This is a genomic window from Ottowia thiooxydans (genome assembly GCF_040548795.1).
Taxonomy (GTDB): Bacteria; Pseudomonadota; Gammaproteobacteria; order Burkholderiales; family Burkholderiaceae_C; genus Ottowia; species Ottowia thiooxydans_A.
Map to the genome: position 1 here is coordinate 343768 of NZ_JBEPSH010000004.1, position 57671 is coordinate 401438.

Annotated in this window: 45 protein-coding genes; 20 read left to right on the top strand and 25 right to left on the bottom strand. The window is 57.9% G+C overall.

All coding sequences use genetic code 11. The features are described 5' to 3' along the window. Nucleotides 1-12 precede the first annotated feature (12 nt). From ABIE13_RS11160 to ABIE13_RS11180, 5 genes are all read left to right on the top strand, one after another. Nucleotides 13-600, top strand: coding sequence for a TetR/AcrR family transcriptional regulator (locus tag ABIE13_RS11160; RefSeq protein WP_354443336.1), 588 nt, complete (start codon nucleotides 13-15; stop codon nucleotides 598-600). Between the two features lie 196 nt (nucleotides 601-796). Next, nucleotides 797-1798, top strand: coding sequence for a Bug family tripartite tricarboxylate transporter substrate binding protein (locus tag ABIE13_RS11165; RefSeq protein ID WP_354443338.1), 1002 nt, complete (start codon nucleotides 797-799; stop codon nucleotides 1796-1798). 270 nt (nucleotides 1799-2068) lie between these two features. After that, complete coding sequence (locus ABIE13_RS11170; protein ID WP_354443340.1) at nucleotides 2069-4234, top strand: acetate--CoA ligase family protein; 2166 nt, start codon at nucleotides 2069-2071, stop codon at nucleotides 4232-4234. Nucleotides 4235-4295: 61 nt separating this feature from the next. Beyond that, nucleotides 4296-5033, top strand: a complete 738-nt coding sequence (locus ABIE13_RS11175) for an enoyl-CoA hydratase/isomerase family protein (RefSeq protein ID WP_354443342.1) — start codon at nucleotides 4296-4298, stop codon at nucleotides 5031-5033. 274 nt (nucleotides 5034-5307) lie between these two features. Next, a complete protein-coding gene (locus ABIE13_RS11180) occupies nucleotides 5308-5913 on the top strand; it encodes an RNA recognition motif domain-containing protein (RefSeq protein ID WP_354443344.1) in 606 nt (201 codons plus the stop codon). Between the two features lie 188 nt (nucleotides 5914-6101). Here the strand turns inward: ABIE13_RS11180 and dkgB are convergent, their stop codons facing one another. The 5 genes from dkgB to ABIE13_RS11205 all read right to left on the bottom strand — a co-directional run bounded on the left by dkgB (nucleotide 6102) and on the right by ABIE13_RS11205 (nucleotide 10365). Beyond that, on the bottom strand, nucleotides 6102-6905 hold the full coding sequence (gene dkgB, locus ABIE13_RS11185; protein ID WP_354443346.1) for a 2,5-didehydrogluconate reductase DkgB: 804 nt from the start codon (nucleotides 6903-6905) through the stop codon (nucleotides 6102-6104). A gap of 526 nt (nucleotides 6906-7431) precedes the next feature. Then, nucleotides 7432-8205 carry an SDR family oxidoreductase gene (locus tag ABIE13_RS11190; protein WP_354443348.1) on the bottom strand — a complete coding sequence of 258 codons (774 nt, stop codon included), beginning with the start codon at nucleotides 8203-8205 and terminating at the stop codon, nucleotides 7432-7434. Further along, a complete protein-coding gene (lptC, locus tag ABIE13_RS11195) occupies nucleotides 8202-8828 on the bottom strand; it encodes an LPS export ABC transporter periplasmic protein LptC (protein WP_354443350.1) in 627 nt (208 codons plus the stop codon). Before lptC ends, ABIE13_RS11190 begins: the two co-directional genes overlap by 4 nt. Further along, a complete protein-coding gene (locus tag ABIE13_RS11200) occupies nucleotides 8825-9391 on the bottom strand; it encodes a KdsC family phosphatase (protein WP_354443352.1) in 567 nt (188 codons plus the stop codon). Before ABIE13_RS11200 ends, lptC begins: the two co-directional genes overlap by 4 nt. Then, complete coding sequence (locus ABIE13_RS11205; protein ID WP_354443354.1) at nucleotides 9388-10365, bottom strand: KpsF/GutQ family sugar-phosphate isomerase; 978 nt, start codon at nucleotides 10363-10365, stop codon at nucleotides 9388-9390. The genes ABIE13_RS11200 and ABIE13_RS11205 overlap by 4 nt, the downstream gene beginning before the upstream one ends. Before the next feature lie 154 nt (nucleotides 10366-10519). Here ABIE13_RS11205 and ABIE13_RS11210 point away from each other — a divergent pair, with 154 nt between their 5' ends. Continuing rightward, nucleotides 10520-12505 carry a cation:proton antiporter domain-containing protein gene (locus ABIE13_RS11210; RefSeq protein WP_354443356.1) on the top strand — a complete coding sequence of 662 codons (1986 nt, stop codon included), beginning with the start codon at nucleotides 10520-10522 and terminating at the stop codon, nucleotides 12503-12505. A gap of 229 nt (nucleotides 12506-12734) precedes the next feature. Further along, nucleotides 12735-13292, top strand: a complete 558-nt coding sequence (locus tag ABIE13_RS11215; protein WP_354443358.1) for an adenine phosphoribosyltransferase — start codon at nucleotides 12735-12737, stop codon at nucleotides 13290-13292. Between the two features lie 212 nt (nucleotides 13293-13504). Here the strand turns inward: ABIE13_RS11215 and ABIE13_RS11220 are convergent, their stop codons facing one another. The 7 genes from ABIE13_RS11220 to rpmH form a co-directional block, all read right to left on the bottom strand. Beyond that, on the bottom strand, nucleotides 13505-14104 hold the full coding sequence (locus ABIE13_RS11220; RefSeq protein WP_354443360.1) for an REP-associated tyrosine transposase: 600 nt from the start codon (nucleotides 14102-14104) through the stop codon (nucleotides 13505-13507). Between the two features lie 682 nt (nucleotides 14105-14786). Further along, the gene (gene mnmE, locus ABIE13_RS11225) at nucleotides 14787-16199 is read right to left on the bottom strand and encodes a tRNA uridine-5-carboxymethylaminomethyl(34) synthesis GTPase MnmE (RefSeq protein ID WP_354443362.1); all 1413 of its coding nucleotides are present in this window, start codon (nucleotides 16197-16199) and stop codon (nucleotides 14787-14789) included. A gap of 174 nt (nucleotides 16200-16373) precedes the next feature. Further along, nucleotides 16374-17444, bottom strand: coding sequence for a hypothetical protein (locus ABIE13_RS11230; RefSeq protein WP_354443364.1), 1071 nt, complete (start codon nucleotides 17442-17444; stop codon nucleotides 16374-16376). Nucleotides 17445-17860: 416 nt separating this feature from the next. Beyond that, entirely contained in the window at nucleotides 17861-19555 is a 1695-nt protein-coding gene (yidC, locus tag ABIE13_RS11235) for a membrane protein insertase YidC (RefSeq protein WP_354443366.1), read from the bottom strand. Between the two features lie 23 nt (nucleotides 19556-19578). After that, entirely contained in the window at nucleotides 19579-19827 is a 249-nt protein-coding gene (gene yidD / locus ABIE13_RS11240; RefSeq protein WP_354443702.1) for a membrane protein insertion efficiency factor YidD, read from the bottom strand. Next, the gene (locus ABIE13_RS11245) at nucleotides 19824-20216 is read right to left on the bottom strand and encodes a ribonuclease P protein component (RefSeq protein WP_354443704.1); all 393 of its coding nucleotides are present in this window, start codon (nucleotides 20214-20216) and stop codon (nucleotides 19824-19826) included. Before ABIE13_RS11245 ends, yidD begins: the two co-directional genes overlap by 4 nt. Before the next feature lie 72 nt (nucleotides 20217-20288). Next, nucleotides 20289-20423: a 50S ribosomal protein L34 gene (gene rpmH, locus ABIE13_RS11250; RefSeq protein WP_005798102.1), complete on the bottom strand. Its 135-nt coding sequence runs from the start codon at nucleotides 20421-20423 to the stop codon at nucleotides 20289-20291. Nucleotides 20424-21473: 1050 nt separating this feature from the next. Here rpmH and dnaA point away from each other — a divergent pair. The 3 genes from dnaA (at nucleotide 21474) to gyrB (ending at nucleotide 26891) form a co-directional block, all read left to right on the top strand. Further along, nucleotides 21474-22904 (top strand): chromosomal replication initiator protein DnaA, encoded by a 1431-nt coding sequence (dnaA, locus tag ABIE13_RS11255; protein ID WP_354443368.1) that lies wholly within the window; start codon nucleotides 21474-21476, stop codon nucleotides 22902-22904. Between the two features lie 169 nt (nucleotides 22905-23073). Further along, nucleotides 23074-24201, top strand: a complete 1128-nt coding sequence (dnaN, locus tag ABIE13_RS11260) for a DNA polymerase III subunit beta (protein WP_354443370.1) — start codon at nucleotides 23074-23076, stop codon at nucleotides 24199-24201. Nucleotides 24202-24299: 98 nt separating this feature from the next. Continuing rightward, nucleotides 24300-26891, top strand: coding sequence for a DNA topoisomerase (ATP-hydrolyzing) subunit B (gene gyrB, locus ABIE13_RS11265; RefSeq protein ID WP_436278401.1), 2592 nt, complete (start codon nucleotides 24300-24302; stop codon nucleotides 26889-26891). Nucleotides 26892-27022: 131 nt separating this feature from the next. Here the strand turns inward: gyrB and ABIE13_RS11270 are convergent, their stop codons facing one another. Beyond that, entirely contained in the window at nucleotides 27023-27271 is a 249-nt protein-coding gene (locus ABIE13_RS11270) for a hypothetical protein (RefSeq protein ID WP_354443372.1), read from the bottom strand. Nucleotides 27272-27588: 317 nt separating this feature from the next. On the opposite strand from ABIE13_RS11270, the gene ABIE13_RS11275 reads away from it, so the two are divergent. Together ABIE13_RS11275 and ABIE13_RS11280 are read left to right on the top strand one after the other, a co-directional pair. Beyond that, nucleotides 27589-28029, top strand: coding sequence for a helix-turn-helix domain-containing protein (locus ABIE13_RS11275; protein WP_354443374.1), 441 nt, complete (start codon nucleotides 27589-27591; stop codon nucleotides 28027-28029). Beyond that, nucleotides 28022-29377, top strand: a complete 1356-nt coding sequence (locus ABIE13_RS11280) for a HipA domain-containing protein (protein ID WP_354443376.1) — start codon at nucleotides 28022-28024, stop codon at nucleotides 29375-29377. Before ABIE13_RS11275 ends, ABIE13_RS11280 begins: the two co-directional genes overlap by 8 nt. A gap of 388 nt (nucleotides 29378-29765) precedes the next feature. Here the strand turns inward: ABIE13_RS11280 and ABIE13_RS11285 are convergent, their stop codons facing one another. Both ABIE13_RS11285 and ABIE13_RS11290 read right to left on the bottom strand, forming a co-directional pair. Continuing rightward, nucleotides 29766-30470, bottom strand: coding sequence for an RraA family protein (locus ABIE13_RS11285; protein WP_354443378.1), 705 nt, complete (start codon nucleotides 30468-30470; stop codon nucleotides 29766-29768). Then, nucleotides 30467-31447 (bottom strand): phosphoglycerate dehydrogenase, encoded by a 981-nt coding sequence (locus ABIE13_RS11290; RefSeq protein ID WP_354443380.1) that lies wholly within the window; start codon nucleotides 31445-31447, stop codon nucleotides 30467-30469. Before ABIE13_RS11290 ends, ABIE13_RS11285 begins: the two co-directional genes overlap by 4 nt. Before the next feature lie 149 nt (nucleotides 31448-31596). On the opposite strand from ABIE13_RS11290, the gene ABIE13_RS11295 reads away from it, so the two are divergent. The 4 genes from ABIE13_RS11295 (at nucleotide 31597) to ABIE13_RS11310 (ending at nucleotide 35199) form a co-directional block, all read left to right on the top strand. Then, the gene (locus tag ABIE13_RS11295; RefSeq protein WP_354443382.1) at nucleotides 31597-32523 is read left to right on the top strand and encodes a LysR family transcriptional regulator; all 927 of its coding nucleotides are present in this window, start codon (nucleotides 31597-31599) and stop codon (nucleotides 32521-32523) included. A gap of 262 nt (nucleotides 32524-32785) precedes the next feature. Next, nucleotides 32786-33775: a Bug family tripartite tricarboxylate transporter substrate binding protein gene (locus ABIE13_RS11300; protein WP_354443384.1), complete on the top strand. Its 990-nt coding sequence runs from the start codon at nucleotides 32786-32788 to the stop codon at nucleotides 33773-33775. A gap of 352 nt (nucleotides 33776-34127) precedes the next feature. Then, nucleotides 34128-34760, top strand: a complete 633-nt coding sequence (locus ABIE13_RS11305; protein ID WP_354443386.1) for a hypothetical protein — start codon at nucleotides 34128-34130, stop codon at nucleotides 34758-34760. Nucleotides 34761-35040: 280 nt separating this feature from the next. Next, nucleotides 35041-35199: a hypothetical protein gene (locus ABIE13_RS11310; protein WP_354443388.1), complete on the top strand. Its 159-nt coding sequence runs from the start codon at nucleotides 35041-35043 to the stop codon at nucleotides 35197-35199. A gap of 28 nt (nucleotides 35200-35227) precedes the next feature. Here ABIE13_RS11310 and ABIE13_RS11315 read toward each other — a convergent pair whose 3' ends face one another. The 5 genes from ABIE13_RS11315 to ABIE13_RS11335 form a co-directional block, all read right to left on the bottom strand. Continuing rightward, a complete protein-coding gene (locus ABIE13_RS11315) occupies nucleotides 35228-36019 on the bottom strand; it encodes a hypothetical protein (RefSeq protein WP_354443390.1) in 792 nt (263 codons plus the stop codon). 421 nt (nucleotides 36020-36440) lie between these two features. Beyond that, nucleotides 36441-37394: a PD-(D/E)XK motif protein gene (locus ABIE13_RS11320; RefSeq protein WP_354443392.1), complete on the bottom strand. Its 954-nt coding sequence runs from the start codon at nucleotides 37392-37394 to the stop codon at nucleotides 36441-36443. Continuing rightward, complete coding sequence (locus ABIE13_RS11325; RefSeq protein WP_354443394.1) at nucleotides 37387-39597, bottom strand: Z1 domain-containing protein; 2211 nt, start codon at nucleotides 39595-39597, stop codon at nucleotides 37387-37389. The genes ABIE13_RS11320 and ABIE13_RS11325 overlap by 8 nt, the downstream gene beginning before the upstream one ends. Before the next feature lie 107 nt (nucleotides 39598-39704). Next, complete coding sequence (locus tag ABIE13_RS11330) at nucleotides 39705-41732, bottom strand: ATP-binding protein (RefSeq protein ID WP_354443395.1); 2028 nt, start codon at nucleotides 41730-41732, stop codon at nucleotides 39705-39707. Beyond that, entirely contained in the window at nucleotides 41729-43393 is a 1665-nt protein-coding gene (locus ABIE13_RS11335; protein ID WP_354443396.1) for a DNA cytosine methyltransferase, read from the bottom strand. The genes ABIE13_RS11330 and ABIE13_RS11335 overlap by 4 nt, the downstream gene beginning before the upstream one ends. Nucleotides 43394-43703: 310 nt before the next feature. On the opposite strand from ABIE13_RS11335, the gene ABIE13_RS11340 reads away from it, so the two are divergent. The 4 genes from ABIE13_RS11340 (at nucleotide 43704) to ABIE13_RS11355 (ending at nucleotide 49314) form a co-directional block, all read left to right on the top strand. After that, nucleotides 43704-44114 carry a very short patch repair endonuclease gene (locus ABIE13_RS11340; RefSeq protein ID WP_354443398.1) on the top strand — a complete coding sequence of 137 codons (411 nt, stop codon included), beginning with the start codon at nucleotides 43704-43706 and terminating at the stop codon, nucleotides 44112-44114. Nucleotides 44115-44342: 228 nt separating this feature from the next. Further along, nucleotides 44343-44906 carry a GNAT family N-acetyltransferase gene (locus ABIE13_RS11345; RefSeq protein ID WP_354443399.1) on the top strand — a complete coding sequence of 188 codons (564 nt, stop codon included), beginning with the start codon at nucleotides 44343-44345 and terminating at the stop codon, nucleotides 44904-44906. A 523-nt stretch (nucleotides 44907-45429) separates the two neighbouring features. Next, the gene (locus tag ABIE13_RS11350) at nucleotides 45430-47508 is read left to right on the top strand and encodes an IPTL-CTERM sorting domain-containing protein (RefSeq protein ID WP_354443401.1); all 2079 of its coding nucleotides are present in this window, start codon (nucleotides 45430-45432) and stop codon (nucleotides 47506-47508) included. Between the two features lie 705 nt (nucleotides 47509-48213). Then, nucleotides 48214-49314 (top strand): hypothetical protein, encoded by a 1101-nt coding sequence (locus tag ABIE13_RS11355; RefSeq protein WP_354443403.1) that lies wholly within the window; start codon nucleotides 48214-48216, stop codon nucleotides 49312-49314. A 321-nt stretch (nucleotides 49315-49635) separates the two neighbouring features. On the opposite strand, the gene ABIE13_RS11360 is transcribed toward ABIE13_RS11355, so the two are convergent. The 5 genes from ABIE13_RS11360 to ABIE13_RS11380 all read right to left on the bottom strand — a co-directional run bounded on the left by ABIE13_RS11360 (nucleotide 49636) and on the right by ABIE13_RS11380 (nucleotide 57634). Continuing rightward, nucleotides 49636-50805: an HPP family protein gene (locus ABIE13_RS11360; protein ID WP_354443405.1), complete on the bottom strand. Its 1170-nt coding sequence runs from the start codon at nucleotides 50803-50805 to the stop codon at nucleotides 49636-49638. A 122-nt stretch (nucleotides 50806-50927) separates the two neighbouring features. Beyond that, nucleotides 50928-51353 (bottom strand): MarR family winged helix-turn-helix transcriptional regulator, encoded by a 426-nt coding sequence (locus ABIE13_RS11365; RefSeq protein ID WP_354443407.1) that lies wholly within the window; start codon nucleotides 51351-51353, stop codon nucleotides 50928-50930. Nucleotides 51354-51804: 451 nt separating this feature from the next. Further along, entirely contained in the window at nucleotides 51805-54354 is a 2550-nt protein-coding gene (locus tag ABIE13_RS11370) for an IPTL-CTERM sorting domain-containing protein (protein WP_354443409.1), read from the bottom strand. A 462-nt stretch (nucleotides 54355-54816) separates the two neighbouring features. Continuing rightward, a complete protein-coding gene (locus ABIE13_RS11375; RefSeq protein WP_354443411.1) occupies nucleotides 54817-55761 on the bottom strand; it encodes a bifunctional helix-turn-helix transcriptional regulator/GNAT family N-acetyltransferase in 945 nt (314 codons plus the stop codon). Between the two features lie 613 nt (nucleotides 55762-56374). Next, nucleotides 56375-57634 (bottom strand): DEAD/DEAH box helicase, encoded by a 1260-nt coding sequence (locus tag ABIE13_RS11380; protein WP_354443412.1) that lies wholly within the window; start codon nucleotides 57632-57634, stop codon nucleotides 56375-56377. Nucleotides 57635-57671 lie beyond the last annotated feature (37 nt).

Consider the following 57671-nt stretch of genomic DNA (forward strand, 5'->3'; position numbering starts at 1 on the left):
AAGGAGAATTGAATGGTTCGCCGCACCCGTGCCGAGATGGAAGAAACCCGAGCCACATTGCTTGCGACCGCGCGCAGGGTATTTCGCGAGCGCGGCTACGCTGATACTTCGATGGACGACCTCACCGCACAGGCAGGCCTGACCCGTGGCGCGCTCTATCACCACTTCGGCGACAAAAAGGGCCTGCTGGCGGCGGCGGTGGAGCAGATCGATTCGGAGATGGATCTGCGCCTGCAGACCATCTCCGACAACGCCGAAGATGCTTGGGAAGGCTTTCGCAGCCGCTGTAGCGCCTACCTGAAGATGGCACTGGAGCCAGAAATTCAGCGCATCGTGCTGCGCGATGCCAGGGCTGTGCTGGGTGGCGCCTCACCCGAATCGCAACGCCATTGCATAGAGTCCATGCAGCGCCTGATCGAAAACCTTATGCAGCAAGACGTGGTGGCCGAGGCCGATCCGCAGGCATTGGCATCGCTGATCTACGGAAGCCTGGCCGAAGCGGCGCTCTGGGTCGCAGATGGTGAAGACGGCGATGCCCGTCTGGAGCGAGGCATGGCTGCTCTGAATCTGTTGCTGCGTGGGTTGTTGGTCAAGCCATAGCGTCACGCACACCATCACTGCAATCTGCTAGCCCACACGCCACGGCAACGGGCTGAGTTCCGCGACCACATCCGAGCCTGGCATTGCCAGGATGTTCGCATGGTCATCGTGCCACCGCTCGCATCAGAGTGTCTTCAGAGAGCATCCCGAAGGGCCCCATAATGGTGCATCCCTGATCCAATTAGAGGAAGACACAATGAACCCTGGTTTGCGCAAGTCCACGGCTGCACTCTTGTCCGGCATGGTCACGTGTTCACTACTTATGGCAGGCGCGTCCGCTTCAGCGCAGACTGCGGATACCTTTCCTACCAAGCCCGTGCGCATCATGTACCCCTTCTCACCGGGTGGGGGTATGGAGGTCGTTCTGCGCGTCATGGCCGAGGGCATGCAGAAATCCATGGGCCAGCCCGTGATTGTGGACAACCGGACCGGCGCGGGCGGTGCCATTGCAGCCAATGCCGCCGCCACGGCCCCCGCAGATGGCTACACCCTGTTTGTCGGCCCCGTGGGCATTGCGGCCATCACGCCGCATCTGCGCAAACTGCCCTACGACGCGCAAAAAGACCTGCTGCCCGTCGCCAAGTTGTCGGAGTTCTACCCGGCCTACACCATCTCCAACAATCTGCCGATCAAGAATCTGCAGGAGTTCATTGCGTACGCCAAGGCACACCCCGGAGAGATCAGCTACGCCACCTCTGGCGTGGGTTCTCAAGGGCATCTGGGCGGTGAGATCATGCAGAAGAACTGGGGCATCAAGATGACCCACGTGCCTTACAAGGGCGCGGCTGAAATCACCACAGACTTGATCGCCGGCCGGGTGAACATGAGCAGCGATGTGACCATGCTGCAGTACGCCAAACAGGGCAAGATGAAACTGCTGGCCACGCAATCGCCCCAACGTCTGGCGGATTTCCCGGATGTGCCGCTGGTGTCGGAAGCCGGTGTGCCTGACCCTGGAACCAGAGGCACTTGGTTTGGAGCGTTTGCGCCCAAGGGCACGCCTCAGGCCGTGATCGACCGACTGGCGGCCGAGTTCGAGAAAGCACTCAAGCAATCGGACGTCGCTGTGCGCATGACGCCCTATGCCATGGTGCCCGCCTTTGCTGGCCCGGCAGCGTTCCGCAAGCAATGGGAGCAGGACTATGAGCTTTATGGGCGGACCATTAAGGAACTTGGCTTGAAACTGGACTCCCCCTGAGTCGCTGACGCGCCTTCCCCCAAGGGGGGACGCAGCCAGCGGCCTGGCAAAGCCAGCTCCGCGGCTACTTCCGGATGGCCTGCTCCGCGGCCTTTGGAGTCTTTGGGTGCGTAGTTTTTCAGGGCTCAATGAAAGGGATTCGCTAGTGGCTCCCAACCTATCGAGAGATGGCTCGGCCGCTTGAACTCTTGAGACCTTGAAGATTCCGCTTCTTGGATTTTGGTTATGTGTGTCGCCAGTGGTGCGGCGTATCGATGAGGAATTGAGTTCATGATGGAAGTCCCTTCGCAAGCCTCCACGACATCTTCTCTGCAGGCCGTGCACACGGCTTTGAACCCACGAGGCATTGCGATTTTGGGTGCGTCTGATGATCTGGTGAAATGGGGCGGCAGCATGCTGAACCTGCTGCGCAAGTTCCATTGGGATGGGGCGATTTATCCGGTCAACCCTCGGGCCAGCGAGGTTCAGGGACTCAAGGCTTACGCTAGCGTGAGCGCCATCGGGCAGCCGGTGGATGTGGCGCTGATCGCAGTGCCCCAAGAGCGCACAGAGGCGGCGTTTGAGGATTGCGCTGCCGCGGGGGTCAAAGTGATCTTGATGGTCACGTCGCAGTTCGCTGAGAGCGGTCCGGAAGGTGCCCTGCTGCAAGACAAGCTGCTTGCCATTGCCAAGCGTGCAGGCATGCGCGTGATCGGCCCTAATTGCATGGGCTACTTTCACAGCCATGCGAGCATGAACTTGCTCAACTCTCAGGCGCTTATGCGCAATGACATTCTGGTCAAAGGAGAGATTGCGCTGATCAGCCAGAGCGGAGCGTTGGCTGGCGCCATGCTGGCCCGTGCCTACGATCTGGGTACAGGCTTTTCCATCTGCGTCTCGCTTGGCAATCAAGCCGACCTGGAAGTCTCGGATTTCCTTGAATACGCCATCGAAGACGAGCGCTCGAAAGTCATTGCCCTGTATGTGGAAGGCATCCGGGACGGCACGCGTTTTCTGGCGCTTTTGCGACGCGCACGCGCGGCTGGCAAACCGGTACTGATCGTGAAAGCGGGGCGCACGGCGCTGGGCCAAAAGGCGGTGCAGTCGCATACTGCCAGTTTGGCGGGCGAATACCGGGTCTTCGAATCTGTGGTGCGCGCTGCGGGGGCCGTTCTGGTCGACGATTTTCTGGAGCTGATTGCGCAGGCCGCAGCCTGGACTCGTCTGCCTGCGCCCAGTGGCCCACAGGTCGCGGTGCTCTCAGGCTCCGGAGGTGGCGGCGCAGTGGCCAGCGATCTGGTGGGAGAAACGGGCTTGCAGGCCGCCACGCTGGGCCCCGCGACCATTCAAAGCCTGCTGCCGCTGATGCCGGAGTCAGGAGCCCGCCTGCCCTTTGACCTGGGCGCCATCCCCGGTCCTATGCGCGCCAGTGATCCCGAATGGCTGCGCAAGGTTCTCGAGACCATGCTGACCGACCCCGATGTGGGCGCAGGACTTTTCCTCATGACCACCATGCCTGAGATGGTGCAGGCAGCGGACACCGTCGTTCAGATCAACCGGCAAGGACGCAAGCCAGTGGCTTTTGTCAACGCGGCGGGCAGCGCCGGCGCGCAGGCGGGTGCGCGCCTGAAGGAGGCCGGCCTGGTCAACTTCGCCAACATCAAGGAGGCACTGGGTTATCTACGCAACCGCCTTGCCTGGCAGACATGGCCATCGTCAGAAGGCGCATCGGGTGGCGCCAACGTGGCTGCTGGCGTAGAGCAAATCGCCACCACGCTGTCTCCCGGCTTGGTCACGGAACACGACACCAAGCGCTTGCTGGCCGCAGCAGGCATTCCCGTGACGCGCGGCGAAGTCGCCACCAGCGAAGAGCACGCTGTGCGGGTTGCACGCGACATTGGCTACCCTGTGGTGATGAAACTGGTCTCGGCCCAGATATCGCACAAGAGCGATGTGGGCGGTGTGGTGCTGGGTGTGGCCGACGACGAGTCCGTGCGTCGCAACTTTCAAACTTTGCAGCACGCCACTTTGACGGTCGCAGGCGCGGTGTTCGAAGGCGCTCTGGTCCAGCAGCAGGCGCGTGCCGATGCCGAAGTACTGATAGGCACCAAGTGGGATGCGCAATATGGCCCCATGCTCATGATCGGTATCGGCGGCACTCTGGTCGAACTTCTGCAGGACACAGCTTTGTTGCCTGCTGGGGCAGACGCCAATTCCATTGAGCGCGCAATCAAGGGTCTGCGCCTGTTTCCGCTGCTGGATGGTTACCGCGGCAAACCCAAGGCGAATCTGGGCGCGCTGGTAGATATAGCGCAACGCTTTGGGCGCATGGCGACTCAATTGGGCGAGCGCCTGGCAGAGTGCGAGGCCAATCCAGTGATGGTGAGCGGTGATCAGCTCATCGTTGCCGACGCCCGGGCTGTGTGGCAGCCAGAGGCGAACACGCAGCCTGCCTGACGCCTTGCCCAGCCAAACCTCCGCACCGCCCCTCATCCCCTCCAACATAGTATTCACAGACATGAACGCACCCGTCACCTACGAAGTCCAAGGCCATATCGCGCTCATTACATTGCGTCGCCCAGATCGCCGCAACGCCTTGAACACCCAAATGAGTTCGCTTCTCAGTGAGTACTGGCATCGCTTCGCCAATGGTCCTGAGCGCGTAGCCCTGCTGTCAGCGGAGGGCGATCACTTTTGCGCTGGCGTGGACGTGACGGATGCATCCAAGGAAGCCTGGCGAGGCGTGCCCAACGTGGGCGCCAAGATCGACAAACCGCTTATCAGTGCGGTGCAGGGCTGGGCGGTCGGTGCGGGCTTTACGCTGACCATGATGAGCGATCTGTGTGTGGTGGATGAAACAGCCCAATTCATGTTCCCGGAGGCCAAGCTAGGCTTGTTTGGCGGCATCACTGCCAGCTTGGTCTCACGCATCCCGCACAAGGTCGCTGTCGAATTCCTCATGTTGGGCGAACCGCTGAAAGCCCAACGCGCGTATGACGTCGGCCTGGTCAATCGGGTGACCGAAAAGGGCAAGGCCTACGAAACCGCGCTGGAAATGGCCAAGCGCCTGGCCGACGCCGCGCCGCTGGTTCTGCAAACCATCAAACGCGCAACACTGGAGACCTTGCCTAAGTCGCCCGCCGAGCTGGCCTACCCCCAAATGGGCTACTTAACCGAAATAGCCCAAAGTGAGGACTTCAAGGAAGGTGTGGCTGCTTTCAAGGAAAAACGCAAGGCTGAATTCAAGGGTTACTAGGGCACGTTGACCCTAGCAAATGAAGTGCTCAAGCCCTCCGGGAAAACCCGCAAATCAGCCCGTATACAAATAACCCTACCATCTAGTATGAATTAAAAGGCTTGCTTGACTTTCCCGATTCTGACGCATAATTCATGAGCGTCTATTTTCTACGGGCGCGTAGTTTGCGGTGAAAAGGTCAGTGTCGCTTCCCCCTCGGTGTTTTTTGCCAGGTCTGATTGAAGGCGTTTTGCGGACTCCATCGCTTTTTAATCGTTATTGAGGAGTCCCTTTAATGGGCAATAAACTTTACGTCGGCAATCTTCCTTACTCGGTGCGCGACGGTGATCTGGAACAGGCGTTCGGCCAATTCGGCGCGGTTACCAGCGCCAAGGTGATGATGGAGCGCGACACCGGTCGCTCGAAAGGCTTCGGCTTTGTCGAGATGGCAAGTGACCCAGAAGCGCAAGCCGCTATCAACGGCATGAACGGTCAACCTTTGGGTGGCCGTAATGTAGTCGTGAATGAAGCACGTCCAATGGAAGCCCGCCCACCCCGTTCCGGTGGTGGTGGCTACGGCGGCGGCGGTGGCGGCTACGGTGGTGGTGGCGGCGGCGGCTACGGTGGTGGTGGCGGCGGTGGCGGCTACGGCGGTGGCGGTGGCGGCGGTCGTCGTGAAGGCGGCGGCGGTGGCTACGGCGGCGGCGGTCGTGAAGGCGGCGGCGGTGGCTACGGCGGCGGTGGCCGTGAAGGCGGCGGTGGTGGCTACGGCGGTGGTCGTCGTGAAGGCGGCGGCGGCGGCGACGGTGGTTTCCGTAGCCCCTACGGCTCCGGTCCTCGTGGCGGCGGTGGCCGTCGTGACGGTGGTGGCGGCGGCTACGGCGGCGGCGACGACTATTGATCTGATTCGCTACTGCGCCGGGTATCCTGGCGCTTCGCAATCAAAAAAAGGCTCCTCTGGAGCCTTTTTTTATGTTCTTGTGATTCCCGATTCACCAATTCACGATTCAGGAGTGCAGACCATTCGCTTCACTGCGCCAGGGGCTGCGGCAGGCTCTGAGTCGCTAACTCAGGTGCGTTAGAACTTTCTTAGTCCCAGATAGGGGCCAAGCCTTCCGGGCTGACTTCGCGACCGTTGCGCTCAAGCAGTGCCATCCTGGACATGTCGTCAGCGTCCAGCCGCAGATCACGGGCCAGCAAATTGCTGGCCAGGTTTTCCCGTTTGGTAGAGGACGGAATCACCGCATAGCCCAGTTGCAGCGCCCAGGCCAGCGCAACCTGAGCGACCGTGGCCTGGTGCTTGTCGGCAATCTGTGCCAGCACGGAATCTCCCAGCACCTTTCCATAGGCCAGAGTCATGTACGACGTGACTTTGATCTCCTGTTGCTTCAGAAAAGCTGTCAGCTTGCTGTTCTGAAGGTAGGGGCTGAGTTCGATCTGGTTAGTGGCGATCTCACCTTTTCCAACCACATCAATCGCTTGCTTCGTTAGTTCAATGTTGAAGTTGGAAATACCAATCTGGCGAGTCAAGCCCTGTGCCTTGGCCTCTGCCAACGCGGCCATGTATTCGGCCAATTGAACGCTGTGGCCAGGTGCCGGCCAATGGATGAGGGTCAGGTCCACGTAGTCCGTGCGCAGCTTCTTCAGGCTCTCGTGCAGGCTGGGAGCCAGTTTGTCTTTAGCGTAGTGGTCAGTCCAGATTTTGGTCGTCACGAACAGATCGGAACGCGGAACGCCACTCTCGCTGATAGCCTGGCCAACTTCAGCTTCATTGCCGTAAATTTGCGCGGTATCGACTGCGCGGTAACCCAGTTCCAGCGCACTGCGCACTGAGTCAATGACGGCCTGACCGGTGAGGCGGAAGGTGCCGACGCCGAAAGAAGGAATACTCATGAATAACTCCTGGAAAATTTGAAAGACCAATAGGAACGAATAACGCTGGTCTCATCCGATCAGGCAGGCGACGCCGCAATCCGGCAGCGGCCAACGACGGCGCACAGGCCAAGGCTGGATTTGATCCGCGCCAGATGCCCCAGGCCAGCACCGCCCGTCAGGACGAGCTTGAACACTGAAAATAGGGAGGTTCGCGGCGTGCTCGCCGGACTTGAGTGAGTACGAGCCGCAAGATGGCGGGACATCCAGAACCTTGAACAGCCCCCAGCGATGGCTCGTAGTTTGCAGGGTTTATCTTTGCAGATAAAGCCTTGCATGCGTCATATTTATTTGATTTGAAATCAATAATAAAGCCGGCGCCAGAAGAAGTGAACCGTCTTGGCAGTGAAAGGGCGCGTGCGCAGCAGCGCGGCAAACCAAGCTCGCGTCATTTAGGTTCAAGCGCGCCGGTAAACTGCGCGCGGATAATTATTAGAATTATTTATTTAATTTTATAGATAGTAAAATTAAATATAAATCTAATGTACTAATTACTTCTTCTAGTCTTACGAGGGCGACCCGCCAGCAGGCGGTCATATACTGTGTTCGGAAGCACGCGCAATATTTTGGCCACCACGCCCATTTGCCATGGAATAACTCGGTAGCTGGAGCCCGCTTCAATGGCTTGGAAAGCGCGGTCCGCAAATGCATCTGCCTGCATCAAAAACGGCATTCCATAGCGGTTGGCACGGGTGAGCGGGGTGTCGATATAGCCCGGCACGATGGTCACCACCTGAACTCCGCTGCCGCGCATTTCACCCCGAAGGCTTTCACAGTAGCTGACGACGCCTGCCTTGCTCGCACAGTAGGCGCCATGCCCAGGCAATCCGCGGATGGACGCCACACTCGCAATGCCTACCAATGCGCCGCTGCCACGCGCACGCATGGGTTCGACGAACGGGTGAAAGGTGGCCGCCATCCCGGTGTTGTTGGTGGCAAACGTCTGCGCCATGACGTCAATATCGGACCGCTCGGCAGTGTCCATGCCCACACTGATCCCGGCGTTGGCAATCACCACGTCGGGAACGCCTTGCTCGGTCAGGCAAACGTGGCCTGTGGCCACAATGCTGTCCACTTGCGCCACATCTGCGCCGTACACCCGCCAGCGGTCTGCTGGCCAGCCTTGCGCCACCGCCCACGCTGTCAATTCGGCCTCTCGGCGAGCCACCAGGGCCAGGCGCCAGCCTGCGGCATAGTAGCGCTGAGCCAAGGCCTGTCCAATGCCGCTGGAAGCACCTGTAATCAATGCAAGGCGGCTCATCGGGGCGCTGCTTTCATCTGAATTACACCCTTGACCCGGCCCGTCAAGTTGACCACGCCGGTCCCATTGTCGTAGTCGAACTTATCGCCGGTGAAACGGTCCTGTCCGCGCAGCAATTCCACCGGCTTGTCGGAGCTGACACGATCATCGTTGATGAAAGCGTGCAAATACTCGCCTCGGAACTCCAGGCGCGGAAGCTTCTCGCCTCCGGGGACTGCCGCCTCCTCACGCACCACCTTGGCGTCACCGAAAAGCTGGACTTCTGAACCATCGCCCTTGGAGACGCCACGCTGCGCTGTTGCGACGGTCAAACGACCTTGTTCATCGAAGGAACGCATGCGGGGAGTTTGCACCTCCAGGGTGTCCGTGTCAGGGTAGTGGTGACCTTCCACGCCAAACATCTCTGATTGCAGTCTGCCGGTGGGGTCGAAACTCCGCACGGAAAAATCACGCATGAAGTAGTCCGCCTGGTGTCGGGCTGGCCGATCCGTCTCGGTAGAAGGCATGCGTGGCGCGTTGCGCACCAGCCACCAGGTGCCCAAGGCGAACGCCGCCATCAGCAGTACCGGCAACCAGGTAAAAAAATGGTCTCGCCCGCGGCTCAATAAACTCGATGCCTTCATGGGCTGGCCTCCAGATGCGCTTGCAAAAGCGCACGGTAGTGGCCACCGGCCACCAGCAGCAGATCGCAAAACTCGCGCGCCGCCCCTTCACCGCCCCGTGCGGTGGTGACGTAGTGGGCCAGGGCCCGCGCCTCCACATGCGCATCGGGCGTGGAGCAGGCAAAGGCGGCCCGCTGCATCACCGGCAGGTCGGGCCAGTCATCGCCGATGGCGGCCACGTGCGCCCAATCTTGACCCAACTCCGTCAAAATGTCCTGAGCAGCTGGCACCTTGGCTTCTGTGCCCAGACGCATATGGGTAAGCCCCAGCGCTGCCAACCGGTTGCGCAGGGGCGGGGAATCCCGGCCTGAGATCACCACCGGTGTGATGCCGGCCCGCGCCAGCAGTTTCAAGCCGTGGCCGTCCAGGGTATTGAAGCGCTTGAGCACCTCACCTTCCCCTGAGAAATATAGACCGCCGTCGGTGAGAACGCCGTCGACGTCAAAAATGGCCACGCGCACGCCCTGGGCGCGAAGCAGCAGTTCAGGCGGGAAGGAAAGCGCTGGAGAACTCACTTGAGTCATATGACCTTCGCCCGCATCAAATCGTTGCTACTGAGAGCGCCGCATAACTGGCCCTCATCATCGAGCACCAGCAGCACGGTGACGCGGTTTTTTTCCATCATCTCGGCCGCCTCGGCAGCCAATGCACCTTGGCTGATGGAACGCGGACCCACTCGCATCACATCTTTCGCAGTCAGCGTCCGAAGGTCTTGCCCGGTCTCTACCAGTCGGCGCAGATCGCCATCTGTAAAAATACCCAGTACCTTGTCTTGAGCATCAACGACCGCAGCAGCCCCCAGGCCCTTGCTGGAAATCTCTCGCATCAATTCGCTGAAAGTCGCCTCCGGCGCTATGCGGGGCACGTCCTGGCCACTGCGCATGACGTCAACCACCCGGGTAAGCAATCGCCGGCCCAGCGCGCCGCCGGGGTGCGACCGCGCGAAATCTTCCGCCTGGAAGCCTCGTGCATCCAACAGCGCCACTGCCAATGCATCGCCCAGCGCCAGCTGAGCGGTGGTGCTGGCGGTAGGGGCCAGATTCAGGGGGCAGGCTTCTTTCTCGACGGCGCTCATCAGCACGATGTCGGCATGGCGCGCCATGGTGGAGCGCGCATCACCAGTGATGGCCACGAGCGGAGCACCCAGGCGCTTGACCAGAGGCAGGATGGACGTGAGCTCCGCACTTTCTCCACTGTTGGAGATTGCCAACACGACGTCTCCTGCCTGAATCATCCCCAGATCGCCATGGCTGGCTTCTGCGGGATGCACAAACATCGAAGGCGTGCCAGTAGAGGCGAGCGTGGCCGTGATCTTGCGGCCCACGTGGCCGCTTTTGCCCATGCCCATCACCACCACCCGACCAGTGGCCTGCAAAATCAGTTGCACGGCGCGCGAGAAACCTTCGTCGAGCTGGCGCTTGAGGCCCAGCACGGCTTCGGCTTCAATATCTAGCGTCTCATGCGCGAGGCGCAGAGCTTGGGCGGGATCGAAAGGCATTGAGGGATTTTATAGATCGGGCCGGTAGGGCGTGCCGAGTACGTGTTTACGATCTATTTCAGGTTCATGGGCGGCAGGGTTACAGACCGCTGCAATCACGCAATAGATGGCAACCTCTCTCTTCGAGAGCGCAATTCCTCGTTTAGTATGAAGTATGGGCTCTCTGGAACTTGCGCTGATCTACCTGCTGGCCGCTGTGCTGGGGGTGGCGGCCTGCCGCATGCTCAAGCTGCCTGCCATTTTGGGCTATCTGGTGGTGGGGGTGCTGATCGAGCCGCACACACTGGGCCTGGCTTTCGGACAAGACTCGGAAAGCGTCAAACACCTGGCTGAATACGGCGTGGTGTTTCTCATGTTTGTCATCGGGCTGGAGTTCAACCTGCCCAAACTGCGTGCCATGCGCCAGCACGTCTTCGGCCTCGGCCTGGCCCAGGTCGCCCTGACCATGGCACTGGTCACTTTCGGCTCCATGTTCCTGGCCAGCCTGGCTCCGGCTCACTGGCACATGGATTGGCGGACAGCGCTGGCACTTTCGGGCGCCATGGCCATGAGCAGCACGGCGATCGTCGTCAAGATGCTGTCTGACCGACTGGAGCTGGAATCCGAACACGGCCAGCGCGTGATGGGTGTTCTGCTGCTGCAGGATCTGGCCGTGGTGCCGCTTCTCGTGCTGATACCCGCCCTGGGCTCCAATCCGGAACAGCTGTTCGGCGCGTTGGCGCTGGCGGGTGTCAAGGCGGTCTTGCTGATTTCCTTGCTACTGGTCGGGGGCCAGCGGGTGATGCGCTGGTGGCTCACCCTGGTGGCGCGCCGGCGCAGTGAAGAGCTTTTCATGCTCAACCTGTTGCTCATGACGCTGGGCCTGGCTTGGCTGACCGAGCAGGCCGGGCTTTCACTGGCTCTGGGCGCATTTATTTGCGGCGTGTTGATTTCCGAGACGGAATTCAAATACCAGGTGGAATCCCAGATCCGGCCATTCCACGATGTGCTGCTGGGCCTGTTTTTTATCACCATCGGCATGCTGCTGGACTGGCGGCTGATCCTGCTGCAATGGCCCATTGTGCTGACACTGATGGTTTTTCCGGTGCTCTTCAAACTGGCGTTGGTGGCGGGGCTTGCAAAGTGGTTTGGAGCCAGCGCAGGGGTGGCCCTGCGCACTGGGCTGTATCTGGCCCAGGCCGGGGAGTTCGGCTTTGTGCTGCTCACGCTCAGCCGCCGCGAGAACCTTGTGGCCGCTGAGCTCTTCAACCCGGTGCTGGCCGCCATGGTGCTGTCCATGCTGGCCACGCCCTTCATCATCATGGCCAGCAACCGCATTGTCATGCGGCTGGTTGCCAGTGAATGGCTGCAGCAATCCGTACAGATGACCAACATTGCGCGGCAGTCCATCAACACCACCGAGCACGTCATCATCTGTGGCTATGGCCGTTCGGGCCAGAACCTGGCGCGCTTGCTTGAGCAGGAAAACATCGCCTACATGGCGCTCGATCTGGACCCTGATCGCGTACGCCAGGCAGCTGCGGCCGGAGACTCCGTGGCCTTTGGTGACGCGGCGCGGTCTCAGGCGCTCATCGCCGCTGGGCTAGGGCGCGCAAGCGCCGTCGTACTCACTTTTCTGGATCAACACATCGTCCTGAAGGCGCTTGCCACCATTCGGGAACTCGCCCCTCAAGTACCTGTGATCGTGCGGACCTACAGCGACCGTGATCTGGACACACTCAGAGCCGCTGGTGCCACCGAAGTGGTGCCCGAAGCCATAGAAGGATCTCTGATGCTGGCCAGCCACGCGCTGGCTTTGGTGGGCGTTCCCATGCGCCGTGTGATCCGCATCGTGCGCGATCAGCGCGACGCGCGCTACCGCCTGCTGCGCGGCTACTTCCATGGCAGCGATGATGTCAGCGAAGACGAACTGCAGGAAGAGCGCCTGATGACGGTGACGCTGCCACCAGAGACTTCCCCAGGCAGAAAACTCAACGAAGTGCTGGCCGGCATAGAAGCCCTCAGCGTGGTGAGCCTGCGCCGCCAAGGGCATTCGCTCACCACCATCACCGAGGACATGGAGCTTGACCCCGGCGATACCTTGCTGCTGTCAGGTAAAGCTGAGGCCTTGGCCACTGCCGAGCGTGCGCTGACACGCTGACGCGCCCTGATGCGGAATGTGCTCAAGCGATACCCCTCGGGCTGATTGAGTCAAAGAACTAAAACCGTTCGGGCGCATTCTGTCGAGGAACCAAAACCCGCTCGGGCCGATTTAGTCGAAGACCCAAACCCCGTTCGGGCTGAGCCTGTCGAAGCCTTACACAGCGCTTCAAACCCTTCTCACATTTCAAGCGCATTTTCAGAGCGAGAAGCCGTGCACAATGAACACCATGAGCACGTCCTTTTCTATCTCCACCTACCTTCGCGAACACATCCGCACCGTTCCCGACTGGCCGGCGCCGGGCGTGCAGTTTCGTGACATCACGCCTTTGCTGCAGGACCCTGAAGTTTTTCGCACGCTGATCAAAGCCTTCGTCGACCGTTATCAAAGCCCCGAACGCCGCCCAGACGTGGTGGCCGGGCTCGATGCGCGCGGCTTCATCATCGGCGCGGTGGTGGCGTATGAGCTGAAGGTGGGATTTGTGCCGGTGCGCAAAAAAGGCAAGCTTCCGTTCACCACGGTCCAGGAAACCTACGAACTCGAATACGGCAGCGCGACCGTCGAGTTGCATACCGATGCAGTCAAGCCTGGTGACCGCGTGCTCCTGATCGACGATCTTATTGCGACGGGTGGCACCATGATGGCTGGAAAGAGGCTGCTCGAAAAACTAGGCGCCACTGTCCTGGAAGGCGCTGCCATAGTTGACCTACCGGAGCTCGGAGGTTCTCAAAGGCTAAAGGAATCGGGGTTGGCACTTCATACGCTGGTGGATTTCGAAGGGCACTGACTTCAGCGCTCTGGCTGTTTTCCTGGGAGCGCCACTGCTTCCAACACGCGCACCGACGAAGCTAAAGTTCCGCCCAAACAAACCGCCCCTGGTTCCGGCTGTTCCCCCTGGGAGCGCCAAGCTCCAGCTTGGCATTGCAGCGCTGACGGTACCCCCCGAATTGCCAAGCTCCAGCTTGGCATTGCAGCGTTAGCAATGGGCGCATAAGCGATTCACAGCCTCATTCTCCATGCGCTAGACCAACGCCATTCCGAAGAGGTCTTCACGAGCCCTGCCTTGACGGGGTTTTCATGAACGTAATCAACGACTGCTCTGAAATGAGCCTCATCACGAATGTATCGGTCCCAGTAATCTCGCATCCACAAATGCGAACCTGGAATCTGCAAGCCAAGGGCCTCTCGACTGGCCATGACCCTTCGGCTCGAGAACGACTTCCATGACTGGACTATCCGTCCCAGATCAGCGTTTGGCTCTATCAATGCGTGCACGTGATTGGGCATGATGCACCAAGACACCAGTCGATAGCGGTCCCCATCGAAATGCAGCAATGCGTTTTCGACTATTTCCGCCACCGTTGGATGCTTGAGAGCACAACAGCCCCACCCCGAATCCAGCCAATGCTCGATCTGCCTCCGGCGAGCCAGATCTCTCTGCCTTTCACAGCTGCCTGTGGGCTCTATGTCCAGTTCTCGCAAAACCTCTTGCGGCAAGGAATCCGCGAGCCGAAAAGTGACCGACTGCAATAGGCCAGGCACATCCAGATGAGGCATATAACCCCGCGAATTCCACCCTTTGGAGTCTCCCGAATTCATCTTCGTGTCAGGGGTTCCATTTATTGCTACGCAGGAGATTGGTGGTCCCATCGAGTACTTCAGGCAAAACTGCAAAAGCAGCGGATTATCCGGACTGGTTAGGGTGATGGCGCTGGGTTGGAGCTTGGCACTTCAGCGCTAGCAGATCCCCCCAAATTGCCAAGCTGGAGCTTGGCGCTCCCAGGAAATATCCACTCCCTCCAACACGGGCACCGACGAAGCTAAAGCTCCGCCCAGGCAACCTGCGTCTGAATCCGGCTGTTCCCCCTGGGAGCGCCAAGCTCCAGCTTGGCACTGCAGCGCTACCAGATCCCCCCAAATTGCCAAGCTGGAGCTTGGCGCTCCCAGGAAATACCCACGGCCTCCAACACGGGCACCGACGAAGCTAAAGCTCCGCCCAGGCAACCAACGTCTGAATTCGGCTGTCCCCCTGGGAACGCCAAGCTCCAGCTTGGCACTGCAGCACTAGAAGAGGCCCCCGAACTGCCAAGCTGGAGCTTGGCGCTCCCAGGAAATATCCACTCCCTCCAACACGGGCGCCGACGAAGCTAAAACTCCGCCCAAGCAACCAACGTCTGATCCGGCTGTTCCCCCTGGGAGCGCCAAGCTCCAGCTTGGCATTTCAGCGTTAGCAGCCCCCCGAAACGCCGAGCTGGAACTGGCCTGTCAAAGGAACGCCAAGTCACTTCCCAATACAAAACCTCGAAAAAATCACCCCCAGCAAATCATCCGCCGAGAACTCCCCGGTGATCTCACTCAGCGCGTTCTGAGTCAACCGCAACTCCTCCGCCAGCAAATCCAGCATCGGCGCAGGCCCCGCCAAATGCTCAGCCGCCACCCCCAGATGACTGGCCGCACGGGCCAAGGCTTGCAAGTGACGCTCTCGCGCAATAAATACACCTTCACCCGCACCGGCCTGCCAGCCCACCACCTGCAACAAGCGTTGGCGCAACTCATCAAGCCCGGCGCCTGTGCGCGCCGAGAGCGCAATCGCACCTTCGGGCAGCGCTGCCCCGGCAGCAACGTCGCTCTTGTTCCACAGATGAATCACCGGCACGGACCCCGGCACCTTCTCAGCCATGGTTTTGGATATGACGGCATCTTCAGCGGCATACTCAGGCAGATCGGCTCGCGTCAGATCATGCAGAAACAGCACAGCATCAGCCGAGGCAATATGTGCCCAGGCGCGTTCAATACCCAGGCGCTCCACCTCGTCGCTGCTCTCCCGCAAACCGGCCGTGTCCAGCACATGCAGCGGCACACCTTCTATCTGTATCGTTTGCTGCACCACATCACGCGTCGTGCCCGCGATCGGCGTCACGATCGCCAGCTCAGCGCCCGCCAAGGAATTCAAGAGACTGCTCTTGCCCGCATTCGGCTGACCGGCAATCACCACCTTGATCCCCTCGCGCAGCAAAGCCCCCTGGCGCGCTTTGGACTGCACCGCAGTCAGCGTGTGCTCCAGTTCGGCAAGCCTCCCGGCCACACCATGCGTGGTCAGAATATCGATCTCTTCCTCAGGAAAATCCAGTGTGGCCTCTATCAACATTCGCAGGTTGATGAGCCCATCGGTCAGATGATGAATCTCCTGCGAAAACGCCCCCGCCAGCGATCGGCTGGCTGAGCGTGCGGCGCTTTCGGTGCTGGCGTCGATGAGATCCATCACCGCTTCGGCCTGCGCCAGATCCAGCTTGCCATTGAGAAACGCGCGCTCCGTAAATTCCCCCGGCCGCGCAAGCCGCAGGCGTGGAAGCCGCGCTGCACCCGTAGCGGCATCTTGTTCCGCCGCAGCTTGCAGACAGCGCTGCATCAGCAACTGAAGCACCACGGGGCCTCCATGCGCCTGTAGCTCCAGCACGTCTTCGCCGGTATAGGAATGCGGCCCGGGAAAATAAAGCCCCAAGCCCTGATCGATAGCGTCGCCTTCAGCATCCCGAAAGGGCCCGTAGGTGGCAAGACGCGGCGTGAGCGCTCGCCCACAGATCGCCTCGACCAGCGGCCCTAAGCGACGTCCTGAAATTCGCACAATGCCTACAGCGCCGCGGCCAGGCGCTGTGGTGATGGCCACAATAGGATCAGCAGTGGGGTTGAGCATGCTCTGATTGTCCGCCACCTGCATCACACTCTTCCAAAGCTGAAGAAAAATGTGAACCCCGCATTTGGCCAGCGTTCACTTTCTCTTGGGCCACTGATGTAGCCCATATCTGACAACGTAATCACGCGCTCCAGCGATATTCGCCTAGCTTGGATTCAAGCATCGGCCGATAGATCAACGATGAAAAGAAATCTTCCAAATTAACCAACCATGAGCCACATATAGATTGCCGATGCGGTCGAGTTGCATTGCAGCTGGACGGGTGTAAGGCAGGGTCACCCAAGATGGCACCTCACCGCCTTCTGGCGCTTTGAGCTCTTCTAAAGTTCCATCCGATTTGGTACGGGCCAATGTCACAGTGGTACGCCCCGCGTTACCGTATACCGTGCCATCTCCGTTGATGACGAATGGCATGTCAGCTTGTAGGCCGTTAAGTGAATATTCCCGTCCATCGAATCGTTTCAAGCCAACTATGCCTTTTTCTGGGGTACTTATAAACTGGTAGAGATTCCCTTGGTTGTCCGCTTTATCCGGCCTTAAAGGGCTCTGCACTGTGGTGACGGCAGCATCTTCCGTAATTCGACGAGCTCCGAAGAAGGTGTCTAGGACCCACAGCGCGCCCTCTCCAAAGACCATGTGATAAGGACTATCAAATCGTGCATCAATGCCCATGCCATCTACCGGCGAACTACTCCACGCCTGAGTACCTGCAAATGGCTGCGCGCCAGTTGAGGTGATTTTCCATACGCCCGGCGCCTTACCAGGCAAATATTCTGACGGGCTCTGCCAATAACCCGGTGAATCTCGGAGGTAGAGCGCTCCGCTGTCCCCTATTGCCAACTGATCGCCTTGTGTGAATGAGGGCAAAGATTGGGGAGGCTGATGGCGGTCATTGACAGCCATAGTCTTGACTTCTCCAGTGGCAGAGATAGAACGCACCCTCGAGCCGCCTTGGCAACCGCCTTCAAGTACGTACACGGTGCCATCGTTTGCAATAGCTAAGTCTAAAACGTTGCCAAGCCTGGCTTCTGCTTTGCTCCCATCAATGTCACCGCATGCCCCAGCAGGCTGGGCGCCGCCACCAGCAACCAGCGATATTGATTTGACCGTCCCCGGTTGTGGTGCGGGTTCTGGCGCCGGTGCAGGAGGCGATGCGGAGTCATCTCCACCGCCGCCGCAGCCTGCTAATGCAACGAAAAGCGATGCAAGAATGACGCGTGAAGCTCGAGAATTCTTTCCAGACATATCGCCTCGCTTGTGCATTTTGATTGTCGACTGAGCAAGTGCTCAAACGCATCGGCAAAGCATAACAATGTCGAACGGCGAGCCGTATGGGCATTTACCTGAAGGACGGTTCAGTTATAGCAAGTTAAGTGCGGAGCGCCCATGTATTGAACTCTGGACTTGGTAGACCCGAGATCAGCCAACGGCAATGCAGCAATCCAGGCCTCGATGACTCACACGGCAGCCTCGGTGCGACCAACTCATCAAGCATGACAGGAAACAGCGCACTGCCGCCGGGCCTGTCCACTATGAGCCCTCGACTTGCTCCACAAACAGCGATGCCCTCCAGGCTCGCGACTGGAGGGCATTTTGGTTAGAGCAGCCGCAGAGGCTATTTACACAGCCTGATAAGCAAGCTCTTGCAGGTCTACAGCCGGTTAGGACCTGAACTTCGGCAGATTGAACTGCGGAGGAACGCCCATGCGGGTGTTGATGACCCACTGCTGCGCGATCGACAGCAAGTTGTTGGTAATCCAGTACAGCACCAGACCCGCCGGGAAGAGGAAGAACATCACGCTGAAAATCAGCGGCATGAACCACATCATCTTGGCTTGCAGAGGATCTGGCGGCTGCGGGTTCAGCGCAGTTTGCAGCATCGTGGACAAGGTCATGATCACGGGCAAGATGTAGTACGGGTCTTTGGCCGACAAATCCTGAATCCACAAGATCCACGGTGCGCCGCGCATTTCAACGCTGGAGAGCAACACCCAGTACAGCGCAATGAAGACCGGAATCTGAATCATGATCGGCAAGCAGCCGCCCATGGGGTTGACCTTCTCCTCTCGGTAGATGCGCATCATCTCCTGCTGCATCTGCTGAGGCTTGTCTTTCAGGCGCTCACGCATTTCCATGATCTTGGGATTGATCGCCTTCATCTTGGCCATGCTGGAATAGGCCTTGGCATTGAGCCAGTAGAAGGCAATTTTCAGCAAGAACACCAGCGCCACGATGGCCCAGCCCCAGTTGCCAATCACCCCATGCAGCTTGTCGAGCAACCAATACAGTGGCTTGGACAAAATGGTGAGCCAGCCGTAGTCCTTGACCAGTTCCAGGCCAGGGTACAAGCCCTCCAGCATCTTCTCTTCCTGGGGGCCGATGAACAGGCGCGATTCCACGGCCTTGGACGTACCAGGCGCCAGCTCTCCGACCGTGGTAATCATGCCGGCTGAGTAGAGGTTGGTATCGACTTTGCGTGCAAAGTTTTCATGCACCAAGCCACCGGACGGCAACCACGCGCTTGCAAAGTAATGCTGCACCATGGCCACATAGCCATCTGGCGAAGATTTGACGAAGTCAGCCTTGTTGTTCTCGATGTCCTTGAACTCGATCTTCTGGTACTTCTTGGCGTCTGTATAGAAGGCGGGCCCCGTGAAGGTCGAATAGAACGACGATTCACCCGGCGGCTTGTTGCCGTCACGCACCAACTGCAGGTACAGCTGCGGTGACACCGCGGCACCGCTGGCGTTGACAACCTCGTGCTTGACATCCATCGCGTACGAGCCGCGCTTCAAGGTGTAGGTCTTGACCAGTCGCACGCCGCCCGTATCAGCCGATTCAAAGCGCAGAACCAGCTCATTGGCACCATCAGCCAATTGGCGCTCGCCACTGAACTTCATGGGCGTCTTGTGATTGGGGAATGGCCCGCCAATCAGGCCAGACTGCGCCATGTAGACACGCTGCGCGCTGTCATCCAGCAAGACCTGTGGCAAGTTGGGCTGGCCTTGCTCTGGGTACTTGAGGAATTCGCTCTTGATGACCGAACCGCCTTCGGTATCGAACACGAGTTGCATCACATCGGTTTTGACCTCGATGCGCTCGCGCGGCAGAGCAGACGCTGGCGCGCCAGATGCGGCCATGCCAGGCACGGCTGCTGCACCCACCGGCGCTGTGGTCGGCAGAGGTGTCAGGCCAGCAGAGCCGGGCGCCGAAGCGGGCGCGCTGGCAGTGGCTGCCGGGGCGGGACTAGGGAAGAAAGTAGCTTTGCGGCCGTTGTAGACCTGCCATTGGTCCCACAGCATGACCAGCGCAAAACCAAAGACCACCCACAAGATGGTGCGGCGAATATCGTTCATGAAGAGTTCCTGGGCAAAGACTTTCAGGCTCTCAGCCGGGTAAACAAACGTGGGCGCTCGCCTGGCACAGGATCACAGCCGCCTTCGCACCAGGGCTGGCAGCGCGCCAACCGGCGCAAGACGAGATAGCTGCCGGCACCGGCACCATGGCGCTCAAGCGCCTCGATGGCATAGACCGAGCAAGTGGGCTCAAAACGGCAAGCCGATCCGAGCCAGGGAGACAGCAATAGCCTGTAGGCTTTGACAATGCCAATGAGCAAACCTCGCATCAGGCACCTGCCCTTGCGAAGAGTTTGTTCAATTCGGCACGCACGGCCTTCTTTAGCGCCTCAGAGGTGGCGCTAGGAAATTCGGCAGGGGCAAACGCGGAGCGCAGGCGCACCAGATGGGCCCCAGAGCTAAGCGAGGGATCCAGATCTTCAGCCACAGCGTAGATCTGTCGGCGAATGGCATTGCGTGTCACGGCGCGGCGCGCCCAACGCTTGGGCACCATGGCGCCTATCCAGGTTTCGTCGACTGGCATGAACAGCGCTTGCACCGCTTCGGTCTCGCCCGGCAAGCGAGCTGAGCTCAACCGGTGCAAGGCGAAATGCGACGTGCGCGCTACCGCCGGCCCCGACAACAGAGCCTGAAACTGCGGGCGGACGCGCAAATGCTTGATAGGCATGCGTGTTCATTCCGTCCGCGGGACTGAACCGCGATGCCGTGCCTGCTCGCAACAGCGGCGCAAGGCTTAGACAGCCAGACGCTTACGGCCTTTGGCGCGGCGCGCATTGATAACAGCACGGCCACCGCGCGTTTTCATGCGAACCAGGAAACCGTGGGTGCGCGCGCGACGCGTCTTGGAAGGTTGGTAAGTACGTTTCATGACAAATTGTCCTTTGTTTGAATCTCAATAAAAATCGGTGGGAGAGCACCCAAGCAACAGCGGCATGTACGCGAAGACGCATAGATTGAACTGCCAGGCAGAGCGCTTTCCATTTCTGTCATGCACATACGGCAAAAAATGCCATCACATCATGACCGCCGGCCCCACTCCAAATCACATGCATATGTCTTATGCCAAATGCTTGCATACATGTATGTCCAGCGTACGCACGACGCACGCAATGACATCAACACAGCTACGAAGCAGAGGCAAAACAGAGGCAAAGAAACAGGCCAGAACTTCAGGAACAACCGTAGGAATGCCTACAACTTAAACCTCGGTTCGAACCCCAGTCTCACATGATTTTGACGGGCCCAGCGCAAAAAGGCAGCCCAAGCCGCTTTTCGGAAAACCCTGCATTATCGCAAATTTCCAATCAACCGCAAAGCCTTACAAGACTTATTCCGACTCCGCCTCAAGTCAGAGATGGCGCATCCGTGGCCCCAAACCGCAAGACAGCAGGGTCGTCATGCAACGAAAGCCAGCGGTCTGCACGAGCTTAGCGCTTTCTCAATCTGGCTGTCCCCCCTGGGAGCGCCAAGCTCCAGCTTGGCAGTTCTGCACCCATGCCCCCCAAATTGCCAAGCTGGAGCTTGGCGCTCCCAGGAAATACCAACGCCTTCAACAACCAGCAAGGCGAAAGCCAGCGAACCACCCAAGCTAACCGCCTTCGCAATCTGGCTGCCCCCCTGGGAGCGCCAAGCTCCAGCTTGGCAGTTCTGCGCCCAAGGCCACCCGAAATTGCCAAGCTGGAGCTTGGCGCTCCCAGGAAATACCAACGCCGTACAACCGCCAACACCAAACCATCAACGCCCCATCCCCCAGCCACTCCAACCTGTGATTAAAACTAAAGCACTGCTGCACACTTCCAGCCTGTTACAAGAGGGAATCCCACCCAGCACATTCCTGGCCGCTTGTGGATAACTCTCACAAGCACTACAATCGCCAGCCGCGTTTGCGGGGTCTTGTCCACAACCGGATCCTCTTTTCATGTACGAACCCTTTGCCGCCGACGCAGCTCCCGAGCTGCCGCCGGATGCAGCCTCTGCCCTTTGGCCTGCCTGCCTGGACGTGCTGGCGCAGGAGATGCCAGAGCAGCAATTCAACACCTGGATCAAACCCCTGGTTGTCCAGGTAGAGCCTGATTTCTCGCGCCTGACCATCTTCGTTGCCAATCGCTTCAAACTCGATTGGATACGTGCCCAATACGCCGGCAGAATCTCCACCCTGCTGGAACAACTTCACGGCCACACCGTGCAAGTGGAGTTAGCGCTCGCTCAGCGTGCAGCGCCTGCCAAGCCTACGATTGATCGTGCGGCAGAGCGCCCAGCAGCCCATCCGGCCGCCGCGCCAGAAGCCCCCGCTGCGCCACCTGAACCAGATCCCGCACGCGGTGGCTCCCGCAGCCGCCTTAATTCCGCGCTGACCTTCGACACCCTGGTAGAAGGCTCCGCCAACCGCATGGCGCGGGCCGCCGCGTTGCACGTAGCGGGCTCACCCGGCCGCCTGTACAACCCGCTCTTCATCTACGGCGGCGTCGGTTTGGGTAAAACCCACTTGATGCACGCAGTCGGCAACAAGCTGCTGGTCAGCCAGCCAGACGCCAAAGTTCTCTACATCCACGCTGAACAATTTGTGTCGGATGTGGTCAAGTCCTACCAGCGCAAGACTTTTGACGAATTCAAAGAGCGCTACCACTCGCTCGATCTGTTACTGATCGATGACGTTCAGTTCTTTGCCAACAAAGACCGGACGCAAGAAGAATTCTTCAACGCCTTTGAGGCCCTGCTGGCTAAAAAGAGCCACATCGTGATGACCAGCGACACCTATCCCAAGGGGTTGGCTGACATCCATGAGCGTCTGGTTTCCCGCTTTGATTCAGGCTTGACGGTGGCCCTGGAGCCGCCCGAGCTGGAAATGCGCGTGGCCATTCTGATCAACAAAGCCGTGGCTGAAGGCACTGAAATGCCTGAAGAAGTGGCGTTTTTCGTGGCCAAGAACGTGCGCTCCAACGTGCGTGAGCTTGAAGGCGCCCTGCGTAAGATCCTGGCGTATTCCCGCTTCAACCAGAAGGAAATCTCCATCCAGCTGGCGCGGGAAGCCCTGCGCGATTTGCTGTCCATCCAGAACCGGCAGATCAGCGTCGAAAACATCCAGAAGACCGTCGCCGACTATTACAAGATCAAAGTCGCCGATATGTACAGCAAGAAACGCCCCGCTTCCATTGCGCGGCCGCGGCAGATTGCCATGTACCTGGCCAAGGAATTGACTCAGAAAAGTCTGCCCGAGATAGGCGAACTTTTTGGGGGCAGGGACCACACCACCGTTCTGCACGCCGTCCGAAAAATCGGCGGAGAGCGCCAGCAGCTCACCGAGCTCAACCAGCAATTGCACGTGCTGGAGCAGACCCTCAAAGGCTAGTGTGAAATCCCTGGTATAAGCAGTAGTTGAGGCCCGCCAAAATGCGGTCCAAAACAGGCGACAATACGAGTTGCCCTCAGGTCCGGCGGCCCCATATAGACGTCATACCGCCGGGCTACATTACAGCAACACCAATTCGTGCCCAATACGTGCATTCAATGAGGAAGACATGATCGTTCTGAAGACTACCCAAGACAAACTTTTGGCCGTTCTTCAGTCGGTCTCGGGCATTGTGGAACGCCGCCACACCCTGCCCGTACTGGCCAATGTGCTCATCCGCAAAACCGGCGGGCAGTTGCAGTTGACCACCAGCGACCTGGAAATCCAGATCCGCACCACGGCCGAACTGGGCGGGGACGAAGGCACGTTTGCCACCACCGTGGGCGCACGCAAGATGATTGACATCCTGCGCACCATGCCGGCTGACCAGGTCGTCAGCCTGGAATCCAACCAGTCCAAGGTCATCCTCAAGGGCGGCAAGAGTAAATTCACCCTGCAAACCCTGCCTGCAGAGGACTTTCCCCTGGTGCAAGAAGCCCCCACGTTCGGGCCTGAATTCAGCGTGCCGCAAAAAACACTCAAAGGCCTGCTGCATCAGGTGGCCTTTGCGATGGCGGTGCATGACATCCGTTACTACCTGAACGGCATTTTGTTCGTGGCTGAAGGCAAAACGCTCAGCCTGGTGGCTACGGACGGCCACCGCCTGGCCTTTGCCAGCGCCACCCTGGAAACAGAAGTACCCAAACAAGAAGTGATTCTGCCGCGCAAAACCGTGGTGGAACTGCAGCGCCTGTTGTCTGACGCCAGCGTGGCTGACGACGCGCAGGCTCCGATGATCGAAATGCGCTTTGCCAACAACCAGGCCAAGTTCAGCTTCGGCGGCATGGAATTTGTGACCAAGCTGGTGGAAGGCAAATTCCCGGACTACAACCGGGTCATCCCCAAAAACCACAAAAACACCGTCACCCTGGGCCGCGCGCCCCTGCTGGCCAGCCTGCAGCGCACCGCCATCCTGACCAGCGAGAAATTCAAGGGTGTGCGCCTGAACATAGAGCCCGGTGTGCTGCGCGTAGCGGCCAACAACGCCGAGCAGGAAGAGGCCATGGACGAACTCGACATCGACTACGGCGGCGACCAGATCGAGATCGGTTTCAACGTGACCTACCTGATCGACGCACTGGCCAATATGAACCAGGACATGGTCACTCTGGAACTCCAGGATTCGAACAGCTCAGCGCTGGTCACCCTGCCAGATGACGCCAATTTCAAATACGTTGTCATGCCCATGCGCATTTGACATCGCTATGTATTAGGGCTTGTTAACACGCCCTAACAGCGTTTCACCCATCAAACCCGCTCATACAGGCGGGTTTTGAGCTTCAAAAGAGATAGCAGATGACCGAATCCAGCCCAATGCAAGAAGACCCTAAACCTACTCCTGAGCAGGCTGGGGACAGCTACGGCGAAGGTTCCATCCAGATCCTGGAAGGTCTGGAAGCGGTGCGTAAGCGCCCTGGCATGTACATCGGTGACACCAGCGACGGCACCGGCCTGCACCATCTGGTCTTTGAGGTGGTCGACAACTCCATCGACGAAGCCCTGGCGGGCTTTTGCGATGACATCGTCGTCACCATCCACACCGACAACTCCATCTCTGTCACAGACAACGGGCGCGGCATTCCCACCCGCGTCAAGATGGACGACAAGCACGAGCCCAAGCGCTCTGCCGCTGAAATTGCCCTGACCGAGCTGCACGCCGGCGGCAAATTCAACCAGAACAGCTACAAAGTCTCAGGCGGTCTGCACGGCGTGGGTGTGTCCTGCGTGAACGCGCTGTCTGTCGACCTGCGCCTGACCGTGCGCCGTGATGGCAAAAAGCACGAGCTGCACTTTAGCCGCGGCATTGTGCAAGACCGTCTGATCGAAATGGTGGACGGTGTGGAAACATCGCCCATGAAGGTCACTGGCGACACCGACAAGCGCGGCACTGAAGTTCACTTTTTGCCCGACGTTGAGATCTTCAAGGAAAACAACGATTTCCATTATGAAATCCTGAGCAAGCGCCTGCGCGAACTCAGCTTCTTGAACAACGGCGTGCGCATTCGCCTGAAAGACGAACGCACCGGCAAGGAAGACGACTTCTCTGGCGCTGGCGGTGTCAAGGGCTTTGTGGAGTTCATCAACACAGGCAAACGCGTGCTGCACCCCAACGCCGTGAACGCCATGGGCAGCCGCCCGGCCGAAACCTACGGCGGCATTCCCGGTACAGAGATCGGTGTTGAAGTCTCCATGCAGTGGAACGACGGCTACAACGAACAAGTACTCTGCTTTACCAACAACATTCCGCAGCGCGACGGCGGCACCCACCTGACCGGTTTGCGCGCAGCCATGACACGCGTCATCGGCAAGTACATTGAGACGCATGACCTGGCCAAAAAAGCCAAGGTCGACGTCAGCGGCGATGACTTGCGCGAAGGCCTGACCTGCGTGCTGTCCGTCAAAGTGCCAGAGCCCAAGTTCTCCAGCCAGACCAAAGACAAGCTCGTTTCCAGCGAAGTGCGCGCGCCGGTGGAAGACATCGTTGCCAAGTCGCTCACCGACTACCTGGAAGAGCGCCCCAACGACGCCAAAATCATCTGCGGCAAGATCGTAGAAGCTGCCCGCGCACGCGAAGCCGCCCGCAAGGCGCGTGAAATGACCCGCCGTAAGGGTGCGCTGGACGGATTTGGCCTGCCCGGCAAACTGGCCGATTGCCAAGAAAAAGACCCCGCGCTGTGTGAAATCTACATCGTGGAGGGTGACTCCGCCGGTGGCTCTGCCAAGCAGGGCCGCGACCGTAAATTCCAGGCCATCCTGCCGCTGCGCGGCAAGATCCTGAACGTGGAACGCGCCCGCTACGAAAAGCTGCTGACCAGCAACGAAATCGTCACGCTCATCACCGCCCTGGGCACCGGCATTGGCAAGACTGCTGCTGATTCTGGCAAGAGCGCCGTAGACGACTTCAACATCGGCAAACTGCGTTACCACCGCGTCATCATCATGACCGACGCTGACGTCGACGGCGCGCACATCCGCACCCTGCTGCTGACCTTCTTCTACCGCCAGATGCCAGAGCTGGTGGAGCGTGGCCACATCTACATTGCCCAGCCACCACTGTACAAAGTGAAGGCCGGCAAAGAAGAGCTGTACCTGAAAGACGGCGGCGCGCTAGACAGCTTCTTGCTGCGCATTGCCATGAAAGACGCCAGTGTCTTCACCGGCACATCTACCAACGGCGCGCCACCTCAGACCCTCAGCGGAGACACGCTGACTGAACTGGCGCGCAAGCACCAGTTGGCCGAAGCCGTGATTGCCCGCCTCTCCGTTTTCATGGACGGCGAAGCCCTGCGCGCCATGGCAGACGGTGTATCGCTCAATCTCGACAGCGTGGAATCCGCTGAAGCCAGCGCCGTGGCGCTGCAAGCGCACCTGCGCGCCCAGCAATCCAACGGCATGCCGGCTGAAGTTGCAGGTGAGTTCGATGTGCGCACCGACAAACCCATCTTGCGCATCAGCCGCCGCCACCACGGCAACATCAAGAGCAGCATCATCTCGCAAGATTTTGTGCACGGTGCCGACTACGCCGCCTTGGCCGAAGCCGCCCAAACCTTCCGCGGCCTGCTGGGTGAAGGCGCCAAGGTAATGCGCGGTGAAGGTGAGCGCGCCAAAGAAGAACGCGTGCACGATTTCCGTGAAGCCATGGCCTGGCTGATCAGTGAAGCCGAGCGCACCACCACACGCCAGCGCTATAAAGGGCTGGGCGAGATGAACCCAGAGCAGTTGTGGGAAACCACCATGGACCCCGAAGTGCGCCGTTTGCTGAAGGTGCAGATCGACGACGCGATTGAAGCGGATCGGGTCTTCACCACGCTGATGGGCGATGAGGTGGAACCGCGCCGGGCGTTTATTGAGACCAATGCGCTGCGGGCGGTGAATATCGACGCGTAGATTTTTAGCGTCTTGTGCCCTGATTTGGGCATTCCGCTAGATCTCAGTCGCCATGCTTGACCAGGGACAACTTGCATCACTGCGGGGGTCTTGCTTCGTCCACGGCGGGTTAATTCGTGATGAAGGAACGGCTAGTTCCTTCGACCCCCTGAAAGCGGCGCCACGAAAGACTCAATCACTTCCAGATTGCGGGTAGCCAAGGCGCGCACTTCAGGGGAAACAGGTAATGCTGCTTCGTTGTCGCGCACTGCAGACCAGAACACTCTCGCCGCCAAGGCCGCCGTCGCCCAAATCTCGGGGCGAGCCCCGACGGTGCCGATCCTGGGCTTGATCGGGTTGAGATCCGGATCGATTCCACCGCCGATCGGTGCATAGTTCATCGGCAGAATGGCGTAAGGGGGTGAGATCGACTGGTATTCGCCTTTGTTGGAATGTTACTGCTGTGCTTTCGACGACCGACGCTTTGAGCTGCTAGCGTTCAGGCTGATGCTCACTGCGTCCGCGAAAAATTGATAGGCTCGGAAAAAAGCTAGTTCGCTAGGATTTTTTCTATGCCAAGCCCGTTCTAACCCATAAAACCTACTTTGATAGGAAATTTTCTGGATTCGGACAGAATAATCTTAAAAATCCTACTGGGATAGGCTTTATTTGCGTAAACCCGAGTGACTTCATAGAAGTTCCTATTAAACTAGGAATAATGAAACACGAAGTCAAGACCGCCTCAGACCTCGGCCACGCCATCCGAGCAGTAAGGAAAGCTTCGGGCACCCGACTGGATGACCTGGCCGCCATCCTTGGTGTCAGCAAGCAGACCACCGCCAATCTCGAGTACGGTAAGGACACGGTGGCCTTGGGAACGGTTCTTCGGCACCTTCATGAACTCGGAATCAGGTTGTATGTGGACATTCCGGGCCACGAGGCGACGGAGCAATTGCTCAAGCTCTCGCGCAATGACCCGGACGCGTTCGAGCGAATCAAGGCAGAGCTGGAACCGACCCGTTCCCAGCCTACTCAACCCTCTGGATTCCGGGCGGCGATGAGCACACTGGCAGAGGCGGCCAATGCCGTCCCCACGGCATCGATCGAGCCGGCTGCACCACCAGCGCTTGCCCCGCGTCCGGAGTCCCGCGATGAGTAAGCCCCCTCTTTCTCGTGCGCTCATCGTGTACAGCAATGGCGACCGAGTTGGCGTGTTGTTGGATCAGGACAATATCTGGAAATTCTCGTACGACCCAGGATGGGTTGCCCGTCCAGATGCCTTTGCGCTAACGCCCAGTCTCAGCCTAGGCAATCTTGACATCATCGATGGTTCATCTGAGCGACCGGTCCAGTGGTTCTTTGACAACCTGCTGCCCGAAGAAAGGCTGCGAGAAGTCGTCGCCAAGGAAGCGGGCATTCGTGCGCCGGAGGACGCTTTCGCGTTACTGAGCTATCTGGGCAGGGAGTCAGCGGGCTCCCTGACCCTCTTGCCTTATGGCGAGCCCATAGAACGAGGCCGACAACTGGAAGAGCTCTCCGACGGAGAGCTATCGGCACGGATTCGGAATCTACCGAGAAGCAGCCTGGTGAACCACCAGCGCAAGCGCATGTCGTTGGCTGGCGCACAGCACAAGATGCTTGCCGTCATCAAGTACGAACAGGCGCCGCACTTGTATCAGCATTTGTATGAGCCAGTAGGCGGCGCCGCCTCCACCCACATTCTCAAACCTAATCATCCGGACGTGGCGGACTACCCTGCGTCGGTAATGAATGAGTATGTCACCATGAGGTTGGCAGAAGCCGCCAAGCTGCAGGTTCCCTCTGTCGAGATTCGGTACGTCCCCGAACCCGTGTACTGCATCAAGCGCTTTGACCGAGCCTACTCAATGACCGCGATGGAGCGCGCCCCCCGACTGGAGAGCGCGGAGGTTACACGCCTGCACGTCCTTGACGGGTGCCAACTGCTGAACATACCTAGTGTGATGAAGTACTCCAGTGCATCGCTGGATACGCTCATTCGGTTGATTGAACATTGTCGAAACAAAGCTTCAACTCGGACGGCGCTGTTTCGGTGGCTCGTGTTCAACATGGCCGTTGGCAACAACGACAACCACCTCAAGAACCTGTCTTTCTTCGTCAACCATACGGGCATTGAGCTTGCGCCCCACTACGACTTGCTGTGCACACTGGCCTATGAGACCAAAGCCCTTGCCGAGACCAGCCATCTGAGCGATTGGTCGGACAGACCACTGGTTTTTCCCTTGCCAGGAGCAGAGAGATTTTCCCAGGTGACGCGGTCGCGCGTTATTGAGGGCGGCGTCAAACTGGGACTGGGGCGGGGCATGGCCGGCCGCATTCTGGATGAGACTCGGGTGCGTGTGCATAAGGCTGTTCCCGACCTTCTGGGGGAGAATGCGCTCCACCTCAAGGGCAACCCTCAGCACCTGCGCGTGGCTCGGGCCATGGGCCAAATCGTTATAGGAGAGATGCTGGAGAGGCTTAAGTAGCGCCGTTGCTCTTCTCAACCCGATCTGCCTGGGGAGAGACAAAAAACCCGTTCAGGTTGAGCTTGGCTTGTCCAGCGGTTCTACGGCTTTGGTCAAACGTAAAGTGCCATTTGAACTAACTAAACCGTTCGGGCTGAGCTCGTCGAAGCCTGTCCTGAGCCTGTCGAAGTGGCCTTGCGCAACGCTTTGCATGTGCCACTGCTCTCGAACGATCGCGTGTCCGGCAGTCAAGTCTTCCTCACGGCTAGAAAGAGAGAAAGGGAAGCAAATTGACATGCATCGGCACCTTCATTCGGGCCTTGCATGCCCTCTCAGCTCGGGTACCCGTGGATCGTCTAACCACGACTTCGCTCCCTAGGGCTGCCGCATTCGCGGCGAACCACCAGCCTTAACTTTTTTGTGCTAACTCTTGTTCAACATGCCGACGCAACGCATCAGAGAATGAAATACTTTCCTTGACCAGTTGCGTAATGAAAGCCTCTTTCGCCTGAATCTCCTGGGCGCGTGCGAGCACCTGCTGCGCCACTTCGATGGCTATCGTGACGATGCCCGTATCGTCGGTCACGATGAGATCGCCCGGTCGGATCTGCGTGTGGCCTATCTCGACCACTTCATTGATGGCGACGGTTTGCAAGGTGGGCGAGCTTTTGACTGGTGAACTACCAGTCAGATGAACTGGAAAGTCCAATTCAGCTATCTCACGAACATCACGCATGCAGCCGTTCACCACAAAGCCCGCGGCACCTTTGATTTGCGCACGCAGGGCAAGTATGGCGCCGCCGGTGCAAACGTCTTTACGTCCGCCTGCATCAATCACCAACATGTCATCAGGGCCGAGTAAATCGTCAATGACAGCAGCGTGCTTGGCCAGCTGACGCTCTTTGGCCACGTGATGCCGAGTCGCTTGCCGGACCGTGACCGCAAAGCCCACTGCACGCGGCTGGGTCATTGAAACGGGCGACAGCCCATGCACAGCGCCACAGCCCAGACCAAGCTGCTCCATCGCGTCGCAGATATTGCCGGTGGGCATGGCACGAAAAGCCTCAACCAATGCGGACCGATCTTTGCCTTGGAATACAGAAGAAGAGTTCATGACTGGGCCTGTTCGACGGAAGAATGGCTGGTGCGAAATTCACTGGAGAACATTCGGGCACGGCCCCATACCAGGGGGTTCTTCAGTCCGGCCGGCTGCTTGCCGTCTGCAACATCGATCACTGTTCTTACACAAGCCTCCATGAGCTTGTTGCGACCCTCATAGGTCGTTCCCGCGTTGTGTGCAGTCACCAGCACATTCGGCAGCTTCAATAGCGGATGGTCTGGCGGCGGTGGCTCTTGGCTGAACACATCAAGAGCGGCGCTATCAATAATTCCATTTTTCAATGCATCGTGTAATGCTGCTTCATTCACGATCCCGCCGCGTGATGTATTGATCAGCATTGCGGATGGCTTCATCAAGGCCAGTTCTTTCTGGCCAATCATATTCTCCGTGCCCGAATTGAATGGCACGTGAACGCTTACATAATCACTCTCACGCAGAAGCTCAGGTAACGACACGAGCTGAATGCCATGCTTTGCAGCAGTTTCGGCATTCATGTAGGGATCGTAGACAACAATATTCATATTGAAGCCTGACACCATTTTTGAAAGGGCCGCACCAATATTGCCAAAGCCGATAATGCCCAGCTTTTTGCCTATGATGGAGCGCCCCATGGAGCGATTCCATTTGCCACTGCGCACGACTTCCTGACTGACAGCAATGCGGCGTGTAAGCGCCATCATCAAGCCAAACGTAAACTCCGCCACGGTCTCTGCGCCAGCACCAGGCGTATTGGTAACCAGGATCCCCTTGGCTGATGCCGCCTCTATGTTCACATTTTCAACACCTACCCCAATGCGGCATATCAGACTTAACTTATCTGCCGCTGCCATCACCTTATCTGTGTACTGATCAACCCCGGCAATATGAACATCAATACCAGGAAGCACTTTTATCAGTTCTGACTCAGTAAGATTACGCTCGCTTTTATCCAGGACGACTTCAAAGCCTCTCGACTCCAGCAGAGAAACCATGGAATCCAATTCAGTCACATAAGACGCAGGCCAGGGTTGAGTGATTAAAAGTTTCCGGTGCATAGAGGCTCTATAACAGTACGACGAAACTCATTCTGCGCAAGAAGACTCGCATGGACAATGCGGCATTTCAAGGCTATTATTAGTCAATGGCTAATAATGTTAAGTTTCGTCAGATCAAAGCCTTTCTTCTCGCCTCAGAAGCCGGGTCGTTTTCTGCGGGGGCCGCCAGGCTGTGTGTTTCTCCCCCTTCTTTCACAGACCTGATTCGTGATCTGGAAGAAGAGTTGGGGGTCAAGCTCTTCGAAAGAACAACCCGCAAGGTGTCTCTGACGGCCGCCGGCATAGACTTTCTTGGGCGCATTCAAAGGCCCATGCTCGACATCGACGAGGCCTATGAGCACATGAAAGATGTGCGCCACGCACGCAGCGGCCTGGTCATCGTGGGCTGCTTGCCTTCCATTGCCGTTTCTCTCATCCCCAAGGTCTTGCTGGAGCTGCGGCGTGACCGCCCAAAGCTTCAAATCCGCGTCATAGAAGTGCACAACGAGCCATTGCTGGAAATGCTTCGCATGAACGCGATCGAACTGGGCCTGGGTACGCTGATGGAGGAAACCGGGGATCTCCGCCTGCGCAAGCTAGTGGACGACGAATTCGTCGTCGTCGCGCCTGACGCCATGGCGACTCAGTTACCCAGTCAAATGACCTGGGAAGACTTAGCCAGCCAAGATGTCATCTTGACCTCTCTCGGATCTACGCCACGAGAGCAATTTGAGCGCTCCTACAGCTTCAAACCTAAGCGAATCCGGCCTGTGTACGAGGTCACCCATATCAGCACCGCCTTGGCGATGGTGCGTGAGGGTCTGGGGCTTGCGGTGCTGCCGCGCATTGCGCTGTACGCCCTGCCAACAACCGATTTGAAGCTCATCAAACTAGCCGAGCCCAATGCAGCGCGCACGCTGGGCATATTGCAAAGAACGGATCGTACGATTTCACCAGCCGGCATGGTGTTTATCGAGGCTATGGAGCGGGTTGCCAAAGCCACGGAGCTTGCCCCGCTCAGCCCTAACGTCTGAAGCGCCCGGCTTCGGGTTCACGCTCCCCACAACTCACCCGCCAGCTCATAGCGACCCAACCAAGTTGTCCCCGAAGACGATCACCGCTTTTATTAGGCGCGGCCTAATTGTGTGAACAAGAATACTAATTGATCTAATGATCGGTCTTGCCCAAACTTATGGATGGACTGAATCCGTGGCTGAACTCACTCATCGCCTGGAGTGCAGAAAGCACCGAGCCATTTCAGCGACGCTGAAAAGCTATTAAATATTGGAGACCGACATGAGCAAATTGCAAGACCTTACTATTTCCCGCCGAAAATTCTCACGCCTTCTGGCAGCGGCACCCATGGCTGGCACTTCTGCATTTGCACAAACGTCAGATAAATATCCTACCAAAGCCGTCAGAATCGTCGTACCTTTTGCCGCAGGTGGGGGTGTAGATGTTTTGGCCAGAACTGTTGGCCAAAAACTGTCTGAGCAACTTGGCGCCCCATTCCTCATTGACAACAGACCTGGTGCAGGAACCATCATCGGAACCGATGTGGTGGCCAAGGCGCCAGCTGATGGTTATTCAATATTGATGGCGGTAAGCACCCACGTCACCAATTCCTTTCTCTACCAGAAACTGCCTTACGATCCGTTCAACGATTTCAGAACCATTTGCACGCTTGCGAAGCCTCCAATCACTTTGTATGCAAACGCCGAATTGGGCTTAAAAAACATAAGTGATCTGATTAATTATCAGAAGAAAGAGAAGAAGCCCGTCAATTACGGGACTGGTGGCGTAGGAACACTGTCGCACTTGGGCGCAGAAGAATTCAGCGCACTGTCAGGCTTGCCTCTTGAACACGTGATCTACAAAGGCGGCACACCCGCATTGAGTGACACCATGGCCGGCCACGTTCCGCTATTCTTTGGCACGGTCACTATCGGACAAGCTGCGTGGAAAGTCGGAAAAGTTGTTGCGCTGGGCGTCATGGCCGACAAGCGTCAATCTGCCATGCCGAACGTTCCCACATTCAAGGAACAGGGCCTGAACATATCCGTCTCGGATTGGTACGGCTTACTTGCCCCGAAACGTGTTCCAGACGAGGTCATTGCAATCTTGAATAGCAAGATTGACGGCATCATGAACCTGCCTGATGTGCAAGAACGCCTTGCAGGCATCGGAATCGCCAAGTCCAGTCCGCAGGAAATGCAGCAGATGCTTGTGAGTGAGTCTGAAAGGTGGGGGCGTTTGATTAAGAAGCTTGGGCTTAAGGCGTCTTGAACGTGGGGCATACTCTGGAAGGTAGTTATATAGGCTTCCGCGGGCTTTATTAGGGTCCGAGCGGTGGCCTGCGCACTGATTCGCACTCTAATCCATACCGAACTGTCATGCCGCGCCCTTGCAACTCATAGCCACGCTGCTTCGTTGCATGGACAAGACCGCTCAACCCAACGCTATAGCCCAAGCTCAAATTGGCAGCGGCTGGAGACACTTATTAAGGGAAACAGGAGGCACGACTACAGGATCATTGTGTCGCCGAAGTTCGTTGACGTAACCTCAAAGGTCGAAGCAGTATGCCCACTGCCGACTGCCATCGAAAAAATCGCGGTTCCGTACAACAGGAGATTGCTTCATGCCCAAGCCCTATGTCTTCGAATCGCGAGAAACGCTGATTGAACGACTACGTTCGCCGGGGTTGGCTGAGATTTCACGCCAATTTTTTGCAGTGCGGTGCCCTTCAATGATGGAAGTGGTTAGAACCGGCGTGAGCGGCAACACCTTCCGCGCGTTTCGACATGTTCCAACACCCTCGAAGAAGTTTCGGACCTGGACGACTTGCCGCTTGGAGCATACCCTGCGCGACATCCTGGCTTGCGAAAGACCAGATAGCTATGCCTTGCAGGTACATATGGCGACCCAAGCACTGGAGAGCTCCTGGCGCCATCACGCGAACAAGGAAATGGGATATGGCCGAGGTGCCAAACTCTTAAACCTCGTGCTTAAGAAGCTTGCCTGCCTGGAGAGTTTGACCGATGAACAACGAACGCGCTTGATCTCGCTCATGCATGTGCCCTGGGACAGCTACACCATTCAGGGCTTGCGACTCGTCTCGCCAGCACTCAGCATCCCTAGCAACGCCACTATGAAGTTCATCACCACGCCTGAGCAATACCAAGTCTTCATGGCCGAGATTACCGACATCACTGCCGAAGCAAACGTACCGGCCATCTACTACGACGTGCTCGCTTGGGACATGGCGCACTGAAGCGAAGCAACCCCTTCATTTTCGAAACTGCTCACGCTGCCCATCGTGCGCGTCCTGGCTTTCGCCTACGACCGGCAGCATCAACTCTTCAACTCTTCAACTCTTCAACGCTTCTCGTGTGAGGTTAGGTAAGTGGTCGGCAGGAGGGGTCCTGCAAGCCCGCTTCTCGCATAGACCTCGTCCACGGTGTTAACACGCTGCCCCAGGCGAAGGCGCCAGGGTCTCTCATGGTGAAGTCGAGCGCATTACCGCGCCCCAGCGCTCTAGCAGTCCGAGCGAGATGAACTCTCAGCCGCTCTGGGAAACCACCATGGACCCAGAAGTGCGCTGTCTGCTGCGCATGAAGATCGACGATGCGATAGGAGCGGATCGAAAAGCCCAATCTGAAACGGCATTTTTTCTTGAGATGGTCGCTGGTTGCCGTGAGCTGACGGGCTAGTAATAGGGAAGAGTCGCTCAACGTTCGACTAGCCCCCGTTTGCTGCGACCGCGTTTCTCATGCGATCTTTGAGCTTCTTCTCGATGGCTTTCACCGATGCGCTATAACGTGCGCCCGCCGCGGCGATTTGCCCAGCGTGCGTCGGCTCGGAATTTGCGATCCGAGCGCGAAACGTTGGCTGCTGTGATTCCTTGAGCCAAGGCATATTCCGATGGAGTTTATTCACCTCCGCCAAAAGTCCCTCTGATACGCACGCTTCAGTTTCTGGCCCCTCGAACTTGGAGAACAACTTGTCTACGTCGGCATCCCAAGCAAGTAGACGATCAACCGTTTCGTTTACTCGCTTCAGTTTGACCGGAGTCGCTGGTAATTGCGACTCGTGCACTTCCTTAGCCACTGCATCGAGTTCTGAAAGGAGAGAGGCAACGCGGCCAAAAACTCCCTTTCGCTTTTCAATACGCAGGCGGTCGCAGTGAGGTGTCTTTGTCCGGAAGATTACCTCCATGTTGGCAGCCTGCGCCAGACTAACTGCGTCGTTTGCTAGGCTGACAACGCTGCTTCGAAAGTCCCCATATGTGCTGACCATCCCTCCGATGATTAGGGCCGCCTTACCTGTAGCGATGATCTTTGTTCGCAAACTGCCTTCTTCAAACATCACGGTGATATCGACATCACCCCCAAACATGAAGCTTGCTCGCTCGTGAAAGAAGCTCGTCAACTCTTTGCGAAGCGCCTCAAGTTCTTCCTTGTCTTCAAAGAGCTCAATATTAAGGTGCGTGTATGCCTCGGCTAGGACTTCGGACTTGATGTAATTGGCCATGCTCTCCCGGCGGCATCAGTTGTTTGCGACAATTGTAACTGAGTGCGTCTAACAAGATTACATAGTTATCCCGTATAACCTTCACGATATTCTGGTTCGGTTTCCTCTTGAAAACTGGTTTCTGTCCTGGGTTTGTGGTCAGTTCACGAAAAGACGCACAACAAGAATTCCGTCACTCTCAAAGCCTATCGTTTGCAAACACCGCACATTCGGATGTGTGAGATTTGTCTGCAAGCAGCGATATTTTCAACCTGCTAACTTATTGGTCACTACGCAATGTTGGCGTCGAGGACGGAAAGCGTCTTAATGAGACTTTCCACCAACCCGCCCTCTTCGCGACCAAGCTTGACGCCCTCTGAGGGAGTCCCAATTCCACATTCCCTGATGTTCATCTTGGTAACGAAGATGATGCCGTTGTATTTCAGACCAGTTCCAGAATCTGCTGGACTTCCATGACATCTAGCGAAGGCAGGTTTCCGACGTGGATGTTGTACTTGATACCAATGACGCCCGACGGAGGAATATAGTCATCGGGGAGTCGAGGAAATGATTCAACTACCTCGAACACATGGACATCGCGAAAGGTAAATCTTAAAAGTGCGCCAGACTGTCTGAGTCCTTCATGCCAGCCTAGTTGAGACAGCCGCGAATCAAAAACATCGAGCGCACGCCCATCTATTTCCAGTTTCTCGCGGATTTCATCTACGCGGTCCGCGAGCGTCTCGTTGCCCCCCAGGCTTTTCTCAAGCATGACGCTGATGAAGAGAAGGCGCTTGCCGGCGGGGGCTCGAAGTTGATCAAGACGGGAAATTTCATGTCTCGGCTCTGACTTGGTCGTTGTTTTTACTTCTACGTGAACCCCTTGCCCCACAAAGTCGTGCCGCTCGCTTTCAGGGCCACTCCACAGGTGACAGGCCCGGGCGCCGATCGTCGGAAACAGGACGTTGGAAAGCACCCATAATTCGCCGAAGAGGCCAATTTGTTCACTCGCGCCCAGGTCCGGAACAAGAGTGCGCAGCGCCGCGCGCATATCGTCGATGGTCCGTTCGACCGATAACGCCGGATCTCGCCCTTCGGTGCAAATCGCGTATAGAACCTTGTTAGCAACAAGTGTGAGCAGCTCCTCATGATGGCTGCGGGCTGAAATGTCGATCCATGTCTGTTCACCCTCCAGCACACGAACCTGGATGCTCTGCAGGTCCGGAGGAAGGCTTTTCGGAGCCACGTCGATGGCCAACAAAAGGTGCAAGCGACCGTCTTCAGAGACGCTAATAAACCCGGCCTCGAAATCTTCGTCAGCCAGCTCGTAAATGGTCTCGTGAGGAGTGCGCTCTTCACGCAGTCTGGACCATCGCTGCCGCGTGATTTCAGACATTGCGAAGCCCCCGGTTTACGACGAATCGTTCTCCACCATCACTTGTCCACGGGAGGGAAAGCGCGACGCCGAGCACGGCCTGTGTCGGAGAGCGCAATGGTTCCGGGTCAAGGGGGTAGAGCAGTAGCAGCCCCTGCTGAGCGGGACGATCCTCTCGCATGGACATGGCGCTGAATCCAGCGGTCGCCCGATAGTTATCCGGTCCGCCATGTAGATCGACACCCTCATGGCGAGGGTCGATAAGAATACCGATCGACTCATTGGCCTGCAACGAGCGTCGCACCAGGCCGAAAGGTCTTCCTCCAAGGAGAACCTGGCGTTCACGCTCTGGGTTCGCCACGAACACAGTCCAGTTCACAAGCTCTCCGGCTTCTGCACGTTCCAGGATCCAGTCCGCAATTTCCGGGCTTTGAAACGCAATGCTATTGGGATGGCCCTCGTAGCGCCGCAGAAAGAGCGCAATATCTTCGACAGGCACATCATGCGCGATTGCACCGCCGTATGCCTCCTGTGTAGGTGGATGCCGGCGAAGCAACTCTGACGCCAAATCGAGGTTCCGCTCCAATAGATCTCTGTCGTACAAGGGGAACAGAATAGTCTGGGGATTTTCGCCAGACCATGAGCGAGCGTCATCCGCCTGCATCTTGCTTTTGTTCTTGCTGGTGAGCAGGAGCTTTGAATGTGCGCGCATCCGGATGGCCATCTGATCGGGACGGCGGCCGGCTTTGTTCAGCGCCGTGATTGAGTCCCGTAAAGACTCTTCGACTAGCGCCAGTTCTACGAACCACTGTGCAATACCCTCGGTCGTCCAGATGCGGATCAGGTCATCGTACCCTGCCCGGAATCCGTACCAGCGGGCCATCTGGAGCAGGGCATCAGCCAGAGTAGTCGTGCGCAGAAAATAGGCGACAGTGAGGCCTTCAAGCGTCAGTCCACGCGATAGGCGGTTGCCGCCGACTGCTACGAGCTGTCGACCGGGCCTGAGATCGTATTCCAGTTCATCGCCTGTCGTGCTGTTTAGCACTACGACATCCAGTCGAGCCAAGTTGTTCACAGCTTCCTTGAGGATATTCTCCTCACTAGCGGGAAGTTCGACCGTACCCAGACCGGCCAGCGTTGACAGGAACATCTGCCTCAGCACCCCAGGTTCAGCTTCCTCATGATGAAACCAACTTCGGATCTGCTCCTTAATGGCTGCGCCTATCCGCATCTGATCCTGTTGAAGCTGGGATACATGAACCAGCATCGTATGCGGTTTGCCGGTCTGACCTCGTAGCAATCTGATGGCACCAACGAGCGCAAACGTCAGCAGCGCATCTGCCAGCGATTGGGGCAAGTCGAGCGGTCCTCGGGCAACTATTGCTTCACTTCTCCTGCGCTGCTTCGACTTCAGTGCCTTTACGTCTGCCGGATCTACCGGGCGCAGAACGTCGCGCCCCTGAGCACTGATTCCGAACAGCTCCTCTGTACCTGTATAGCCGTCAGGACGCGGGAGCTGGACGACAAAATCCTTTGGGAAAAGGTCCTCTCCAACCTGCCCGTCCTTGGCATCAGGATCGATGAGGATATTCGCGAACGGGGTTGCCGTATAGGCGATATAGGTAGCCCGTGGGGCTTTTCTAAGAATGTCCCGGATCAATGCGTTGGTCAGCGACGGTGCTGTGTCGTCATCTGGCGCAGTTTCATTGTCGATACTCGGGTCACGGCGATTTCCGCGCGTATTGATGGAGGCTTGGTCAGCCTCGTCATCTATGAGAAGAACAGGTACATCAGCGAGTCGACCTTCCAGTCGACCCAACCATTGGTTGAGTCTCTTCAGGATCGGCGTGATCTTCTTTGCAACGATTAGAACCGTGCCCGTCAATGCGAATCCGTCGGCGACTGCTGGTTCTTGAAAGTCAGTGGCCTCATCGGTCAACGTGATCCAATCGACGCCGACTCCCGCAAGCTCTTGATCCAGCCGCCGTTGGGTCTGATTCCGCAGAGAGTCGTGAATACCTGAAAGCACAATGATCAGACGATACCCAACATCAGCCGCACGTGCTGCAACGGCAGTGAAGTTTGCCGTCTTACCTGACTGGACGTAGCCAACCACCAACCCACGGCACTGAAACTCCGGACGATGAATTGGCGTGGTTTTCGAAATGATCCGGAGCGACTCTTCCGCTACCGACGCGATCTGGTGAGGCTTCCACTTGGGCATGGACCGGAGGAACGATTCATGCCGGGACCAGTTTTCCCAAATGGTCCCGTCTGTCCACAGGGCAAGCCTGGGCTTCAGAGTGAAATGTTGAGGGAACTTGACAACCATCAGGCCTTGTCCGCCAGAAGATCGGGAACGCCTGCTGTCTCGAGTACCCGAAGAAATTCCGAAAGCGCAGCCTTCGCATCGGCATCCTTATCCAGTATTTGAACGAGCGCTACCAGTGCCGGCACAAGCGGCGTAACTTCAACTTCCTCGCCTTTGAATCCGAGTTTGCGCTGCCATGGCGCGGACCCGCTGCTGATAATGCGAACCGACGTCCTGTCCTTCCTGGACACAGCGGCTGGAGGCGCTCCGCTAACGGGAGCCTGTGCTGGTACCGACGTTGGAGGCATAAGGCCGGAAGTTGAAACCGTACCTGTCGGTGATGTCCCCGCGGACCTGTTTTCGCCGCTTGTGTTCAATGGCGTTGTTGCAGATGTCGCTTTCTTGTCATATCGAGCACGAGCTGCCGCGCGAGGAACTTTAAGAAGGTCCTTTAGCGGCTCGGTAACGGCAAACGGCAGACGGACAAGCTGTTTGCTAATATCCACCTGCAGTTGCTCCTCAGCCGTCCGGTCGAAATCGACGGCGACGCGCAGCAGTTTGGTGTGCTCATCCTTGGCGAACAGGTCCTCCCACCCGCCCCACTTGATAAGCCGGTCCAGGCGGTAGAAGTAGAAGCCCTGGGCATCGTTGGCTCGGCCGTTCAGGCTGAGGCGTTCTCGCTCGACACGTTGCTCCAGCGGGGTTAACGGTTTGATGTATTCCTCGAATTCGGCCTCGTTCGGCGTGACATGCGCGCGAACATAGAGAACCGATGACTTGTCCGGGGTTTGTCCCTGAAGTTCGATACGGCGCTCGTCAAACTCCTTGGTCAGCGGATGACCCATCGGATTGTTGGGTTTCAGCGCTTCGTTGTTCAAACGTATGACAACCTTTTCGCGGCCGGGAACCTTTCCTTCGATATATCGGTGAAAAACCAGCTCAAGGTGCGCCTTTATCGCTGCGAGCTCCTGAGCATATGGTGACTCACCCCGTCCTCTAGTTGGCTCCATTGCCGGCCGCATCTGAGTAAGCAGCACGGCAGTGCCCGATTCCGCTATCTCAATTGCGGAAGAGTACTGAAGCGCTACTGGATCGTTCAGGAGCTCCCAACGACGCGTCTTCGCGAGGTGGTCTTTGTCCCAGGTAAGGGTGCCACTTGCCTCTCCCGCGGCCTTAGACACGACCGTCAGGCGGTCTGCCTGGGACCAAGCTGCCCCCTTTAGTCCGTAGCCGAACTTGCCCAGGTCGGCATCGTCGTAGTCGCGCTGATGTCCGATCTTCATTGCATTACGAAGACCCGCTAGAGTCATGCCCGTACCATCATCACGGATGCACATCCACCTCCCACCTTCGTTCGGACTCGGGAACGTGATCCAGATTTCCCGTGCGCCGTGCGAAAGGCTGTTGTCTACCAGATCAGCCACGGCGCTCGGCAGGCTGTGGCCGGCACGCGCCAGAATCTTGAACAGGCCAAGCGGATCAGGCGCAACGTCATCGTAGTTGTTGTCGGCTTGTGGTTGTGATGTGACGGACACTGTCTCTGGCTCCTTGAATAGCTGCGGGAAGTGCTCTGCGAGCACTGTTTGGCTGTGCTCGCCTTCATCGTCGTATAACGCGATCATCGCCGACTTTCCGAGCCGTGCACTCTCCCCGTGACCAAGGATTGAGGTACGGGCAGGATGGTCAACCGGGATGGCAATCCAGGATGCCTTCGCCGGTTGAGTTGAGGCGTCGACAACCATTGCGAACAAGACACCTGGGTCGACAAAGTCATAGTAGGAGCTGGTTGGGCAATCGCCTTCGAATCTCCAGTTCCTATGCTGGCGTTTGAGCCGCGACGCGACTTCGACGACGGTGTTTTCGTCTTCCATGCGTCGGCAGTCGATGGCGATGATGTCCGAGTCCTTTGCAGAAGGGAAGACCTTGTCAACGACATCCCAATCGAAGTTAATTGCGCGCTGCTTTGCTCGCTCCTTACCCTGACGGCGGTATTCATGAAACATGCCGAGTTCGGAATGAGTCAGCAGTCGGAGGATCGTGAACTTCATTTTGTCCCTTCGGTGGTCTTGATCTGGGAAGGCTCAAGGTCGAACAGCGCCACTCGCATGTCTGGTGTTGCGGGAGCGCCCAAAGACTCCCGAATGCCACGCGCAATGGAATAAGCAAAGAGCGGAGGCACCGCGTTGCCGATCTGCTTGAAGGCCGGATTCATCGAGCCCTTGAACACAAAACCATCCGGGAAGGACTGCAAGCGGGCTGCCTCGCGAACAGTGATGGGGCGCGCCTGGTCAGAGTCAAAGTGAATGTGGGAGTACGAATCTTTGCCAAGGTGCGCCATCAGTGTGCGAACAGGCGCGTCGGGCCGAAGCTTCCACCACTTGTTGGGGAACTTTGTCGGGTCATATGGGATACGCCAGGACGTGATGAAGTCGCTGACATCCGGATCCCTCGGACTGGTCGGCAGACCGCGCTGCTTCCGGCTTGACAGCCAAGTTGCAATCTTCCCCTCTACGTAGGCATGAACTTGGGGGTACTCCCAACCCGGCTCGATCTCGGCAAAGATCTTGTAATCGCGCGGCAAATATCGGAATACATGGCCCGTCGTGGCCTTGGTCGCAAACCCTTGCCACTCCCGCATCAGCCGCGAATAGGCTGTCGCAGGTTTTTTCGTCGTGTAGTCGACTGGTTCTGATGGGTCCTTTGCTCCACGCCGGATAGCGCCCGTGCGCAGCATCTCTTCGGCGTAAAGGTGCGGCAGATCTGCGAGGGCTTCAGAGGCCGATGTGGCTGTTGGCGCGTCGGGCGCCGGATCTGGAATCCAGCGGTGGTGCGCCGACCCTTCGGCTTTCAGCACGCGCCTCGCAGCGTTCTTGGAACTGGTGTAGCCGGACGGGAGGACTAGGTGGTGCGTTGGCACCGGAAAACGAGGCCTGATGCCAGTCGATCGGTGAAATCCGATAAGAATCATCCGTTCGCGCATTTGTGGTACTCCATACCAAACGGAATTCAGCAGTGTGTAGGCAACATCGTAGCCCTCTTCGGCAAGGCTCTTCGAGACAAGCTCAGCCACGTTCGTGCCACCATGATTCAGGATGTCCGGCACGTTTTCCATCAATAGTGCAACCGGCTTCGTCGCCCGAATGAATGCAACGTACCGTTCCCACAGGCTCACCCTTCCGTCGACGAGGAATGCCTGGTCTGCGGTCACCTCTTCCCGTAAGCGAGCCTGCTCACGAAGTTTAGCCCTCCCCACACGAGCGAAGGCCTGACAAGGCGGGCCTCCGACCAGAACGTCGATTTGACTGTCGGTCGCTCCTTCCAGCTCCAGATCTGCAAATACCGTATCTGCGGTCTCGGTGACGGCGTCACGCGCTGCATGATGAGCGGCTCGATCCCCTCCTGCAGAGCGGCTGCCGAAGTTCGCACCATGTGAGCGTGCGGCCCATGGATCCATTTCAATGGATGCAACGGGTGTGAACCCTGCAGTCAGGAAGCCGAGGGAAATGCCTCCACACCCGGAGAACATATCCATATAACGGATATCACCGCCACCCTGGATCCGCTGTAGTTTGCTGGATATCAGTTTATCGTCGTAATTCGAGCTGGGCGATGTCTTGCGGTAGGAAGGAGCTAGATCGACCACTGACGAGATCGGCTTCTCGTCCGTCTCGTCGGAACGTGATTTTTGCAAAACGTGTTGGATAGACATCCGGTATCTCTCATAAGAATCCTGGGCCAGGACTGCCAGTCCAGATCGATCTGGACGGGGTGTCTTAAGCAAGTTCATCCCATGCGCCTCAGCCCATATTGACCACGCATCAATTGGCGCTAGCGCCACTTCGTCACAGAGTGTAATGAAGTAGCAGGGAGGTCAAAGTTCTGCGGATGATAGACGGGAATATTGCATCACTTTTATGCAGGTTCTAAGAGATGAAGGTCTCAGTTGGGCAGAGAATTTCTCGTACGCTTCGCAGCTACTTCGCGCCTGCTATAAAGGCATGCACTTGGTGGGAGATTTGATGGATATCGTATCCCCTGAAAAACGGTCCCAAATGATGGCTGGCATCAAGGGAAAGAATACAAAGCCGGAAATGATTGTTAGGAAGCTGGTACACGGAATGGGGTTTCGTTTCCGCCTTCACCGGAAGACTTTACCTGGCTCTCCAGATCTTGTGTTCCCGCGACTGAGAAGAGTGATTTTTGTGCACGGCTGTTTCTGGCACCGGCACCCCGGCTGCAGACTTGCCTATACCCCAAAGTCGAATGCCCCTTTCTGGCTGGAAAAATTGGAGGGCAATGTGCGGCGAGACTCCTTCGCTCTGAAAGCACTGGACGCACTTGGCTGGGAGGTTCTGATCGTCTGGGAGTGCGAGGTTTCCAACTTGCCCGCACTGGCTCAAAAGCTGAATTGCTTCCTGGCTGCTGGGTAGCTCTGAGCCATTGATACCCCAACCCACCGTAGTGGAAGCGGATGTCGCCGCTGGCACAAAGTGAGCAGCGTGACCCCATGCTCTGACCAGCACCTGCGGAAAGCCTCTTCCATAAGGCACTTCACTTCGAACTCAAAAAAAAGAGTCGGCCAGAGTGCGTATGCGATCAACGAGAAAGTGTCAGTGATGTTCGCATGCGCATAAGCTAAATGTCTTTCTAGAACTTGCATGAACCTAACACTGCCCCTGCCCACTCTCCAAACCCATCGACTTTCTCTCCGAGGTTTCAGAGACACTGACTTCGAAACCTATGCTGCATACCATTGCAACCCTGAGGTCTATCGGTTCTTGTATGCCGATGCCCCGACCGGGGAGTACTTGCAAGCGCAGTTCGCTGCTGTCCTAAGTGCGCCTTTCATCAGTGACGGCGACACTCACCGTCTTGCCGTGGTACGCAAAGATGACGAGGCAGTTGTGGGAGAAGTCCTGCTGAAGATTGCCAATGCCGCAGCGCTGCAGTTGGAGGTGGGATACATCTTTAACCCTCGGTACGCAGGGCATGGGTATGCGACCGAGGCGGTGGGCGCCATGCTGACCTGGGGGTTTGAATGTGTTGGCGCGCATAGGATTTTTGCGCGGCTTGATGCTCTCAACTCAGCTTCCGAGAAAGTCGCGATTCGCCTGGGTATGCGCAAAGAGGCGCATCTTATTCAGAACGATCGGTTTAATGGTGTTTGGGGAGATGAGTACATCTATGCGTTGCTGCGATCTGAGTGGACGCGGGCTGGTTGAGAGATACGGGGCGTTTACCGAATCCTCGAAGATGCCAAGCTGGAGCTTGGCGCTCCCAGGAATACCGAATACCAGAAGACACGACGGGAGTCCCCATGGCGGCGCCCACATGACGGAGCAGACCCTGGGGCACAACGTCATGTTTAAAAATTGGTCACTTTTAAACATATCACCGCGCATATGTATAGAAATCACCATTTTTTAGACATATCCCGTCTGGGTACCTCAGCATGACCTCGCTGCTGATGGGTTGGAAAAGGTGAGATGCCGAGCGGTAGCTCGGCGGTCCCAGCTGAATCCAAGGCGCTTTAGGGGATAGGTTACGCAGCGACTTGCTGGATCAGCAAGCGGTGCAGCGGTATCGTCAGATTTTTCACGCTGCATTGGTTCAACCCTATCCCCCGGCCCTTCCGCTTATCTTCAATCCTGAGAATTGCCAACTATTGCCTGTCCTGAACCTAAGTCCGACGCTAGGATGTAAACATAATTTGTTACAAAACCAAATGTAAGTGAGGATTTAGCAATGGTGGCTAGATTTAGAAATGGATTCACAACGTCTTCTGGACATAGACGTCACGCGCTTCATGTCGCCTGTCTGGCAGGCTTGCTTGCGGCGCCAAGCGTGGTGTTTGCGGTTTGCCCAGCCAATCTGGGCGCATCTAGCTACTCAACGCCGATTCAGGATGGCGGATCTACCTGTGTCTATACGGCCGATCCGGTCTCCGTGACAGTCAGCGGGCATTCCTCCACCGGCCTTGTGAATGTGACTGGTAACACCACAGTCAATGGGGTTCTGACTATCACGGACACCAATGGCGACAACAGCCGCGGCATTTTGGTCAGTGGCTCGGGAGTTGCTAACTTTCTCAAAGACGTTACGGTCAACAAGCCTAGTGGACTCAACAACGCAACACCTATTGAAAAAGCTGGCACCGGGACGTTGACGTTTCAGGGCAATGTGTTTGCCACGTCTAACACCGGGGCGCCTTCTAACTTGGTCAATACACGCGACGGTGTGCGCAACAACGCGGGCACATCTGACTACCTGAACAACCTCAACATCACCAGCCAAGGCGGTACGCGATCGGGCTTGTATGTGGGGGCGGGCACCGTCAACGTGGGCGGAAACCTCACGCTGGATTTTCAGTCTACGTTTTACGCCACCAGGAGTCTTGCCGCGCTGTGGAGCCAGGGCGGCACCACGACGGTGACGGGTACCAGCACCATCACCACAGTTGCGGCATCGGCCAGCATGCCTGCAGTCATGGTGCAAAGCTCACAGGTCAACTTGAATGGTCTCACCAACATCACTTCCGCTGGTGCGGGCAGTGCGGCGGTAGATGTTCGGACCGGCGGCATCGCGCAGTTCAATGCCAGCGGAAATTCCATCATTGCTTCTGGCGCTACGGGCATTGGCATCCAGCTCAGGGGCAACGGCGCATTCAGTTCAGGAACCGGGCTGACTGTGGACGCGCAAGGCACATCGTTCAACTACCTTGGGGCTACCGGCACAACGACCTTGACCGGTGTCACGGCAACGACTGCCCCCATGGTCTGGAACGCTGACGCCACCAGCGTCGCCACTTTCACGGGTACAGGTGGTCACTTCAAAGGCGCCAGTCAATTGGCCAGCGGCGGACAATTGACGGTGAACTTGAGCAGCAATGCCTTGTGGGAAGCCACGGCAGCTTCCAGCATGACGCTGCTGGATCTACAAAGCGGCGCGACGCTGGATGCGTCCTTGCTGGCCAGCCTGCCTGTCACGGGTAACCTGACCAACGCTGGTGGCGTGGTGTCACTTGCGCGCACGGACGCTACACCCACCAATCTGCTCGATTTGGCGGGAACGTACACCGCCAATGGCGGCACGCTGGCGCTGAATACTTTGCTCAATGATGCGTCCACTTCTGTCAGTGATGTGCTCAGGGTTTCATCGACTGCCCTGGGGGGCGCTCCGACCATAATTACCGTAGTGGCTGATGCGGACAGTACGCCTGCATTCACCACGGGCAAGGGTATCTTGTTGGTGCAAGTGACAGGCGGCGCGGCCAGTTCTGCGGCTGGTGCGTTTGCGCTGCCCGGTGGATACCTGGATGCAGGCACTACTCGCTACGAGTTGGTGCGTGATGCGGAGGATGGCAATTGGTATCTGCGCTCTGTGGCTGCTGGCCAACTGACGGTGAGCAAGCAGGTGAATGTGCCTGCTGGCGCAGCTGCGTTCTCTGGCACCATCAACTTCACGGTGGCTTGCACCAACCCCACTGCGAACTTCAGTGGAAACATTCCTGTGTCAGGTAACAGCGGTGCCGCGCCGGCTATCCTGGTGGCATCGGGCAGCACTTGCACCGTCTCTGAACAGCTGCCTACCGCGCCTGCCGGTTACTCCTGGGCCGAGCCTGTCTACACTCAAGCGGGTGTGATTCCTGCGGATGCGGCAGCTACTGCCAGCATCGTGAACACGCTGGTTAAATCTGGAGGTTCGGGAGGTAACACGGACACCATTCAGCCAGTTCCTACGCTGGGTCAGTGGGGCATGATTTTCTTGTCGACGCTGATGGCATTGTTCGGCTTTGGAATGAGCACACGCAGGCGCGTTGGATAAAACAAGTTTGCTTTCGCCAATCGGGCCACCTTCGGGTGGCTTTTTTGCGGACTGATCTTGCAGCAACAAGCACATCACGCCGGAAATACTAACTGGGGCAGCGTACAGAGCGGCTGCCTTTTTCCTTCGACCCTGGTCGGCGCGGCACGAACTGAATTTTCCAAGGGAAGCACCCCTCACGCATTCTTGCCACTCCACACTCTTGACCACTGTCGACCGGTATTTACCTTTCTCTCCGATTCAACCTAACTGGGTGCAGCAGGTGAAAAAAATTTACCTCGACGCAGCGATCCAATTCAGAGCAGGTTAAAAATCCTTCGGCTTGATATTTACCAAAGCATTTATACAAAAATCAAACGTCCTCTGTGGCGGCACGCATACAGTGGGCAGTCATGCTCTTGCGTTACTTCCTGGACTGCAAAAAAATAACGGCTTCTTTCTTTTTGTTACTTTCGGCTCGGGCTGTCGTCAAAACTCTTGAAGAGTTAAGGCAGTTGTTTCTCGAAGCCCTCAAGGCTATCGTTAAAACAAGCTGACATCTGCGTGCCATCATTATCGCTCTCTGTCTCCATAGAAATAGAGGGCCTCAGTTGTGAAATTAATCAAATCCTGGAAACTGCCACACTGCATTCACTTGGCCAGAATCATTTTTTGAATTAATGCTCCCAACGTCTGACATGTGATTATTTTCTTGGAGGTTCTCCTATGGTAAGAAATGGTGTCGCGCTCATTGCCGGAATAGTCGGCCTGTCTTTCACGCCGCTGGCCTTAGCGGTCACTCAAAGCTTCGTGACCCCAGGAGCACATAGCTTCACGGTTCCCGCTGGAGTGACTTCGATACAGGTAGAAGTCGCAGGTGCAGGCGGAGGCGCCGGATCCGGCGTAACCGTACCCAATGAGTTTGGCGTTCCCCTGTCGCTAGTAGGGGTCTACACAGGCGGTAGCGGTGGAGCAGGCGCTCGCGTTTCCGCGACGATTGCGGTGGCTCCTGGCGATGTCATTAATTTGACGGTGGCAGACAGCGGAAAGGGCGGTACGTTGCATACCGCGACAGCCCCCGCGGGTACAGGCGCCGGTGGCGCCGGAAGCGGATCTGGGGGGTCAACAGCCAACGCTGATGACCCGGCCGATGACTCTGCAAGCTTGACTGGTGGCGGGGGTGGTGGTGCTTCAGCACTCTCTGTATCCGGTACCTTTATTCGAGCCGGCGGCGGCGGTGGTGGAGGGGGCGCTCATCGCAATCAATCCACATTCTCTAGTGCGGAATCTGGCGCACCTGGAATGTCACCTGCAGTCTCAACAGCCGATTGCGCGTTACCGGGAGACGGCCTGCCCGGGACCGCATCCCCCTACGTAATCTCAAGTGGAATTTATCACCGCACAGGTTCTGGCGGCGGTGGTGGGGGAGGCTACGCCAGCCAGGTCGGCGCAGGAGGTCTCACCCCGGGTTTGATATTTGGTGGTCCCTTTCCAGTTGTCGAATTCGCACCTGAAGGTGGTGGTGGCGGAGGTTCTTGCGTGTTCGTTGGGGGAGCCAAAGCCCTGTCCAACCTCAGCACCGACATACTAGGTGGCGCAGGAGGAATCGCCGACCCAGCCCCTATCTCCGTTTGGGACGCGACACCCGGGAACGAACCTGCGCCGATAGATGGATCGGCAGGATGGATTCGAATCAACGTACCAGACGCACCAGTTTTGTCGGCTCCGAAAGCAGTCCCCAGCCTGGGCATCGCCAGCTTACTCACCCTGTCGTCTTTGCTTCTGACGATAGGGGCCTTCCGGCGCCGCAAGAGCCAACCAGATTGACTCGTCGAAAAGAGATCTAAACGTAATTTCGTACGACCAGCCAGCTTCGGGTGCCTAGGGTGCTTGAGTTGCTCAGCGTCCGTTTGGAATGCAAGCTTTCGCAGAAGGCTGTTTTCCTGGAACGGCCGAGCTCCTGATTGGCACCACTGCTTTTGCAGATGCCTCGAATTGCCAAGCTGGAGCTTGGCGCTCCCAGGAGGGGGACCAAGACAGTGGGCGACTTGGGCGCTTCTCACGACCGAGGTCTGCAGCGTTATAACTAGCCCTAACTGATGAATCAACGCGACGTCGCGCGAGGTCTCTGACTCACACATTGCTCTGCTAGATTGCCTGGTGGAGCGATCGAACGAGATCGGTTTGCGTGATGATCCCCCTGAGTCGGTTTTCTTTATCGATCACCGGAATATGGTGGTGACCCCCGTGAGAGAACAGCGGCACCAGTTCGGCCACGTGCCTGTCTTCACTCGCCACGCGCACTTCGCGGGTCATGATTTGCCCCACTACTTCTGGCATGTTGGAGTGTGTGCCACCCTTTTTGCGGACCAGATTCATCAGGCGCCGGCCTATTCCTTCGTGTGAGCGGAGATCGGCGTTTCGCATGAAATCTGCCATCGTGACGATACCGACCAGACGACGCTCGCGATCCGTGATGGGGAGTGCCTTGATTTTGTGTTCACGCATCAAGGCCCATGCATCGGCCAGCGAGGTTCCGAATTGCACGCTGACGGGGTCAGGCGTCATGACGTCCCTGCAACGAAGCTGACCAAAGTTGCGTTGGTAGGCGTTGGCTTCGGCGTGGTGGAGCAAGGCCTCCAGATCGTCACGGCTCACATCCAAAACCTGGTTGTAGTGCGCCAGGGCTGCGTCCAGGTCTGCTGCGCTGAAGCGCGTAACCGCACCTTTCTCGCGCGACGCCGGCATGGAGGGGCTATGGGGGTACGCACGGCCCGTTAGCGTGTTGTAGACAAGGCCTGCCACGATCAACAGAATCGAATTGACGAGGATTGGAAACACGGCAAACGAGAAACTCTGGGCTGAAAGTGCCACAAGCAGCGCCGAAGCACCCCCGGGAGGATGCAGGCACCGCATGGCAAACATCACGCCGATGGCAGCGCCGACCGCGATGGCTCCGGCCCATGCGGGATCAGGGACGAACATGGCAACGGTTGCGCCCACCAAGGCGGACAGGGTGTTGCCGCCGAAGACGGACCAAGGTTGGGCCAGCGGGCTTGCGGGCACCGCGAAGACGAGGACGGCGCTGGCGCCCAGAGGCGCCACGAGCCACGGTCCGACGTGGTTGACACCGGCCCACCAGCGGCTGAGCAAGCCTGTCATGGCAATGCCGACAAAAACCCCCATGCACGCGCGCAAACGCTCGCGCCCGTCCACAGGCAAAGGCGCAGGCCAAAAGCGCGCCAGATAGCGGGCGAGTCGGGTGCCGAAGGCGACTGGAGGATTGGCCGACGACAAATCGGTTGTAGTTTGTTCCATGCGTGCTTCAGAGAGTCAACGATGAGCCAGGCTTGAACAGTTCTGATTCCACAACCCGGTGCCTTGCATACCCGCGACAGCACATGCCATGGACACGGGCAGGAGGCTACGGTGCGCGAGTTTCATACAGGGTCCGCCAAGTCGATCTGGGGAACCTGGAAGGCGCCGCCCAGAGATTTCAGTTCGGCGCGATGCATGGCCGCCAGACGTTGCAACAACACTTCTGCGCGTGCAAGGAGATGCACCTCGACCGACCGGCGGTCGACCGTGCTCGCACGACGCTCGACCAGAGAGAGCGCTTCACAGCGGCTGACCAGGGCCACTGCTGCATGGGGCTGGATCTGCAAACGTTCTGCGATTTCCCCGACCGATGCCCACGTTCTGTCGGGTGTGCCCTTGATGTGCAATAGCAGCAGATATTGCTGCGGCGTCAACCCTTCTTGCGCAGCGGCGCGTTCGGAGAAACGTTCGAAGCGCCGCATCTGGTAGCGAAATTCAGAAAGGGTCTCGAAGTCGGATTTGACAAGTAGGCGGGACTTGTTCGCCATGTGAGCATCGGAGAAACCGGCAAGTATATCGTGTCGTGATATATATTTAATGCGCTGCGGCTTGACGGGATTGACCGGCTTTCAGCACAGGTTCTGCCAATTGGGGTGGGTGGCGTACCGGCGCGAGCTTCTGCTAGTGGCTGTTTTCCTGGGAGTGCCAAGCTCCTGCTTTGGCAACTCGGCTTTTGTGGGGGCTCTGAATTGCCAAGCTGGAGCTTGGCGCTCCCAGGGGGGATACCAAGACACCGGGAAACTTGGGAGCTTTGAACTGCTCGGCATCCGTTGGGGGACGCGAGCTATTGCACAGGGCTGTTTTCCTGGGAGCGCCAAGCTCCAGCTTGGCAGTTCGGCGTTTAGAAGATGCCCAGAATGCCAAGCTGGAGCTCGGCGATCCCAGGGGGATACCAGGACGCCTGAATGGCTCAGCCCCCGTTTTCGAGTGGCAGCGCGCTCAACCCAACACGCGTTTGCGACCCAAGGCCCATCCTCCGAGCAGCAGAGAAAGCAGTACCAGGCCCCATTGGCTAAGTGTCGGCACGGGCACAGCGATGCTAGAGGCGACCATATGATCAAACGTGGCGCTGCTCTGCGCAGGATAGTTGGCGTCACCGCTGTAGCGTGCAACGATGGGGTGCGAGCCTAGTGTGGTGAGCTGCGTGGTGGTGATGGTTGCCACGCCTGCGACCAGCGGGGCCGAGCCGAGCGATGTGGCGCCCTCTGAGATCTCTATCGTGCCCTCTGGAACGGGTGCAGCTTTGGCAAGGGTGCTTGCCTGTGAGCTCGCCTGCGATACAACGGATATCGTGAATTTCACCGCTTGATTCGGGAGAGATGGGTTAGGCATCGAGCTCACGACTATCGACTGCGTGGGCACTACGACGTTAAACGTCCTGACGACATCGACAGCAGGCGCGACAGCTGCATTTCCTGCCTGCGCGGCTCGCAGCGTGCAGGACCCCGTGGCAGTGAATTCCACCACGCCCGGCGTGACGATGGTGCAAACGCCGCTATCCACGCTGATGCTCACCGCAAGGCCCGACGTGGCCGTAGCCTGTGGCGTGTAGTTCTCTCCCACGATCTGCTGCGAAGGCTGGGGAAAGTCTATGGTCTGTGTGCTCTGCGGCACTACTTCGTTGGTAGTGGCGGCAGGTGAATCTGTGACACCGTTGTTGGCCACAATCAAAAAGCGGTAGCTCGTGCCGTTGGTCAGGTTCGACACCGTGCATCCAAGTGCACCTGTGGTCGTGCACTGCTTGGTGCCATCTTGCTGGGCGGTAACGGTATAGCGCACGATGGCACTGCCACCGTCACTGTCTGGTGCTTGCCAGGTGACGTCTGCGGCGGTGTCTCCAGCTACAGCGGCCGGGTTGTTGGGTGCGCTCAAGCTAGCGATTGGCCGTATCGCCAAAGACATGGACGACTCCGGCCCCAGGCCATTGGCATGTCTGGCGCGCACGGTGAACGTGTAATCTGTGCCGTTCGTCAAACCCGTCACTGTGCATTGCATTGCAGGTGCGACAGTGGTGCAGCCTGGGCTCGCAGGACTGGACGTGACTTCATAGCCAACCGGCGGATTGCCTCGATCGTCGAGGGGAGCGGTCCAGCTTAGCTGGACCTGCTGGTCGCCTGCTGTACCCGTGGGGGTGCCAGCCGGGTCCGTGAATCGGACCAATTGAGCGGCGGAAGGAACGCCGTCCACAATCAGGCGCGCCATGTACAGGCCCGCAGGCAGCACGCCCAGCAGAGGTGATTGGAAGTTCGTGCTGGTGTGTGATGCAGCGGGCAAGAGAGTGATATTGCCGTTTTCCACGCGCTGCAGATGCAGCTGCGGTACGCTGGTGCCGCCAGCACCTTTGAATCCGCTGCCGGTCAAGGTCAATGCTTGGCCACGTCGCTGCAGCAGAGGCAGCGTATTCAGCACAGCGGGAGGGCCCATGAGAACCGCCGGCTGATAGCGGGCTGATTCTCCAAAGAATGCCAACGCAGGTTTTGCCTCATACCCCCCCGCCAGGAATACCTCGCCACTGGGCAGAAGATAAGCGGTACCGTTGTCTCTTGCCACGCTGATCAAATCCGCGTCGCTCCAAGTGCCTGTTGCGGGGTCGTACAGTTCCGTCATTTTCTGGGTGTTGCGCGCTGAATCAGAGCCACCGGCGATAAACACCTTGCCGGAAACCAGCACCGTTGCAACTGCCATCTGAGAGCCCATCATGCCGTTACGCGGGTAGTTGAGCGTACCGGTGGCCGTCCAGGTATTGGCAGCAGGGTCGTAAATCTCCGATTGCCCCGTCGCGCCGACGGCTGTAGACCCCCCTGCCAGCAGCAGGCGTCCGTCTGCCAGCAGATTGAGACTTGCGTAGTAGCGCGGGACCAGCGGCGGTGCAACCGGAGACCATAAACCTGTAAGAGGGTCGTAAATTTCCGCGCCAAGGACCTCGCCGGTTCCGTTGTGAAACCCTGACACCACCAACACACGGCCATCGCGCATCAGAACCGCGCCGTGAGAACGTCGCGGCGAAGCCATGCTGCCCGTAGCAGTCCATGTGCGGGTTTTGGGATCATAGAGTTCCGCAGAATTCTCACTGCTGCCGCCTGCCACCAGCACCTTGCCATTGGGTAGCAGCGTCATGGAGGGCATGGTGCGCTGAGCCGTCTGCATTCCGGCATTCGACCAAGAGTTGGTCCCCGGGTCATACAGACGCGCTTGCATACTTCCGTCGGTGCGAACAAGCACCTGCCCCGTGCCTAAGGTCACGGCCTCTGCGACGTTGCCGGAAATGCCCACAATGCCGGCGGAAGTCCAGCTGCCACCTGCCCACCGTTCGGCGTTTAAAACAAATCCATCTCTGTTAACACCGGTGAACACGCCTACTGACCCATCATCAAGGAACGCACTTGCGTGCTGCGCTCTCTCTGTTGCCATGGGCTCGTCTGGCACCCAGGCGGCCAACGCACTCGTTTGGAAAGCAGCGGCGAGCAGCATCAGGCCTGCCGTATGCATACACCGTTTCATGCGGTTGAAATGGCTTGCTCTCCAGTTCGAATATGCTTTAAATGCCTTGGGCGCTTTAAGTACTTTGAGTACTTCTGGTACCCGTACTGCCTCCATCATCCGGATTGCATAGTCACTCATTGGAGTCAAAACATGCTGACGTTGCCCCTCGGAATGGGGCTGGTCTGCCGAAGCAGGAACGGCACTTCTCAGGCGTAATGATCCCGAACGTCTCATGTGAAGACTCCTCCTGGATGATGCGTTAAGCCGGAATGAACTTAAAGGTGGCCTATACGCAATAAATTTTCTAATGGATACACGCTAATGTATTCAGAAACAGCGCTCCGCATTATGTCCATTTATTGTCCGGACCTCAATCGACACTCAGCGGCTGGTGCACCTAGGCCACCATAGCGGACTCGCGGCTTGCAATGCGCCCAGGAAATGCGCGGAAGAGGGCGCGTTAACGGCCTAACTGGAGCTGCGCTTTCTGACAAAACGCTGCTCAAGCACTTCTTTTCCCCATTGGTCGCCGGCCTGCTCTTCAACGCATTGGAAGCCGTGAGATTCGTATAGATGACGGGCAGCATTCAGGCCGCTGAAGGTCCATAGGTGGGTCTCTGCAAAGCCTTGTTGATCTGCAAAATTGAGGGCAGCAGAAAGCAGCTTTCGGCCTGCGCCGGAGCCGCGAACGCTGTCATCGACGATGAACCAGCGCAAATGGGCAATTTGGGGGCCGAGGTCTTCGCCATCTATCGCTACAGAGCCGATGATCTCGCCGCCATGCATGGCCGTCCAGATCATGTTTTGCGGCCTGTCCAAACGATTGGAAAACTCGGCCAAGCCTGCGGCAACGACGGATTCAAAGCGTTGGCCGAAGCCTGATTCCCGGGCGTAGTAGAGCGCATGCATCTGTGTGATGCGGGAGATCAGACCCAACTGATAGCCGGTCATCAGTTCCACGGCGGGCTTGTCTTGGCTGCTGGCCTGAGCGGCGAGCGCGCGGCTGTACAGGTGCAAGCCTTTAGCAACGGCACGATCCTGGCCAGGCTGGAGGTGTTCCAGAGCTTTTTCTACCTGCGCGCGGGCGTGGGCATGGATGGAGGCTACGCGCATCTGGCCGCTGGGGGTTAACGACAGGAATTTGAGCCGGTTATCTTGGGTGTCAGGCGATTCGACGACGTCGCCAGATGTCACCAATTTGCGCAGCAAGCGGCTGACGCTGGATTTTTCCAGGCGCAGGCGTGCTCCGAGGTCCTTAGCGCTCACGGGGCCGCCATCAATTTCTATGAGGGCGTGAACGGCGGATGGGGAAAGGTTTTCACCTGCAAAGTTGCTACCCATGAAGCCCCAGTCGCGGGCCAGGGAGCGGGAGGATGCTCGGATGGCTTCTATTAAGGAAGGTTCGGATTTCATGGGGGGTGCTTCGGGATGGCCATCATGTCGACACAGTGGTTGACTTACTCAAGCAAAGAAGGAAGATGGTTGCATCATACAACCTTTTAGGTTCTGTGCACGGATGATGGGTATGCGGGAGCCGGGATCCTGGGGGCGGTGGAGCTTCTGCATGGCTTGTCGGCACAGGCCAAGGGAACCGAAGATGCCGAGCGGGAGCTCGGCGGTCCCAGGAAATACCAAGACACCACGCGGCTTGTGCGCTTTGACGCGCTCAGCATCCGTTGCGGGATGGGAGCTTTTGCAAGGGCTGTTTTCCTGGGACCGCCAAGCTCCAGCTTGGCACTAGGGCGTTGGCAGATACCGCGAATTGCCAAGCTGGAGCTTGGCGCTCCCAGGGGGATACCGAGACACCACGCAACTTGTGCGCTTTGACGCGCTCAGCATCCGTTGCGGGATGGGCGCTTTTGCACGGGCTGTTTTCCTGGGAGCGACAAGCTCTAGCTTGGCACTAGGACGTTGGCAGATACCGCGAATTGCCAAGCTGGAGCTTGGCGCTCCCAGGGGGATACCGAACACCGAAGGCGCTAAGAAGGTAGGGTTAAGGCGTATCAAACGTCACTGTTGAGACCGTTCAGCTTGAGGGCTTTTGTTGCGCAGCGGCGCGCAGCTTGTCTTTCTTGCTTGGGCGCTTGCCTTTGATACCACCATTGTCGGGTGCGACCAGCTTGGTGGGTGCGAGGGCTTCTGCGGCTTCCTTGGGCTCGAAACCAGGCACTTGCTCTCTCGGCAGACTAAGACCCTGACGCTTTTCGATCAAGCTGAAATGCGCCTCGGTGCTGGCACTGACGAAACTGATGGCCAGTCCGCTCTGGCCGGCCCGGCCGGTTCGGCCGATGCGGTGGACATGATCCACGGGCGAGCGCGCCAGGTCATAGTTCACCACCACGGGCAACTGGTCGATATGCAGTCCGCGCGCGGCCAGATCGGTGGTGATCAACACGTCCCAACGGGAATCCTTGAATTCGTCCAGCACCTGCTTGCGGGCGCCCTGGCTCAGACCGCCGTGGAAGGCGGTGGCAAACAATCCATCTTTGTGCAACTTGTTGGCCAGATGCTCGGCGGTGTACTGGCTGCCCACAAAGACCAGCACCCGCTCCCCAGCATGTTCCTTGATCAGATGGCGAAGCAACTGCGTGCGGCGCGGCTCGTCGACCTGGATCACGCGCTGCGTCACGGCAGGCGCAGTCTCCGGCTCGGCGGGCACATCAATGCGCACCGGCTCACGCAGCAAACCCTGAGCCAAGGTCTGCACGCCAGGTGGAAACGTGGCCGAGAAGAACAGGTTCTGTCGACGTGCGGGCAGCAGGGCCAGCACGCGGTTGAGCTCTTCGGCAAACCCTAAGTCCAATAGCCTGTCTGCCTCGTCCAGCACCAACTGCTCCACGCCCGAGAGGCGCAGCGCATTTTGATCTACCAGATCGAGAAGGCGCCCAGGTGTGGCCACCACGATGTCGGCCGCGCCTCGCAGAGCCATCATCTGCGGATTGATGGACACGCCGCCAAAGACCACTACTGTCTTCGGACGCGGTTGCAGGTGCTCGCCCAAGCTTCTCAGCACCTCGCCCACCTGCGCAGCAAGCTCGCGCGTAGGCACCAAGACCAGGGCACGCACCCGTCGTGGAGACGTGGCGCCAGCTTTCTGCAAATGTTGCAGCAGGGGCAGGGCGAAGGCCACAGTTTTACCCGAACCGGTTTGCGCCGTGGCGAGCAAATCCGCACCACCAAGGGCCGGGGGAATGGCCTGGGACTGGATAGGCGTAGGCTGAGTAAAGCCCAGCGCGCTGGTGGCGCTGGCGAGTTCGGGCAAGAGACCCAGTGAGGTAAATGGCATGCGGGTGGTAAAAATCTGGCGAATAGCCGTGCACCCA

What these genes read in the sequence shown, in the direction of transcription:
- ABIE13_RS11315 (WP_354443390.1), bottom strand. Translation starts at nt 36,019, where the DNA reads ATGGCCAATTACATCAAGTCCGAAGTCCTAGCCGAGGCATACACGCAC.
- dnaA (WP_354443368.1), top strand. Translation starts at nt 21,474, where the DNA reads ATGTACGAACCCTTTGCCGCCGACGCAGCTCCCGAGCTGCCGCCGGAT.
- ABIE13_RS11170 (WP_354443340.1), top strand. Translation starts at nt 2,069, where the DNA reads ATGATGGAAGTCCCTTCGCAAGCCTCCACGACATCTTCTCTGCAGGCC.
- ABIE13_RS11375 (WP_354443411.1), bottom strand. Translation starts at nt 55,761, where the DNA reads ATGAAATCCGAACCTTCCTTAATAGAAGCCATCCGAGCATCCTCCCGC.
- ABIE13_RS11330 (WP_354443395.1), bottom strand. Translation starts at nt 41,732, where the DNA reads ATGAAGTTCACGATCCTCCGACTGCTGACTCATTCCGAACTCGGCATG.
- dnaN (WP_354443370.1), top strand. Translation starts at nt 23,074, where the DNA reads ATGATCGTTCTGAAGACTACCCAAGACAAACTTTTGGCCGTTCTTCAG.
- dkgB (WP_354443346.1), bottom strand. Translation starts at nt 6,905, where the DNA reads ATGAGTATTCCTTCTTTCGGCGTCGGCACCTTCCGCCTCACCGGTCAG.
- ABIE13_RS11340 (WP_354443398.1), top strand. Translation starts at nt 43,704, where the DNA reads ATGGATATCGTATCCCCTGAAAAACGGTCCCAAATGATGGCTGGCATC.
- ABIE13_RS11275 (WP_354443374.1), top strand. Translation starts at nt 27,589, where the DNA reads ATGAAACACGAAGTCAAGACCGCCTCAGACCTCGGCCACGCCATCCGA.
- ABIE13_RS11370 (WP_354443409.1), bottom strand. Translation starts at nt 54,354, where the DNA reads ATGCATACGGCAGGCCTGATGCTGCTCGCCGCTGCTTTCCAAACGAGT.
- ABIE13_RS11190 (WP_354443348.1), bottom strand. Translation starts at nt 8,205, where the DNA reads ATGAGCCGCCTTGCATTGATTACAGGTGCTTCCAGCGGCATTGGACAG.
- ABIE13_RS11215 (WP_354443358.1), top strand. Translation starts at nt 12,735, where the DNA reads ATGAGCACGTCCTTTTCTATCTCCACCTACCTTCGCGAACACATCCGC.
- yidC (WP_354443366.1), bottom strand. Translation starts at nt 19,555, where the DNA reads ATGAACGATATTCGCCGCACCATCTTGTGGGTGGTCTTTGGTTTTGCG.
- ABIE13_RS11210 (WP_354443356.1), top strand. Translation starts at nt 10,520, where the DNA reads ATGGGCTCTCTGGAACTTGCGCTGATCTACCTGCTGGCCGCTGTGCTG.
- ABIE13_RS11200 (WP_354443352.1), bottom strand. Translation starts at nt 9,391, where the DNA reads ATGACTCAAGTGAGTTCTCCAGCGCTTTCCTTCCCGCCTGAACTGCTG.
- mnmE (WP_354443362.1), bottom strand. Translation starts at nt 16,199, where the DNA reads ATGCTCAACCCCACTGCTGATCCTATTGTGGCCATCACCACAGCGCCT.
- ABIE13_RS11360 (WP_354443405.1), bottom strand. Translation starts at nt 50,805, where the DNA reads ATGGAACAAACTACAACCGATTTGTCGTCGGCCAATCCTCCAGTCGCC.
- ABIE13_RS11365 (WP_354443407.1), bottom strand. Translation starts at nt 51,353, where the DNA reads ATGGCGAACAAGTCCCGCCTACTTGTCAAATCCGACTTCGAGACCCTT.
- ABIE13_RS11355 (WP_354443403.1), top strand. Translation starts at nt 48,214, where the DNA reads ATGGTAAGAAATGGTGTCGCGCTCATTGCCGGAATAGTCGGCCTGTCT.
- ABIE13_RS11285 (WP_354443378.1), bottom strand. Translation starts at nt 30,470, where the DNA reads ATGAACTCTTCTTCTGTATTCCAAGGCAAAGATCGGTCCGCATTGGTT.
- ABIE13_RS11160 (WP_354443336.1), top strand. Translation starts at nt 13, where the DNA reads ATGGTTCGCCGCACCCGTGCCGAGATGGAAGAAACCCGAGCCACATTG.
- ABIE13_RS11310 (WP_354443388.1), top strand. Translation starts at nt 35,041, where the DNA reads ATGAACTCTCAGCCGCTCTGGGAAACCACCATGGACCCAGAAGTGCGC.
- ABIE13_RS11380 (WP_354443412.1), bottom strand. Translation starts at nt 57,634, where the DNA reads ATGCCATTTACCTCACTGGGTCTCTTGCCCGAACTCGCCAGCGCCACC.
- ABIE13_RS11165 (WP_354443338.1), top strand. Translation starts at nt 797, where the DNA reads ATGAACCCTGGTTTGCGCAAGTCCACGGCTGCACTCTTGTCCGGCATG.
- ABIE13_RS11280 (WP_354443376.1), top strand. Translation starts at nt 28,022, where the DNA reads ATGAGTAAGCCCCCTCTTTCTCGTGCGCTCATCGTGTACAGCAATGGC.
- ABIE13_RS11180 (WP_354443344.1), top strand. Translation starts at nt 5,308, where the DNA reads ATGGGCAATAAACTTTACGTCGGCAATCTTCCTTACTCGGTGCGCGAC.
- ABIE13_RS11175 (WP_354443342.1), top strand. Translation starts at nt 4,296, where the DNA reads ATGAACGCACCCGTCACCTACGAAGTCCAAGGCCATATCGCGCTCATT.
- ABIE13_RS11300 (WP_354443384.1), top strand. Translation starts at nt 32,786, where the DNA reads ATGAGCAAATTGCAAGACCTTACTATTTCCCGCCGAAAATTCTCACGC.
- ABIE13_RS11345 (WP_354443399.1), top strand. Translation starts at nt 44,343, where the DNA reads ATGAACCTAACACTGCCCCTGCCCACTCTCCAAACCCATCGACTTTCT.
- ABIE13_RS11290 (WP_354443380.1), bottom strand. Translation starts at nt 31,447, where the DNA reads ATGGTTTCTCTGCTGGAGTCGAGAGGCTTTGAAGTCGTCCTGGATAAA.
- ABIE13_RS11205 (WP_354443354.1), bottom strand. Translation starts at nt 10,365, where the DNA reads ATGCCTTTCGATCCCGCCCAAGCTCTGCGCCTCGCGCATGAGACGCTA.
- ABIE13_RS11325 (WP_354443394.1), bottom strand. Translation starts at nt 39,597, where the DNA reads ATGCCCAAGTGGAAGCCTCACCAGATCGCGTCGGTAGCGGAAGAGTCG.
- ABIE13_RS11335 (WP_354443396.1), bottom strand. Translation starts at nt 43,393, where the DNA reads ATGTCTATCCAACACGTTTTGCAAAAATCACGTTCCGACGAGACGGAC.
- gyrB (WP_436278401.1), top strand. Translation starts at nt 24,300, where the DNA reads ATGACCGAATCCAGCCCAATGCAAGAAGACCCTAAACCTACTCCTGAG.
- lptC (WP_354443350.1), bottom strand. Translation starts at nt 8,828, where the DNA reads ATGAAGGCATCGAGTTTATTGAGCCGCGGGCGAGACCATTTTTTTACC.
- rpmH (WP_005798102.1), bottom strand. Translation starts at nt 20,423, where the DNA reads ATGAAACGTACTTACCAACCTTCCAAGACGCGTCGCGCGCGCACCCAC.
- ABIE13_RS11230 (WP_354443364.1), bottom strand. Translation starts at nt 17,444, where the DNA reads ATGTCTGGAAAGAATTCTCGAGCTTCACGCGTCATTCTTGCATCGCTT.
- ABIE13_RS11295 (WP_354443382.1), top strand. Translation starts at nt 31,597, where the DNA reads ATGGCTAATAATGTTAAGTTTCGTCAGATCAAAGCCTTTCTTCTCGCC.
- ABIE13_RS11270 (WP_354443372.1), bottom strand. Translation starts at nt 27,271, where the DNA reads ATGAACTATGCACCGATCGGCGGTGGAATCGATCCGGATCTCAACCCG.
- ABIE13_RS11305 (WP_354443386.1), top strand. Translation starts at nt 34,128, where the DNA reads ATGCCCAAGCCCTATGTCTTCGAATCGCGAGAAACGCTGATTGAACGA.
- ABIE13_RS11350 (WP_354443401.1), top strand. Translation starts at nt 45,430, where the DNA reads ATGGTGGCTAGATTTAGAAATGGATTCACAACGTCTTCTGGACATAGA.
- ABIE13_RS11220 (WP_354443360.1), bottom strand. Translation starts at nt 14,104, where the DNA reads ATGAATTCGGGAGACTCCAAAGGGTGGAATTCGCGGGGTTATATGCCT.
- ABIE13_RS11320 (WP_354443392.1), bottom strand. Translation starts at nt 37,394, where the DNA reads ATGTCTGAAATCACGCGGCAGCGATGGTCCAGACTGCGTGAAGAGCGC.